The 57,428-nt window shown below is 66.3% G+C and carries 51 protein-coding genes (2 of these 51 running past the window's edge); 27 read left to right on the top strand and 24 right to left on the bottom strand.

Annotated elements, in window-relative coordinates; translation table 11 throughout:
• Positions 1-879: the 3' portion of a fatty acid desaturase family protein gene (locus ACZYZ7_RS12000; RefSeq protein WP_463741069.1), read on the top strand. Its footprint begins 225 nt before the window's first position; the window shows 879 of its 1,104 coding nt (coding positions 226-1,104); its start codon lies beyond the left edge, outside the window; the stop codon is at positions 877-879.
• Positions 880-1,075: 196 nt separating this feature from the next.
• Here the strand turns inward: ACZYZ7_RS12000 and ACZYZ7_RS12005 are convergent, their stop codons facing one another.
• Positions 1,076-1,804: a hypothetical protein gene (locus ACZYZ7_RS12005; protein WP_463740968.1), complete on the bottom strand. Its 729-nt coding sequence runs from the start codon at positions 1,802-1,804 to the stop codon at positions 1,076-1,078.
• Positions 1,805-1,842: 38 nt separating this feature from the next.
• Positions 1,843-2,505 (bottom strand): sensor domain-containing protein, encoded by a 663-nt coding sequence (locus ACZYZ7_RS12010; RefSeq protein WP_450071385.1) that lies wholly within the window; start codon positions 2,503-2,505, stop codon positions 1,843-1,845.
• Positions 2,506-2,995: 490 nt separating this feature from the next.
• Between ACZYZ7_RS12010 and ACZYZ7_RS12015 the strand changes: the two genes are divergently transcribed.
• The 4 genes from ACZYZ7_RS12015 to ACZYZ7_RS12030 all read left to right on the top strand — a co-directional run bounded on the left by ACZYZ7_RS12015 (position 2,996) and on the right by ACZYZ7_RS12030 (position 6,382).
• Entirely contained in the window at positions 2,996-3,208 is a 213-nt protein-coding gene (locus ACZYZ7_RS12015) for a hypothetical protein (protein ID WP_135452740.1), read from the top strand.
• Between the two features lie 178 nt (positions 3,209-3,386).
• Positions 3,387-3,701, top strand: a complete 315-nt coding sequence (locus ACZYZ7_RS12020; RefSeq protein WP_450071384.1) for a hypothetical protein — start codon at positions 3,387-3,389, stop codon at positions 3,699-3,701.
• A gap of 94 nt (positions 3,702-3,795) precedes the next feature.
• A complete protein-coding gene (locus ACZYZ7_RS12025; RefSeq protein ID WP_463740969.1) occupies positions 3,796-4,956 on the top strand; it encodes a cupin domain-containing protein in 1,161 nt (386 codons plus the stop codon).
• Between the two features lie 85 nt (positions 4,957-5,041).
• Complete coding sequence (locus ACZYZ7_RS12030) at positions 5,042-6,382, top strand: cytochrome P450 (RefSeq protein ID WP_463740970.1); 1,341 nt, start codon at positions 5,042-5,044, stop codon at positions 6,380-6,382.
• Positions 6,383-6,646: 264 nt separating this feature from the next.
• Here ACZYZ7_RS12030 and ACZYZ7_RS12035 read toward each other — a convergent pair whose 3' ends face one another.
• Positions 6,647-6,781: a hypothetical protein gene (locus ACZYZ7_RS12035; protein WP_463740971.1), complete on the bottom strand. Its 135-nt coding sequence runs from the start codon at positions 6,779-6,781 to the stop codon at positions 6,647-6,649.
• Positions 6,782-7,066: 285 nt separating this feature from the next.
• Between ACZYZ7_RS12035 and ACZYZ7_RS12040 the strand changes: the two genes are divergently transcribed.
• The 3 genes from ACZYZ7_RS12040 to ACZYZ7_RS12050 all read left to right on the top strand — a co-directional run bounded on the left by ACZYZ7_RS12040 (position 7,067) and on the right by ACZYZ7_RS12050 (position 10,092).
• Positions 7,067-7,759, top strand: a complete 693-nt coding sequence (locus tag ACZYZ7_RS12040) for a TetR/AcrR family transcriptional regulator C-terminal domain-containing protein (RefSeq protein WP_463740972.1) — start codon at positions 7,067-7,069, stop codon at positions 7,757-7,759.
• Positions 7,760-7,972: 213 nt separating this feature from the next.
• Complete coding sequence (locus tag ACZYZ7_RS12045; protein WP_463740973.1) at positions 7,973-9,010, top strand: patatin-like phospholipase family protein; 1,038 nt, start codon at positions 7,973-7,975, stop codon at positions 9,008-9,010.
• Positions 9,007-10,092 (top strand): galactokinase, encoded by a 1,086-nt coding sequence (locus ACZYZ7_RS12050; protein ID WP_463740974.1) that lies wholly within the window; start codon positions 9,007-9,009, stop codon positions 10,090-10,092. The genes ACZYZ7_RS12045 and ACZYZ7_RS12050 overlap by 4 nt, the downstream gene beginning before the upstream one ends.
• Here the strand turns inward: ACZYZ7_RS12050 and ACZYZ7_RS12055 are convergent.
• The 3 genes from ACZYZ7_RS12055 to ACZYZ7_RS12065 are packed head-to-tail and all read right to left on the bottom strand — an operon-like array spanning position 10,079 to position 12,954.
• Positions 10,079-10,912: an NYN domain-containing protein gene (locus tag ACZYZ7_RS12055; RefSeq protein WP_463740975.1), complete on the bottom strand. Its 834-nt coding sequence runs from the start codon at positions 10,910-10,912 to the stop codon at positions 10,079-10,081. The genes ACZYZ7_RS12050 and ACZYZ7_RS12055 overlap by 14 nt on opposite strands.
• A gap of 1 nt (position 10,913) precedes the next feature.
• Positions 10,914-11,903: an ABC transporter ATP-binding protein gene (locus ACZYZ7_RS12060; protein WP_463740976.1), complete on the bottom strand. Its 990-nt coding sequence runs from the start codon at positions 11,901-11,903 to the stop codon at positions 10,914-10,916.
• Between the two features lies 1 nt (position 11,904).
• Entirely contained in the window at positions 11,905-12,954 is a 1,050-nt protein-coding gene (locus ACZYZ7_RS12065) for an ABC transporter permease (protein ID WP_463741070.1), read from the bottom strand.
• Here ACZYZ7_RS12065 and ACZYZ7_RS12070 point away from each other — a divergent pair.
• The gene (locus ACZYZ7_RS12070; RefSeq protein WP_463741077.1) at positions 12,869-13,342 is read left to right on the top strand and encodes a hypothetical protein; all 474 of its coding nucleotides are present in this window, start codon (positions 12,869-12,871) and stop codon (positions 13,340-13,342) included. The genes ACZYZ7_RS12065 and ACZYZ7_RS12070 overlap by 86 nt on opposite strands.
• A gap of 264 nt (positions 13,343-13,606) precedes the next feature.
• A complete protein-coding gene (locus ACZYZ7_RS12075) occupies positions 13,607-14,635 on the top strand; it encodes a hypothetical protein (RefSeq protein ID WP_463740977.1) in 1,029 nt (342 codons plus the stop codon).
• Between the two features lie 7 nt (positions 14,636-14,642).
• Here the strand turns inward: ACZYZ7_RS12075 and ACZYZ7_RS12080 are convergent, their stop codons facing one another.
• Positions 14,643-15,698, bottom strand: coding sequence for a hypothetical protein (locus ACZYZ7_RS12080; protein WP_463740978.1), 1,056 nt, complete (start codon positions 15,696-15,698; stop codon positions 14,643-14,645).
• Between the two features lie 159 nt (positions 15,699-15,857).
• Positions 15,858-16,349, bottom strand: coding sequence for a hypothetical protein (locus ACZYZ7_RS12085; protein ID WP_463740979.1), 492 nt, complete (start codon positions 16,347-16,349; stop codon positions 15,858-15,860).
• Between the two features lie 120 nt (positions 16,350-16,469).
• Here ACZYZ7_RS12085 and ACZYZ7_RS12090 point away from each other — a divergent pair, with 120 nt between their 5' ends.
• Positions 16,470-16,682, top strand: a complete 213-nt coding sequence (locus ACZYZ7_RS12090) for a hypothetical protein (protein ID WP_463740980.1) — start codon at positions 16,470-16,472, stop codon at positions 16,680-16,682.
• 49 nt (positions 16,683-16,731) lie between these two features.
• On the opposite strand, the gene ACZYZ7_RS12095 is transcribed toward ACZYZ7_RS12090, so the two are convergent.
• Positions 16,732-17,070 carry a hypothetical protein gene (locus ACZYZ7_RS12095; protein WP_463740981.1) on the bottom strand — a complete coding sequence of 113 codons (339 nt, stop codon included), beginning with the start codon at positions 17,068-17,070 and terminating at the stop codon, positions 16,732-16,734.
• Between the two features lie 110 nt (positions 17,071-17,180).
• On the opposite strand from ACZYZ7_RS12095, the gene ACZYZ7_RS12100 reads away from it, so the two are divergent.
• The 4 genes from ACZYZ7_RS12100 to ACZYZ7_RS12115 all read left to right on the top strand — a co-directional run bounded on the left by ACZYZ7_RS12100 (position 17,181) and on the right by ACZYZ7_RS12115 (position 20,851).
• Positions 17,181-17,927, top strand: a complete 747-nt coding sequence (locus ACZYZ7_RS12100; RefSeq protein WP_463740982.1) for a Mut7-C RNAse domain-containing protein — start codon at positions 17,181-17,183, stop codon at positions 17,925-17,927.
• 130 nt (positions 17,928-18,057) lie between these two features.
• Positions 18,058-18,498, top strand: a complete 441-nt coding sequence (gene arr, locus ACZYZ7_RS12105) for an NAD(+)--rifampin ADP-ribosyltransferase (protein WP_463740983.1) — start codon at positions 18,058-18,060, stop codon at positions 18,496-18,498.
• Between the two features lie 74 nt (positions 18,499-18,572).
• Positions 18,573-19,991, top strand: coding sequence for an SDR family NAD(P)-dependent oxidoreductase (locus tag ACZYZ7_RS12110; protein ID WP_450071367.1), 1,419 nt, complete (start codon positions 18,573-18,575; stop codon positions 19,989-19,991).
• 65 nt (positions 19,992-20,056) lie between these two features.
• Positions 20,057-20,851, top strand: coding sequence for a hypothetical protein (locus ACZYZ7_RS12115; RefSeq protein ID WP_463740984.1), 795 nt, complete (start codon positions 20,057-20,059; stop codon positions 20,849-20,851).
• Positions 20,852-20,959: 108 nt separating this feature from the next.
• Here the strand turns inward: ACZYZ7_RS12115 and ACZYZ7_RS12120 are convergent, their stop codons facing one another.
• A complete protein-coding gene (locus ACZYZ7_RS12120) occupies positions 20,960-21,310 on the bottom strand; it encodes a hypothetical protein (RefSeq protein WP_463740985.1) in 351 nt (116 codons plus the stop codon).
• A 680-nt stretch (positions 21,311-21,990) separates the two neighbouring features.
• Here ACZYZ7_RS12120 and ACZYZ7_RS12125 point away from each other — a divergent pair.
• The gene (locus ACZYZ7_RS12125) at positions 21,991-22,284 is read left to right on the top strand and encodes a hypothetical protein (protein WP_463740986.1); all 294 of its coding nucleotides are present in this window, start codon (positions 21,991-21,993) and stop codon (positions 22,282-22,284) included.
• Between the two features lie 205 nt (positions 22,285-22,489).
• On the opposite strand, the gene ACZYZ7_RS12130 is transcribed toward ACZYZ7_RS12125, so the two are convergent.
• From ACZYZ7_RS12130 to ACZYZ7_RS12140, 3 genes are read right to left on the bottom strand one after another with little or no spacing between them, the layout of a single operon-like run.
• The gene (locus ACZYZ7_RS12130) at positions 22,490-23,689 is read right to left on the bottom strand and encodes a hypothetical protein (protein WP_463740987.1); all 1,200 of its coding nucleotides are present in this window, start codon (positions 23,687-23,689) and stop codon (positions 22,490-22,492) included.
• A gap of 10 nt (positions 23,690-23,699) precedes the next feature.
• Complete coding sequence (locus ACZYZ7_RS12135; RefSeq protein ID WP_463740988.1) at positions 23,700-24,896, bottom strand: glycoside hydrolase family 19 protein; 1,197 nt, start codon at positions 24,894-24,896, stop codon at positions 23,700-23,702.
• Complete coding sequence (locus ACZYZ7_RS12140) at positions 24,897-25,226, bottom strand: WXG100 family type VII secretion target (RefSeq protein ID WP_463740989.1); 330 nt, start codon at positions 25,224-25,226, stop codon at positions 24,897-24,899.
• Between the two features lie 205 nt (positions 25,227-25,431).
• On the opposite strand from ACZYZ7_RS12140, the gene ACZYZ7_RS12145 reads away from it, so the two are divergent.
• Complete coding sequence (locus ACZYZ7_RS12145; protein WP_463740990.1) at positions 25,432-28,533, top strand: DEAD/DEAH box helicase; 3,102 nt, start codon at positions 25,432-25,434, stop codon at positions 28,531-28,533.
• Positions 28,534-28,979: 446 nt separating this feature from the next.
• On the opposite strand, the gene ACZYZ7_RS12150 is transcribed toward ACZYZ7_RS12145, so the two are convergent.
• From ACZYZ7_RS12150 to ACZYZ7_RS12160, 3 genes are all read right to left on the bottom strand, one after another.
• Positions 28,980-30,068 carry an AAA family ATPase gene (locus ACZYZ7_RS12150; protein ID WP_463740991.1) on the bottom strand — a complete coding sequence of 363 codons (1,089 nt, stop codon included), beginning with the start codon at positions 30,066-30,068 and terminating at the stop codon, positions 28,980-28,982.
• A complete protein-coding gene (gene pnuC / locus ACZYZ7_RS12155) occupies positions 30,065-30,724 on the bottom strand; it encodes a nicotinamide riboside transporter PnuC (protein WP_463740992.1) in 660 nt (219 codons plus the stop codon). The genes ACZYZ7_RS12150 and pnuC overlap by 4 nt, the downstream gene beginning before the upstream one ends.
• Before the next feature lie 242 nt (positions 30,725-30,966).
• Positions 30,967-32,940, bottom strand: coding sequence for an OPT family oligopeptide transporter (locus ACZYZ7_RS12160; RefSeq protein ID WP_463740993.1), 1,974 nt, complete (start codon positions 32,938-32,940; stop codon positions 30,967-30,969).
• Between the two features lie 248 nt (positions 32,941-33,188).
• Between ACZYZ7_RS12160 and ACZYZ7_RS12165 the strand changes: the two genes are divergently transcribed.
• The 4 genes from ACZYZ7_RS12165 to cax all read left to right on the top strand — a co-directional run bounded on the left by ACZYZ7_RS12165 (position 33,189) and on the right by cax (position 38,201).
• Positions 33,189-34,148: a mechanosensitive ion channel family protein gene (locus ACZYZ7_RS12165; protein ID WP_463741071.1), complete on the top strand. Its 960-nt coding sequence runs from the start codon at positions 33,189-33,191 to the stop codon at positions 34,146-34,148.
• 74 nt (positions 34,149-34,222) lie between these two features.
• Entirely contained in the window at positions 34,223-34,633 is a 411-nt protein-coding gene (locus tag ACZYZ7_RS12170; RefSeq protein WP_463740994.1) for a hypothetical protein, read from the top strand.
• 126 nt (positions 34,634-34,759) lie between these two features.
• Positions 34,760-37,078, top strand: a complete 2,319-nt coding sequence (locus tag ACZYZ7_RS12175; RefSeq protein ID WP_463740995.1) for an esterase-like activity of phytase family protein — start codon at positions 34,760-34,762, stop codon at positions 37,076-37,078.
• A 46-nt stretch (positions 37,079-37,124) separates the two neighbouring features.
• On the top strand, positions 37,125-38,201 hold the full coding sequence (gene cax, locus ACZYZ7_RS12180; RefSeq protein WP_463740996.1) for a calcium/proton exchanger: 1,077 nt from the start codon (positions 37,125-37,127) through the stop codon (positions 38,199-38,201).
• Positions 38,202-38,205: 4 nt separating this feature from the next.
• On the opposite strand, the gene ACZYZ7_RS12185 is transcribed toward cax, so the two are convergent.
• From ACZYZ7_RS12185 to ACZYZ7_RS12195, 3 genes are read right to left on the bottom strand one after another with little or no spacing between them, the layout of a single operon-like run.
• Positions 38,206-38,574, bottom strand: coding sequence for a hypothetical protein (locus tag ACZYZ7_RS12185; RefSeq protein WP_463740997.1), 369 nt, complete (start codon positions 38,572-38,574; stop codon positions 38,206-38,208).
• 3 nt (positions 38,575-38,577) lie between these two features.
• The gene (locus ACZYZ7_RS12190; protein ID WP_463740998.1) at positions 38,578-40,200 is read right to left on the bottom strand and encodes a peptide chain release factor 3; all 1,623 of its coding nucleotides are present in this window, start codon (positions 40,198-40,200) and stop codon (positions 38,578-38,580) included.
• 56 nt (positions 40,201-40,256) lie between these two features.
• Positions 40,257-40,922 (bottom strand): hypothetical protein, encoded by a 666-nt coding sequence (locus ACZYZ7_RS12195; RefSeq protein WP_463740999.1) that lies wholly within the window; start codon positions 40,920-40,922, stop codon positions 40,257-40,259.
• 217 nt (positions 40,923-41,139) lie between these two features.
• Here ACZYZ7_RS12195 and ACZYZ7_RS12200 point away from each other — a divergent pair, with 217 nt between their 5' ends.
• Entirely contained in the window at positions 41,140-42,396 is a 1,257-nt protein-coding gene (locus ACZYZ7_RS12200) for a L,D-transpeptidase (protein WP_450071338.1), read from the top strand.
• On the opposite strand, the gene ACZYZ7_RS12205 is transcribed toward ACZYZ7_RS12200, so the two are convergent.
• Complete coding sequence (locus tag ACZYZ7_RS12205; protein ID WP_450071337.1) at positions 42,393-42,953, bottom strand: TetR family transcriptional regulator; 561 nt, start codon at positions 42,951-42,953, stop codon at positions 42,393-42,395. The genes ACZYZ7_RS12200 and ACZYZ7_RS12205 overlap by 4 nt on opposite strands.
• A gap of 76 nt (positions 42,954-43,029) precedes the next feature.
• On the opposite strand from ACZYZ7_RS12205, the gene ACZYZ7_RS12210 reads away from it, so the two are divergent.
• Positions 43,030-43,911 carry an SDR family oxidoreductase gene (locus ACZYZ7_RS12210; RefSeq protein WP_463741000.1) on the top strand — a complete coding sequence of 294 codons (882 nt, stop codon included), beginning with the start codon at positions 43,030-43,032 and terminating at the stop codon, positions 43,909-43,911.
• Positions 43,912-43,921: 10 nt separating this feature from the next.
• Here ACZYZ7_RS12210 and ACZYZ7_RS12215 read toward each other — a convergent pair whose 3' ends face one another.
• Entirely contained in the window at positions 43,922-44,563 is a 642-nt protein-coding gene (locus tag ACZYZ7_RS12215; protein ID WP_450071335.1) for a TetR/AcrR family transcriptional regulator, read from the bottom strand.
• Between the two features lie 180 nt (positions 44,564-44,743).
• On the opposite strand from ACZYZ7_RS12215, the gene ACZYZ7_RS12220 reads away from it, so the two are divergent.
• The 3 genes from ACZYZ7_RS12220 to ACZYZ7_RS12230 all read left to right on the top strand — a co-directional run bounded on the left by ACZYZ7_RS12220 (position 44,744) and on the right by ACZYZ7_RS12230 (position 47,253).
• Entirely contained in the window at positions 44,744-46,429 is a 1,686-nt protein-coding gene (locus ACZYZ7_RS12220) for a dienelactone hydrolase family protein (RefSeq protein ID WP_463741001.1), read from the top strand.
• Between the two features lie 79 nt (positions 46,430-46,508).
• Positions 46,509-46,943 carry a hypothetical protein gene (locus ACZYZ7_RS12225; protein WP_463741002.1) on the top strand — a complete coding sequence of 145 codons (435 nt, stop codon included), beginning with the start codon at positions 46,509-46,511 and terminating at the stop codon, positions 46,941-46,943.
• Between the two features lie 160 nt (positions 46,944-47,103).
• The gene (locus tag ACZYZ7_RS12230; RefSeq protein ID WP_135452784.1) at positions 47,104-47,253 is read left to right on the top strand and encodes a hypothetical protein; all 150 of its coding nucleotides are present in this window, start codon (positions 47,104-47,106) and stop codon (positions 47,251-47,253) included.
• Here ACZYZ7_RS12230 and recD read toward each other — a convergent pair.
• From recD to recC, 3 genes are read right to left on the bottom strand one after another with little or no spacing between them, the layout of a single operon-like run.
• Positions 47,250-48,911 (bottom strand): exodeoxyribonuclease V subunit alpha, encoded by a 1,662-nt coding sequence (gene recD / locus ACZYZ7_RS12235; RefSeq protein ID WP_463741003.1) that lies wholly within the window; start codon positions 48,909-48,911, stop codon positions 47,250-47,252. The genes ACZYZ7_RS12230 and recD overlap by 4 nt on opposite strands.
• Entirely contained in the window at positions 48,911-52,165 is a 3,255-nt protein-coding gene (gene recB, locus ACZYZ7_RS12240) for an exodeoxyribonuclease V subunit beta (RefSeq protein WP_463741004.1), read from the bottom strand. The genes recD and recB overlap by 1 nt, the downstream gene beginning before the upstream one ends.
• Positions 52,162-55,359 (bottom strand): exodeoxyribonuclease V subunit gamma, encoded by a 3,198-nt coding sequence (gene recC / locus ACZYZ7_RS12245; RefSeq protein ID WP_463741005.1) that lies wholly within the window; start codon positions 55,357-55,359, stop codon positions 52,162-52,164. The genes recB and recC overlap by 4 nt, the downstream gene beginning before the upstream one ends.
• 103 nt (positions 55,360-55,462) lie before the next feature.
• On the opposite strand from recC, the gene ACZYZ7_RS12250 reads away from it, so the two are divergent.
• Positions 55,463-57,428, top strand: the 5' portion of a protein-coding gene (locus ACZYZ7_RS12250) for a PEP-utilizing enzyme (RefSeq protein WP_463741006.1). 242 nt of this gene lie beyond the right edge of the window; the window shows 1,966 of its 2,208 coding nt (coding positions 1-1,966); it begins with the start codon at positions 55,463-55,465; its stop codon lies beyond the right edge, outside the window.

The raw sequence follows: 57,428 nt of genomic DNA on the forward strand, positions 1-57,428 counted from the left end.
GCGCTGGCCTACGCGAAATCCGTCGAGAACATGGAAATCGGGCATAACGTCGGCCACGGTCAGTGGGACTGGATGAACGATCCCGAGATTCACTCCGCCACCTGGGAGTGGGACATGGTGGGCCCGTCAGCGCAGTGGCGTTACTCGCACAACTACCACCATCACGTGTTCAGCAACGTGCTGGGCGTGGACGACGACCTCGGCTTCGGCATCCTGCGGATGAGCCGTGACCAGCAATGGGAACCTCAGCACCTGGTGCAACCACTGCGAAATGTGTTGTTGGCCATGATCTTCGAGTGGGGAATCGCGCTACACGACTTCTACTCGGCCCGGGACCGGGCGGACACCGAGGACGGGAAGAACGCCGCGCGAGCACTGTTGCGCGCCAAGATCGGGCGCCAGCTCACCAAGGACTACATCATTCTGCCGGCGCTGAGCCTGCGGCGCTGGAAGCGGACGCTCGTCGCGAATCTGGGTGCGAACGTGCTGCGCAACCTGTGGGCGTACCTGGTGATCTTCTGCGGTCATTTCCCCGACGGCGCGGAGAGGTTCGGCCCGGAAACTTTGCAGGAGGAGAGCCGCGGCGAGTGGTACCTGCGACAAATGCTGGGTGCGGCGAACTTCAAAGCCGGTCCGGTGCTGGCATTTTCAAGTGGAAACCTGTGCTATCAGATCGAGCACCACTTGTTCCCGGATCTGCCGAGCAACCGAATGGCAGAGGTGAGCGTGCGGGTGCGCGACGTGTGCGACAAGTACAACCTGCCCTACACCAGCGGTTCTCTGGCCCGCCAGTATCTGCAGACGCTGCGGACGATCTTCAAACTCGCACTGCCCAATGCGGGGTGGCGATCACTGTTTCGAGCTGCGCCACCCGTCTGACCGGGATCCCGAAAAGGAACTTCACTTCTGCAGTCCCTGTGCCGTTGGTGGTCGAACAGGGAGAAGCTGTCGATCATCGGGTGGCGCGCCCTGTACCCCCAGTACACGCCGTTGTGGGAGCCGTGTCAACGTGGCCGGATGACCGATTGTAATCCATTGTGGTGCAGTGTGTTTCGATGTCGTCTGACCGTGCCCGTCAGACGAGCTCGGTGCCATCCGGCGATGGGGTAGAGACACCGCAGGCCGCGGCGAGTTGCACCGGGTTGAGGCCGTCGGCCGAGTTCATGTCGCAGCTGCCGAACGGCGGTGCGCCCTGCGGCAATCCCGGGCTGAAACCGCGCCCGTCGGTGTATTGGTGGGCGACCTTGCCGGGATAGTCGGGATTGCTGCCGTACGCCGCGATGATGAGCCTGATGCCGCTGGGTTTGGTGGGCCACATGTTGTTCAGGTCGCCCACGTTGCCATAGCCGATGATGCGGGCACGGTTGCCGGTGTACCCGGCCAGGTTCCAGTACAGCCGGTTGATCCAATCCGACCCGTCACCGCGCGGGTTGCCGCCCTGTTCGACGTCGAGCATGAGCGCGACGCGAGGGTGCAGCCCGCCGTTCGCCTCGATCATCGAGCGCACGGTGTCGGCGTTGGCCTGCCAGTTGGGCCGGCAGTAGGTGTAGACGATGCCGAACACGAGCCGCCCGGAATCCAACGCGCTGCGCATCCAGGCGTAGTTGGCCGCGAAATTGTGGTCGCGGTAGGTGCCGTCGCTGACCCGGATCGACAGCACCTGGTACGGGTACGTGTCGTCGACCGGGCGTTGCCACTCGGAGACGTCGGAGAACAGGGTGTCGGTGATGACGGCGGCGCTGCGCACGATCCACCGGGAACGCAGGGTCTTCGGGACCCTCTGACTCACCACATCGCTCGTCATGTTGTCGTCCTCGCACTCCTGTGACCAGCGTAGGCCGGTCAGAGTGCGTTGCGGCCGGCAATGATCTTGGCCAGCTGGACCGTCTGCTGGTCGTTGATGGTGTAGCCGCTGATCCGCAGGTCGACGACGAAGGCGTCGACAGCCAGGATCGCGCGGTGGGTCATGCGGTCGGTGACATCCGTCGGGTCGTCGTGGGTGATGTTGACACCGTCGAGCACGGTCGGGACGCCCATCCGGCGGGCGTCCCGCGTCTCGCCGCCGTCGTAGCTGAACGTCAGGGTGTCGTCGCCGCAGCGGCGCCAGATGTCGACGGTGCGGGCCACCATGGCCTCGGCGGCCTTGGGGGTGTCGAACCTGGTGATGGCCTGGTCGACCTCCACATCGTCGGCGTCGTCGGCGAGCTGGGTTTCGCGGAACTCTTTGTAGCCGCTGTCGCCGTAGACCCACTCCATCCCGTTGCCGATGACGACGATGCACTCCGGACGGGAGAGCGGCTCGTAGTTGGCGTTGGTCATCGGGCTGCGCAGCGCGGTCTTGGGCCGGACCTTGGCGTTCATCACGGTGTTGATCTCGGATTCGCTCGCCATCATGCTGCCCAGGACGTCGACGTGAGTGCCGTCGGAGCCGGGGACGGTCGGGGTGCAGGCGGCGAGTAGGACCGCGCACAGCGTGACGCCGGCCGCCTTGAGATCGATGCCCATCAGGTCCCCCCTTGGATCTGTTTGCTGATCCTAATCGCGAACCCGGAATGCGCCAGACGGCAATTTGGTGGCCAGTGGGTGACAACTGGCTCGTTCCTTTGCACCGGCCAGCAGGTCTCCCTTGTCGTCGTTTTCTACGCCACGGCCGCTCGTCTGCGTAGTCAACGACCCGTGGGTGGAAATCGGTGAGCTGCTCTGTCGGATGTTCGCGCCCGTTTCTACGCCCGCGTCGTGATGGTCGAGTTGCCACGACCCGGGGGTAGAAAACGGCGCAGCCCGCAGCCCGCAGCCCGCAGCCCGCAGCCCGCAGCCCGCAGCGCGTTCGCGCGCCGGCGAGCCTGCTCGTTCCCCCGATCGGGGGACACGGGATTCGTCCGGTGGAGGGGCCGGTCGGTCGATACAGCCGCGGATCAGATCGGCGCATTCTTATTTCAACGCCGGAACACACCGGACAAAAACACCAAAAGCCTTATCCGACAAAGGAGTCGACATGAGCACCATCACCCGCCGCATCGCCGCCGGTTTCGCCCTCGCCGCCGCCCCCGCGTTGATCGCCCTGGGCGCCGCCACCGCTCACGCCGACGCTTCCGTCGCCAACACCGGCCCGTCGGTCAGCTCGCACAAGGCTTTCCCGAACCAGCACAACATGCCGCAGCCCGGGTCCTCGATTCATCACCACCACCAGAACAACCACGCCAAGTAGGCCAGGGGAGGCGGGGCCCGGACGCAGCCAGCGTCCGGGCTTCCGGCTGTGCGGGCTTCCGCCCAGGAACGAGTAGCGCACTACTCTATTGCCGCCGGGCAGTTCGGTGTGAGCATCGCAATGCAGGAACCGAACCTGCCGTGGAGGGCCACGGTACAGCCCAGTAGGAGTGCCTGAAATGACCGAGAAATCCGATACTCACAAGGCCGTCGACCCTGTCCAGCAGGAAGCCGACCGGTTGCGCAAGAAGTTCAGCTCCTCCGAGGAGACGACGTTCACAGTGCAGCGTGCCACGCTCGGAGATGGTGACATCGAGTCGGTGGCAGTGACTTTCACTGTGCCGAGCTCCGTTCTCCTCGACAAGATGGTGGTCACTGCCGGCGCGGCCCGATCACAGCGGCGACACAAAGATCCGTTCTGGGCCGACAACGACGACGGCACCGACGCTTTCAACGACGGTGGTCCCGAACACGGCGGTGATCTTCCGCATTAGCTCGGCAGCGCAATCGATTTGACCAGCGGTCGCATGGTGGCAGCGAGGGGTTGCCGCCATGCACTCCGTTCACGATCCGTTCGAGGAGAACTCGATGACTGATACCGAGCTGACTTTGGCGAGTCTGATCCATCCGTTCAGCCCCGAAGACTTCAAACGTCGGCACTGGGAGCAGTCGCCTCTGGTGATCAAACGTGAGGAGCCCGGTTACTACCACGATTTTATGACGCTCGCGGGTTTCGACGACCTCCTTGCGTTGCCGCTGAGATCTCCACGTCTGCGCATCCTGCGCAAGGGCGAGGAAGTGTCGGTGGGGAGCCCGGGGTATGTCGAGGACACCTATGGGCAGTTTCAACAGGGATGCACCATTGCGCTGCAGTTCCTGCAGGAGCGGGTACCTTCACTGGCCCGTCTCTGCCGGGCATTGGCGGCTGAGCTTTCCGCTACTTTCCAGGTCAATGCCTACCTGACCCCGCCGGACGAACAAGGGCTCGACACCCACTACGACACTCACGACGTGTTCGTCCTTCAGATCTCCGGCGTGAAGCATTGGCGTCTGTTCAACGAAGCCGTGAGGTTGCCCTTGCCGGGGCAGGAGATGCGACCCGTCAGCGCGACGCGGAGCGATCTGATCGCCGAGGTCGACTTGCACCCGGGGGATGCCATCTACATTCCGCGGGGCTTCGGCCACGACGCGGTGTCGGTCGGTTCGACATCGCTGCATCTCACCGTGGGCGTCCGGCCGATCACATGGGCGTTCGTGTTGCTCGCGGCCATGGAGGAGGCCATCGAGCGAGACCCGCAACTGCGGGAATCGCTTCCGGTGGGCTTCGCCTGTGGCGGCGAAGCGCGGGTGGACGCCGAGCGTCGACTGGCAGGCCTGATCGAGGCCTTCGGCCCGCGCGTCGATGTCCCGCACATGATCGACAACGCCGCTGCGGTGATCGCCCGTCGAACCGGGGCGTCATTGGACAGGCACCTGGTCGATCTGACCGCGACGCCTGACCTGCGGCTCGACACCCGCGTGCGGCGCCGGCCGACTCCGTCTACCTTCGCGGTCGCCGGCGGGAAGGCTGAGCTGACCTTCCACGGCAAGACGCTGCGGATGCCGGAATTCGTCTCTGGAGACCTGGAATTCATCCGCGGCACCGGTGCCTTCACCCCGCAGGACCTACCGGGGAATCTGGACGATCCGGGCCGCCTGGTTCTGGTCAAACGCCTTGTCCGGGAAGGGCTTCTGACGATCGATGCCTGACGGTCGCGGCCGGAGAATCGCACGCTCCAGTATCACGGCGTCGGTATCCGCAGCAACAGGTGGCATCGGCTCGTAGGGTGGAGGCATGGTGGGGTTACCCCCGGGGCCTCCGTTGCCCCCTTTGGTGCAGGCGTTGTTGATGTTGCGTTACTGGCCGCGATTCGTTTCGGCCTGCCGGCGCCGCTACGGCGACGTATTCACATTGCGGGTCGCGGCGATGGGCACGATGGTGTATCTGGCAGACCCCACTGACATCAAGGTGGTGTTCGCCGGAGATCCGACGATCTTCCATGCCGGAGAAGCGAATTCGGTGCTGAGTTCACTACTCGGTGACAGCTCGGTGCTGGTGATCGATGAGGATGAACACCACGAACGCCGGCGGCAGATGCTCCCGCCGTTTCACCGCGATGCGGTGGCCCGCCAGACCGAGATCATGACGGAGATCGCCGCCGCGAACATCGCGGGCTGGCCGGTGGGCACTGCCTTCCCGGTAGCCCCGAAGATGGCCGAGATCACCCTTGAGGTCATCCTGCGAACCGTGATCGGGGCGTCGGATCCGGCCCGGCTGGCCGCGTTGCGGTCGGTCATGCCACGGCTGCTCAGTGTCGGCCCTTGGGAGACGCTGGCGCTGGCCAGCCCGGGACTGCGGCGGAGGCGCCCGTGGCGGGCCTTGCAGCGCAACATCGAGGAGGCCGACCGGCTGCTGTACGCCGAGATCGCCGATCGGCGGGCTGACCCGGAGGTCGCGACCCGCACCGATGTGCTGGCCATGCTGGTGCGATCCGCCGGCGAGGGCGGGCACACCATGACCGACCGTGAGCTGCGCGATCAGTTGATGACGCTGCTCGCCGCCGGGCATGAGACGACGGCGACCGCACTGTCGTGGGCGCTGGAACGGTTGACCCGTCATCCCGCGGTGCTGGACAAGGCGGTGCGGGCCGCGCGCGACGGCGATGACGAGTACCTCGACGCGGTGGCCAAGGAAACCCTGCGGATCCGGCCGGTGGTGTTCGACGTGGGCCGGGTGCTCAAGCAGCCGGTCGAGTTGGCGGGCTACCGGCTGCCGGCCGGGGTGATGGTGGCGCCCGGCATCGGCCTGGTGCACGAACGTGACGACGTGTATCCCGACGCCGACCGGTTCGACCCGGACCGGATGCTCGGCGTGACGCTCGGCCCCACCACCTGGTTCCCGTTCGGCGGTGGCAACCGCCGCTGCCTGGGCGCGACGTTCGCGATGGTCGAACTGCGGGTCGTGCTGCGCGAAATCCTGCGCCGGGTCGACCTTTTCGCCACGACAGCTGCCGACGAGCAGCAGCGCGTCAAGCACGTGACGTTGGTCCCGCACCGCGGGGCGCGGATCTGTGTGCGGGCGGTTCGGGAGCCGTCCGAGGTCGAGGGCAATCGGGCGGAGCCAGCCCGCCGCTAGTCGATCCGGGCAGGCTGGTGAAGTCATTGCCGATGATGCGCCGGAACACGTCGACGCGGAGTGCGGCGCGCGTCGTGCCATCGGGCCCGACCATGCAGTCCCGGCGACTCCGGCTCCGCTGATGGGCGATTCGCAAAGCGATTCGATGCTATGTGGGTGCCGGTTTCGGGTGTACCGCGCGCTTACAGGGAAAGGCCCGGACGTTGAGTACGTCCGGGCCCCTCCTACCCCCTGGCTTATCTGGCGAGCCGAGTTGGCGAAGTCTCAGCGCCTCTTGGAGTGCAGGACTTCCTCGGTCGAGTGCGCGTCGACTGCCTTGCCCCGCTTGGCCGCGCGTTTCTCCTTGAGCGACTTGCCCGATTTCTTGGTCATGCTCTGGCGTGGCGACTTATCAGCCATGGTTGGCCCCTTTGACTTGGGGGCCTGTGTGGTCCCGATGGCTCGACCCTACGCGCGGTCCACCACAACCGCAACGATGTATGCCTACAGTGTTGACAGTGCTTATCGGAGCGCGTTGACTTGAGTGCTGATCGAGCTCGCGCCAAGGGTGTGCGATCTGTTTGTTGTGTGCGAAATCAACCGGGCCCGCGGAGAAGTGTTCGGGCTGCTGTCAAGATGTAGACGTTCCGTTGTGGGCATGCGATGTAATCTGGCGCTCCCCAGTCATGTGGAGGAGTCGTCACGATGGTCAAACAGGCGACCGCGGCACGGCGTGGTGTGGAGGGGCAGATAAACCGTTCGGTGATCCTGCAGGCTGCCCTGCGACTGGTGGACCGCGACGGTGTCGATGGCCTGTCGATGCGCCGGCTCAGTGAGGAGGTCGGCCGGGATCCTGCCGTGCTCTATCGGCATGTGCCCAACAAGGCCGCGTTGCTCGACGGGGTGACTGAGATGGTGATCGGCCAGTTGCGCGTCGACACCGCCGATCCAGATTGGGCCGGCCAGCTACGCACGGTGGCGCACGAATTTCGGCAGTTGGCTCTGGCACACCCAAATGTGGTGCCGCTGATGGTAACTCGTCCGCTGGCCACCCCGTTGGGGCAGCGTCCGCCGGGAATGCTGCGGCCACTGGAGGACGTTCTGACGCTGCTGACGGCGTCCGGATTCTCCGGGACCGATGCCCTGCACATCTACCGAATGCTCTTCGGCTACCTGCACGGCCACATCCTCACAGAGTTGCAGGAGGTCGTCGAACGGCCAGAGGAGCCCGACGATGTGCTGCGGCTGGGTCTGCACCGACTGTCCATCACCGAGTTCCCGCAGGTACGCGCACTGGCTTCCGCGCTGGGGTCCTACGACGGCGCAGCCGAACTCGACCGCGGGCTCGACGTGCTGTTCATCGGGTTGGAGACCACCATGGGCTCACACCCCAGCTGAGGACCGTCCCGGCGTCGGGTCGGTCCTCACGCAAGAGCTCTACGGCGTCAGGTTCACCGTGACCCCGCCCGAGAACATCGAGTCGTGCAGTTCGATGCGTGCCGGAACCCACGCCAGGCGAACAGGAGAACGTACAAACCGCCACCGACAAGTACGCAGCGTGCGTCACGCGATCTGCGGCGGATTGTCAGGCAGGCGTGCCAAGCTGGGGCTATGGCTGCGAATCGTTCCCCGCACCGTGCCGACCTCGTGCTGTCCGGGGGCGGGGTCAAAGGCATCGGCCTGGTGGGCGCCGTCGTCGCGCTCAAGGACGCGGGATACGCGATCGAGCGGATCTCGGGCACCTCGGCCGGCTCACTGGTCGGCGCGGTGGTCGCCGCAGCGGTGCACCGTAACGAGTTGACCAGTAATCAACTGCACGAGTTGGCGCTGAGCGTGCCCTACCGCAAGTTTCGCGACAGCGGGCCGATCGAGCGCATCCCGGTGCTGGGCACGGCGTGGGGCCTGCTGTGCGAGACCGGTATCTATCGCGGTGACTTCGCGTACGACTGGATCCGCAGCGAGCTGAAGAATCTGGGCGTCAAGACCTTTGGCGATCTGGCCATCGACGACAAGAACCTACTGCCCGAGCGGCGCTACCGGCTGACGGTCACGGTGACCGACGTGACCACCGGGCAACTCGTGCGCCTGCCGTGGGATTACCGGCGGGTCTACGGCCTGGACCCCGACGAGCAGCTCGTCGCCGACGCGGTGCGGGCCTCGATGGCGATACCGTTCCTGTTCCACCCGGTGACGCTGAAAACCGCTGACGGGCAGGCATGCACGCTCGTGGATGGCGGGGTGTTGTCGAACTTCCCGATCGACACCTTCGACCGTCCCGACGGCGCCGAGCCGCGCTGGCCGACGTTCGGGGTGACGGTGGTGCCGTACCTGCCCGCGCCGACGGCCGAGCAACTCATCCCCGGGTTGGGCATGTTGCGCTTCGGCCGCCCGACCTTTCTGGAAAGCCTGATCACCACCATGCTGGTCGGCCACGACCAGGCGTACCTCAGCCAGCCGTGGGTGAAGGTGCGTGCGATCCAGGTGGATTCGACCGAAGTCGGGGTGCTCGACTTCGACATCACCCGCAATGAGGCCGAAGCCCTGTACGAGAAGGGCTACGCGGCGACGACGGAGTTCCTGTCCACCTGGGACTGGCCGGCCTACCTGGACCGCTTCCGCCGGGCCCATCGGGTGAATCCGCGCCGGTGAGTATCAGATTCTCCGCCCCCGGCCGCATCAATCTGATCGGCGAGCACACCGACTACAACGCGGGGTTCGCGCTGCCGATTGCGTTGCCGCAGCGGACCTTTGTGGCTTTCGCTCCGGACTCGTCAGAGGTGCTGTCGGTGTCGAGTGCGTTCGGTGATGCGCGGATCGGCCTGGACACCGTGCCGGGAGGCGTGACGGGCTGGGCCGCGTATGTCGCCGGGGTGGTGTGGGCCCTGCGGCGTGCCGGGATCGCGGCGCCGGGCGGGGCCATGACGATCACCAGCGACGTCGAGATCGGTTCGGGGCTGTCGTCGTCGGCCGCGCTGGAATGCGCGGTGCTCGGTGCCCTGCTCACGGCGGCCGGCGTCGATCTCGACCGCGTCGAGCAGGCACGGGTCGCCCGGTGGGCCGAGAACGAGTACGTCGGCGCGCCAACAGGACTGCTCGATCAGCTGGCGTCGTTGTTCGGCGAGCCGGGGGAGGCGATGCTGATCGACTTCCGCGACGTCACCGTGCAGCCGGTGCTCTTCGACCCCGAAGCGGCCGGAGTGGCCCTGCTGTTGATCGATTCGCGGGCCCGGCACGCGCACGCCGGTGGCGAGTATGCGGCCCGGCGGGCATCCTGCGAGCGGGCGGCCGCCGATCTCGGGGTGGCCTCGCTGCGTGAGGTCTCTGGCGGGGCAGCACTCGGGGCGGTGAAGGATCCGGTCGATACCCGGCGGGCGCGTCATGTACTGACCGAGAACCAGCGGGTACTCGATTGCGTTGCAGCGATGGAATCTTCGGACTTCGCCGCGGTTGGTGAGCTGTGGACCGCATCGCACGCCTCGATGCGCGACGACTTCGAGATCACCACCCCGAACCTCGACCTGATCGCTGAAACCGCGGCGCGGGCGGGCGCACTCGGGGCGCGGATGACCGGTGGCGGGTTCGGTGGCTGCGTCATCGCGCTGGTGCCAGATGCGCGGGTGGATGCCGTCGGTGACGCGGTGGTCCAGGCGGTGCGCGATGCCGGATATCCGGACCCGTCCATCACCAGGACGCACGCCGGCGCCGGTGCGGGGCCGGCTACCGCAGCTTGACCATCCGCGTCGTCGAACTCTCATCCAACTCGACCACATCGGAACGCGACCGCAGAAAATCGCTGAACGACTTGAAACCCAACGACTTCTCACTGAAGGACGGATCCATCCGCTTCATCTGAGCTTTGACCGCGGAGTTGTGCAGCCACTCGGCGTCGTCCTTCTCCAGGCCGATCTGCAGGGCCCGGGTCAGCAGCGCGGTGGCCTGGGCCTGCGGGTCCTGCTCATCCGTCTTGCGGGTGCGCTTCTGCTGCTTGGGTTCCGGCTCGGGGCTGGGCGCGGGGACACCGGGCAGCGAGTCATAGACGACGAACTCGTCGCACGCGGCGGCCAGCACCCGGCTGGAGGACCCGGCCACCCCGATGCCGACGACGTAGCGCCCCAGCCGTTTGCACCGTTGGGCCAGGGGAATGTAGTCGGAGTCGCCCGCCACGATCACCACATGGGTGAGGTCGGGGAGCCGGAACATGTCCTCGACCGCGTCGACGGCCAGCCGGATATCGGCGCCGTTCTTGCCGTATGCGGCGGCGGGGAACAGCTGCACCAGGTCGACGGCACGGCCGACGAGCTGCTCGCGATATCCGGCGTTGAGATCGGCCGACCAGTCCGCGTAGGCGCGGGTGAGCACCAACGTGCCGAAGGACGAGGCGAAGTCGAGGATGGCACCGAGGTCGACGGTGGCCTTGGTGAGCTTGTCGGCCTCCAGGCCTTTGGCTTTGTCCTTCTGAAAGGAGTTGCGGCCGTTGACCTGGTCGTAGCGGGAGATGACGATGTTGTCGAAGTCGAGGTAGACCGCGACGCGGGTGTCGAGTTCGGTCACATCAGTCCTCTGATTCGGATCGCCCGATGAGGTTTCGAGCGCCGGTCGGGCCGAGCAGTTCCCGGAACGCCTGCACGGTGTAGCCGACGACGGTGGCGTCGGTCTTCGCGCGGGCGGTGGCCGACCGAGGCAGGCTGAACAGCGGCCCCATCTCGCCGAAGTAGTCGCCGGGTCCGGAGACTTTGATGACTTCCTCACCACCGCTGGCCAATTCGCGAGCAAGTTCGATCTCGCCGTCAGTGACGATGTAGATGAGATCGCCCATCTCGCCCTGCGCGAACAGCACCTCGCCGGCTTCGATGGTCACGGTTTCGGCGCCTTGATGCTCGACGGCAACATGCGGGACGAGCTCCACCACCTGGTCGGCGAGCGGCAGGATGCGGGTGTCGTGGGTGGCGACGACAACGACGTGCTCACCGCTGGCGAGCTCACGGATGAGCCGGAGGACCTCCTCGACCTGGATGAAATCCAGATGTGCAGTCGGCTCATCGGCCAGGATCAGCGGCGGATCGAGCGCGATCGCGCGGGCCACCGCGACGCGCTGTTGCTGCCCGCCGCTGAGATCGCCGGGGCGGTGGTGCAGTCGGTCCTCAAGGTTGACGCGGGTCAGCAGTTCCGTGGCGCGTTCGCGGGCCGCGTGCCTCGTTCTGCCGGCGGCGCGCAGTGGCACCATCACGTTTTCCAGCGCGGTCAGGCTGGGCACGAGGTTGAAGGCCTGGAACACGATGCCGACGGTGTCGCGCCGGTAGTCCGACAGCTCCTTCTTGTTCAGGGTGGTCACATCAACATCGCCGAACTCGATGCGGCCGGCGGTCGGTTTGAGGATCCCGCCCAGGCAGGACAGGAGCGTGGTCTTCCCACAACCGCTGGGGCCCAGCAGGATTGCCAGTGATCCGGCTGGAACCTCGAGGTCGAGTCCGTCGATCGGGCGCACCGCGTAGCCGCCGCTGGAGTATTCCACGACGAGGTCTTTGACGAGTAGGTCGGCCATGTCAGGGTCCTCGGAATGCCAGGGCGGGGTCGACGGTGACGGCGCGGCGCAGCCCGGCAACGCTGGCCAGCAGGCCGATCACGACCGCGACGATCGGCAGCGCGATGAATGCCAGGGTTGGGACGTCGCAGCGCATGGGGAACGGCGGCCCGAGCACGAGTGACAGTCCCGCGCCCAGCAGGGCGGCAAGCAGGGCCACGGCGACGGCCTGCATCGCCAATCCGGCCATGATGGACCGGGTGGCCACGCCGACAGCCTTGAACACCGCGAAGTCGCGGGTGCGTTCCAGGGCGGACAGGTAGATCACCGAGCCGACGATCAGCGCCGCGACCGCCCACAGCAGGCCGGCCATCAAGCTCATCGCCTGGTTGGCGCCGCGCAGTGGGCGGACCATGTCGTCGATGGCGCCGGCCCGGTCGACGATGCGGAATTCGGGCGGTGCCGTGCCCGGGTTGCCGACGATACCGACCGACGAGATCAGCTTCTGACCGGAGAACAGCAGTTGTTGGGCACCGGGGACCGTCAGGTAGATGTTGTCCTGGGCGGCCAGGGCGGTGAGGTCGTCGACCAGCCCGACAACCCGTAGTTTGGACGCGCCGACGTCGATATCGGCGCCGATCGGACGGTCCATCGTCGTCGAGACCGCGACTTCGTCGGGGGCGTGGGGGGCCCGGCCGTCCTTCAACGCCGGAGTGCCGGGGCCCTGGTCCGGGACTCCGAACACGTTCACATTGCGCGGGGTGCCGCCGGCGGGGATGGTCGACGACCCGTACACCAGCGGGACGGCTGTGACGACACCCGGAAGCTTGGCCGCCAGCTGAACTGCGGTGGGCGGCAACGGTGCCGAGCCGAGGAACGGGCCGGCTGCACCCGACTTGATCATGAATGCGTCCAGGCCCAGGGCATCGACGCTGCGTTCGGCCTCGACGCGGAAGCCATGGGCCAGGCCCGTCAACACCAAGGTCATGGCAAAAACCAACGCGGTGCCGACCGCGGCGATCATGAATCGCCGTCGCCGCCACTGCAGATCGCGTAACGCCGCGATCAACACGTCGGTGCCCCGCTCATCGTGTGTGACGTTACCGAGGTGGGTGTGGCGGGTGGCGGTTATTGGGGCATTTGGTGAGGGGCGGGGTGCTGGCGGCCAGTCACAATCGTCACGGCAGTTGCGACGGATCGGCCGGGCCGGTTCGGGCGGTATGTGCGGCTGGGACATCGTCAAGATTCTTGACGACCTTTCCCGGCTGACATTGACCACACAGATCCTCGCTCGGTCGCCGCCGTCAATATCGGTGGTTGATGCGACGATGCGCGGTTCACTTCAAAAGGAGGTTGATATGAAGCGTGTGTTGGTGGCGGTGACCGGTCTTGTGGCTGCCACTCTGGGGACGAGCCCGGTGGCGATGGATCTGCAGGGTGCACAGGATGCCAGTCGCTGACGCGCGGTGAGGTGTGGTTCAGGCTGGAGGCCGTCGCTTCGAGCCCCATAATTCTCTGAGTCGGTAGTGGGCCGGCCCGCCTTAATCTGGTTGACGACGGAACCGGGGGACCAGATGTTGCGAGCGATCGTGTGTACGTCCGTGCTGTTGGCATTCGGTGTATCGGTGACGGCGTGCGGCACTCAGTCTGCCCCACCCGTTCAATCGCCCGCCGGCACTTCGCCAGTGCATCCGGATCAATCGAAGGTCTTCTTTCCTGGGACGGTGCAGACCTACGGGCTCGACCTCACACCGACCGACCAGGACCACCTGGCCGAGTTGTACGCGCTTCGTCAGATCGATCCGTGCGGCTTCGTCGACCGGAAAGCCCTGGAAGACAACGGCCACAGGGACTTCAGCTACACCTACACCGCCGCGCACGCGATCGCCGTGGAGGGCGTGTCCCCGGTGTTCCCGATCGGCGGAGACGGCTGCACGATCGCCTTCCCGTCGATGACGGTGGGCCTCGAACTCTCGGTCGCAGCGGGTGAGCGTCGGGGCAATGACATGCAATTCGGCCCCGACCCGGCGCACCCGGGTGTCATGCAGCGGACGTCGATGTGCACGTTCCGCGCCCCGATTCCACTGACGGGGTTGGAAGGCGCGCCCGCGTCGATGCGCGATCCCGTGCTCGAGGTGACTCCGATCAACATCGCCGATGGACGGGTGGAATTCGACGACTCCGCGCTGTGTGAACTCGGTGGCGTGATCGCGGGTGGCGTCGCGGCACACGTCGAAACGAACGGGGTGCCGGTGCATTCCGACAAGTCCTCAAGTGCGACGCGGTTTCTCACTGCCGATCCGTGTACCGCTGCGGCGGACGTTCACGCGGTGAGCTTCAAGTGGTGGGAACCCAATCCAGAGGCGCAGTGGCCGACCACCTGGCGGCATCCCAGTGTCTGTGAGCTGCAACGGGAAAAGGCCGCTGACGGCCCCGCGGCCCGGTCGGCCATCGTCAAGTACGGGCTCGCCGTCTGGTCCGACGATGTTGTCCAGTCTCCGTCAGGGAATGTTCCTGTCCGCAGCGAGCAGGACGGTGTGCAACTGCTCGACTTCAGTTCTGCCGAATCACCCAGCTGTTCCGTCATCGCCAAGACCGATGTCACCATCGAACCGACCGACGTCCGAACCGGTGCACCCGACCTGGCGCCATCAATTCCCGTGGTCTCGGTCTGGCTGAACGCGCCCGCGGGGGAGAACTGCGGTGACAGCGCCAAGCGGGTGGCACTCGCGGCTGTCCAGCGTGCGAGCTGAGCGTTGTCTACCGCCTGCATTCGTCGAGCAGCTGCGTATCCGCGTCGACCAGTCGTTGAACGATGTTGAGGTAACTCATTTGTCGGATGCCGATCTCGCCGTTGGGCATTCCGGGTGTACGGGCCTGCTTGACGATGTCGACCGCCTCGGCCGAAAGGTCACTGATCTGTTGCAGATGCCGGCCGAGCGCCGGGTCGTCGACCCGATCGGCATAGCGGCCCAATTGAGCTGACCACGCTCGGTACTCGGACATGTCTGGACCGCCAGGGGCGATCCGGCCGGGGGCGAGAAGATCCTGGTGGTCACTGATGTAGCCCACTACTGTCCGCGCGGTGCGGCAGTCGCGGCCGGAAACGTGGCTGAGCCAAGCGGTTGCGAGTCCGGCTGCGACAACCAACACGAGGACCAGACCGACTCGAAGCCAGCGCTGACGGGCTGTCGGTACCGCAGGCGGCACGACCTGAGTGACCGCGGCGGCGACCTCTGGATCTGCGTCGGCCGCGGCACGCAACCGTGCCAGATGTGGCTCGCGGCGACGCCGGGCCCATTCCGGCCACACCTGGAGGACGACCAACACCACGGCGAGACCCAGATAGGTCAGCCCCAGCCGCGGCCGGTCCGCGACGAATTCGAGGACCGGAAGCAGAACCGCGAACAATCCGATGAGCACCCAGCTGAGACGGCGGCGCGCCGGGGTGACGCGGTTCCGATATGCGTGGGCGAGGTCGGTGGCCCGCACGGTCGCAGTCAGGACGGCCGGGTCAGTGGGTATCGGTTCGCCGTGTACCGCACGGGCGACAGCGGTGCGTTGCGGCGCGGTGAGCCCGTTCAGCACGGTGGCGTAGGTGTTGACGACGGGCTGGGTGAGCAGGGTGATCGGGATGCCGGCCAGCAGCCCGAACACGGCCAGGCCGGACACCATGACCCAGGCCGGCCACGGTGTCCACCAAAGGTATTGCGGCTGCAGTACTGCCCAGCAGAACAGCAAGGACCACACCGTCATCCACGCCGACGTGACCAGCCAACGAGCCCACCACGGGGCGATGTTGTACCAAACCCACAACGGACGACGTCCTTTCGACGGATGGCGCTGCGTTCAGCTGACTTCCTGCGATTGTGACATCGCTCGTCGAGGGCTGGTTGCGCCAAATTCCGTCACCAGGTCAGTTGAACGCGGTGCTGCCCGAGACGGGTGCCGGCACGCCTGACCTTCGGGCTGCCGTCAGGGCTGGCCGGCCGGGGTCAGCTTGATGGCGGCGAGGTGCACACGATCGACCGCCTCGGCGAACTCGTCCAGCGTGGGGATGCGCTGCTCGTGGAACTTCAGCCCCATCATGCGTTGGGCGCGTCTGACGCCGTAGGTCTCGGCGCAGCGCCGGAACAGATCGGCGACGGTGGCGCGGTCCTCGATGAGTTCGCCCCGCATCGTCGTTGTCTTGCCGTCGTGGAGGACCTCGGCGGTGGCACCGTCGCGGAAGTTGTACCTCCATCCGGCGTCGGTCATCGCGTAGAGCGTGTTGTCGATGACGTGTGCGCTCAGCGGAATCGCATACTGCCGTCCGGTTTTTCGGCCGCGCACGGTCAGAACCATGAACTGGTGGCGCGCGGGGCCGGCGAAGGGCGTGCGCAGCAAGAACCGCAGGGCCGGGTTGACGACGCGCATCATCCCTTCCGGCGGATGAGGCACGGTGACCATGGGCGATTGTTCTGCCATGCCCTCACGCTAGGCCGATTGTTCGACGATGCCCAGGGTGTCGGTGGATGCTCGGCGATGTCCTCCAGGGCTTGCGTCGACCGAGATCGACTTCGGGGTGGTGCGCATCGACACGGAGGAATGTCGAAGACCTGGCGTGCCGGGCCGCGGGCCATGGGCTGTGGGTTGAAGGGGGAAACCGTCAAAAATTTTGACGGCCTTGCCCCGATCAAGCCGCACACCCCCGTGGCGTTCATCTCGATCAGGGCCGGAATCACGATGTCGCGGGTGACAGAAGCGACGAGCGTGGCTTCCCTTCAGTCGATCACCTCGTCGAAGGTGAATCCAAGCTGAGCCAGTAGCGGTCGTACGATCGCCTGAACTTCCTCGAGGAAACTCGTCGTTATGTTGGTCCGTTTGTCACCGGTGGCACCTGCTGATTGTGGCGATGCTGGGACGCGGCCAGACGAAGCAATTCCTCGAGCGGTGGCTGAAACGCCGAACGTGTGTCCGGATCCAGTGTTTCGAGGTGCGCGGGTAGCTTTTCGACGATCGTCGTAACGACGATGTCGTTGGACGGCTCCCGCAAATCGAGCATCGGCACGTTATTCTCGTGCAGCTCAACGACTTCTGATCTCCTCGGTCCCTCAGGGAGCTGCTCGGCGAGGAAATCGAACAAAAAGTGGGTAATCGAGGAATTCCATGACCAATTGCCGTCGACGAATCGAAGGAATCCGTTCATTTGCCCCCCAACAACTCGTTGCACATAGATTACGTCCAGCCTGGGGTTGCTCGGCAGTTCACTAGGTTCGTTGTATTGCGGCCGGCCCCCCTGCGCGCGACCATGGCGGTGTGGCCGGCTTCGTGAACGTCCGGGCCTACGCCGAGCTCAACGACTTCTTGGAAGCCGACTCGCGTAGTCAGACCCTGCGTCGTCCCTGCAAGAGCCACCAGACCGTCAAGGATGTGCTGGAGGCCATGGGCATTCCGCACACCGAGATCGACCTGATCCTGGTGAACGGGGATCCTGTCGGGTTCGAGCATCGACCGGCGGTCGGTGATCGCATTGCGGTGTACCCGATGTTCGAGGCGCTCGACGTTGGGGCGACGGCCCGGCTCCGGCCGGAGCCGCTGCGGCATCCGCGGTTCGTGATCGACGTCAACCTCGGCCGGCTGGCACGGCTGCTGCGCCTGCTCGGGTTCGACGTCTGGTGGTCCAATGACGCCGACGATCAGGCTCTGGCCGACATCAGCGTCGAACAGCAGCGAATTCTGCTCACCCGAGACCGCGGCCTGTTGAAGCGCCGCGCGATCACCCACGGTTTGTTCGTCCACTCCCAGGTGCCGGAGGAACAGACGCTGGAGGTACTGCGGCGGCTGGATCTGCGGCGGCGGATAACGCCGTTCACCCGGTGCGTGCGATGCAATGGGCGGCTGGCCGCGGTGCCGAAGGAGGCGGTGATGGACCGCCTTGAGCCGTTGACCCGCCGCTACTACGACGAGTTCAGTCATTGCCCGGACTGCGGTCAGATCTATTGGCCCGGTGCGCATTTCGCGAGACTGTCCAGCCTCGTCGACGGGTTCCTCGACCGACTCTGATCGTTGGGGCCGAATCGGATTGGCTGGGTGCGAAGGAATTTGGATCCGCTCCCACTCTCACTATAAGGCCGGGGGTGGGGCTTGCGGCAAGGCCCCTGACGTCCTGCACAATCTCTCGATCCGTGACGAGATGGGGGATGTTGTGACGAATAGGCCGAAACCGTTTGAGGTGCACGAGTCCGGTGCGCTGCTGCACGGCACCAAGGCCGACCTGGCGGTGGGGGATCACTTGGTGCCCGGACGCGAGTCGAATTACGAAGCCGGCCGGATCATGAACCATGTGTACGTCACCCGCACATTGGATGCCGCGGTGTGGGGCGCCGAGATGGCCGCCGGCGATGGGCGGGGCCGTATCTACATCGTCGAACCCGAGGGTGCGCTGGAGGACGACCCGAACGTGACCGACAAGAAGCTTCCCGGAAACCCGACCCGCTCCTATCGAACCCGTGAGCCGGTGAAAATCGTCGGTGAGATCACCGACTGGGTGGGGCATTCACCGGAGCAGCTGCAAGGCATGCGCGACGGCCTGGCTGACCTTCGCCGGCGAGGGTTGGACGTCATCTACGACTGATTTCGCGGGCCGCGCCGCTGTGCTGCTGTTCGCTCGATACGGGGATTTGTGGCCGCCCGCCGTACCCTTCCATGGTGAACGCGATCGACCCCGACCAGCTCAGCACGTGCCTGCGGGTGCTGTCCGAGGTGCACGAACTGCCTCCCGAGCACCCCGACGCCGTTGCTGTGCGCCTGGCCACCGCGAAGATGTTCAAGGCGCTGAAGAAGGCCCGCCGGACCGCCAAGCGCGACGCGATCGCGGCTGCTGACCGCGCTGTCATCGCTGCCACCGCCACCGGTGCGCCCGGACGGATCGACGACGAGACCCAGGGTTTGCCGCTGGTATCGACCGCGGTCGGGGCCAGTGCGGGCACGCTGCTGCGCTCGCGGGCCTGCTACATCTGCAAGAACCACCACACCGTGGTCGACGCCTTCTACCACCAGCTTTGTCCGGAATGCGCCGCGATCAACCGGGCCAAGCGCGACGCCCGCACCGACTTGACCGGGCGCCGGGCCCTGCTCACTGGCGGGCGCGCCAAGATCGGCATGTACATCGCGCTACGGCTGTTGCGTGACGGTGCGCACACCACGATCACCACCCGGTTTCCCAACGACGCGGTGCGCCGCTTCGCCGCGATGGAGGACAGTGCCGACTGGTTGCACAGGCTGCGGGTGGTGGGGATCGACCTGCGGGATCCGGCCCAGGTGGTTGCCCTGGCCGACGAGGTGGCCGCGCAGGGGCCGCTGGACATCCTGATCAACAACGCCGCGCAGACGGTGCGCCGCCCGCCGGGCTCGTATGCCGCGCTGGTCGAGGCCGAGCGCACCCCGCCGCCGGCCTTGGTGGACGTGGTCACCTTCGACCACGTCAGTGACGCGCATCCGCATGCCCTGGCCGGGAGCCTCGGCGAGCACCCCGCCCCACACGCGCTGACCGAGCTGGCCCTGACCGCCCGCAGCGCCTCGCCGGAGCGGATCGCCGCTGGGACTGCCATTGACGCGGGTGGGCTGCTGCCCGATACCGCGTCGGTGAACAGCTGGACCCAACGCGTGCACGAGGTCGACGCGATGGAGCTCCTCGAAGTGCAGCTGTGCAACCAGACCGCGCCGTTCATTCTTGTGAGCCGGCTGCGCCCGGCGCTGGCCGCGTCACCCGCCCGACGCAAGTACGTGGTGAACGTGTCCGCGATGGAAGGCCAGTTCGGCCGCGGCTATAAGGGGCCCGGGCACCCGCACACCAATATGGCCAAGGCCGCGCTGAACATGCTGACCCGCACGAGTTCTGGGGAGATGTTGGAGCAGGACGGGATCTTGATGACCGCCGTCGATACCGGGTGGATCACCGACGAGCGTCCGCACCCGACGAAGCTGCGGCTGGCCGAGGAAGGTTTCCACGCACCGCTGGATCTGGTGGATGGTGCTGCGCGCGTGTATGACCCGATCGTGCGCGGGGAACTGGGCGAGGATCTGTATGGGTGCTTCTTGAAGGATTACTCGCCGGCTAGTTGGTAGGGGCTTCGTGCCTGAAGCGTGAACGGGCATCAATCAGGTTTCGACAGCACCGGGGGAATCGTCGTATGACTGACAAGTCCGTGGTAGCGCGGTGGCGCGTCGGTTTCATGGCCCGAGCACTGTGCGTGCTGGCGGCGAGTCTCACGTTGGTCGGGGTGGGTTCGGATTCGCGGGCTTTCGCCGACCCGTCCCCGGGCGCAGATTCGCTCGCCTCCTTCTGCGAAGACAACGGCGGCACCTGGGATCAGGCCGGTGGCGTCTGCACGCGCACGGTCACCAACGCTCGCAAGATCGCTGTGGAACTGTCCGCCAAATACCCCGAGGACCTGCTGAACGACCAGACCGCGGGACCACCGCTGAAAGAGTTTGTGCGCGAATTCTTCACGAGGTTCGGCGACCCGGACGACGGCCTGGTCCGAAATGGACAGGCGGACTTGACCTACCAGACATTCGAACATGCGCCAGGAATCCGGTCCGTTGTGTTCAGCATCTTCTGGTACCTCGGCGGAGCGCACCCGAACGATGAGATCACCACCTTCACCTTCGACTTGCAGCGCGGCAAGCAGCTCGCCCTCGCGGACTTGTTCTGTCGGGGCATCGACCCGCTGACCGCCTTGCCTCCGCTGGCGCGCCCGTACGTGAAACGTGCAGTGACCCAAGATGTTGACATCGCCCAATTCGATCCCGGGCACAGATACAACTACACCGACGACTACCGAGCGTGGTACCTCGACGGGTCCGACCTCGTGCTGGTCATGCCGGCCGCCCGCTCCGGTCCTGCGCGGGCCGGGCTATGGCAGCCGCATATCCCGTTGGCGGAGTTGAATTCCATTCTGCGCGAGGGTAGTTGTGCGGTTTGACGGGTCGCCAACATGGCGCTCAAGGCACGTCACCCGGCGATCGGGCGACGCACATCCAGCTGGGCAAGGTCGGCCGCGATACGTCGCTTGCAGGGCGGCCCGCTGGGCTTAGGACGGATCCGCGTACCGGCGGGGTTCGGCAGCTGGGAGGTCTACGTCCTGCTGTATTTCGGCAGCTGGAATCGAGGCCGGGTTGTGTCGGTAGGCCACAGGAATGTCGGACACGGACTCCGGCAGGCCATCACACTGATCACTGCGCCAGCGGATGATGTCCGGATCCTTGCCCGGTTCCGGCGAGAGTGGTTCTGACCATCCCTCCTCGAAATCGAACAGGTAGTAGTACAGCGACGGATTGTCGGCGTCGACCCAGGGGCCGGAGTCGACGAGGGATTCTCTGGTGTCGCGGGCCAAGCCCCACGTGATGTCCAACGGCGGCGTTTGATACACCACGTACATCATCGGACCATCGGTCCACGCGTGGGAAACGCGAAACACACGATGTCCCGGCAGGTCGTGCCCTCTGCGTCTTCCATTCTGAACGGCGATGTGGTGCAGTAGTTTTCGCAGCACGTCAGTGGCGAATTCGTGTGCTGCGCCAGCGGGATCAGTTGATGGGCACATTGTGTTTACCCAGGGAGAGGCTCAAGGCCTGTTGGTCCGATCTCCACTACTCCGATCCCTCCTGCGCGCGGGTACATCATGATCAATCCTGTCAGTCACCCATCCGGAATATCAGCAGTTGCGTTGGTGACATGTTCACCGTGTGCTTGAGCGTCCCGCGATTGGGCGAACTGCGTTCGAACCGATAAACAATTGTCAGCCGTCCGCTACACGGGCAGTTGAGTGGTCGGGTGCTGGGTGGCTGCCATCCACAAAGCGACATCGATCCGTCTGAGCAGGCTGACATGGGCGGCTCGGCTCGGCAGGCTGCTGCGATGGCGAACTTGCGGGTGGGATCGGACAGCTCATCGTGCAGGGACAGCCAGAACCGGCCGTGCATCGTGTGCAGATTCCGCGCGGAGGATCTTCAGGGCGACGGTCCGGCCCTTGTCAGTGTCGACGGCCTCGTATGGCTAGCGTTGGTGCTATGGCTGACGCTCGCGAGTCTGCGTGGGGTGCCGCGGCGTGGGGTGGATAGAGTGACGGGTGATGAAATCGACATCAATGAAGCGATCACTCTGTTTTTGAAACACTATCCCGGCAGAAACGATGCTCAGTTCGCTTCACACTTTGGCCCGACTGTAGTTGACGTGGCCAAGGCCCGAGTTCGAGCGATACTCGATGAGGCGATCAGGATCGATCCTGACTGGAACTCGTTGAGCCTCAGCGAAGCCGGTTGCTATGTTCAGTCGGTGATGCACGGTCGTCATCCCGAACTCTCTGGGAAGTCTCTTGAATGCATCGGCAACTACTTCACATATCTAGTGCGTTGATTCGATCGTCCTGACGCGCGTAGCGGCAGTCTGTTCGTGCGGGATGTTTGATGCGACGCATCGTCAAGTTTTTTGACCGTTTTGCGACGCACATATCGCACAGCGCATTGGCATTGGAAGCTCGATTCGGGACTCGGATTGCCCGTGGCGGGTCCGCGCGCGACCGTGGCGATGGACCGGTTTCGGGGCAGTCCGGGCCCACGCCTCATGGCGCATTGCTTGACGGGATCGCCGCGATGGCGGTGACGCCATCGGCCACATGAATCCGACGGCCGTCGGCACCGAGGATGGTCAGCGCCCCGTGCGGGGGTTCGTAAGGCTTCTGGTTCGGCGCTGGTTCAACTACCGCCATTCGGTCACCTGAAAGCCGGAGCGCGTAGACGGCGGGGCCGGAGGTGTCGAGCTTCGACCAGCGCCCGGCCCGGTAGGTCCAAACCGACGGCGGTGGGGGAGAAGGTTGTTGGATCGAATCGGTCGCACACGACCATTGCTGATAGTTGGCGTAGAGCGTTCCGTCGGTACCCCACCAGGCCTTGCTGACTCTGAAGGACTGTGGTCCGTCGCCTGGCTCAGCGGGATGGATCTGGGTTTTCTGGCCGGAGGCGGTGTCTATGAGATCAAGCGGCACATTGTCGCAGTACGCGGATTCTCCTCTCAAATCAGCACTACTGCTGACCACCGCGTGCTTGCCATCGGGGCTAATCGCACCCCACACGTCGCTTTCATGACCGAAACCCGCGTATTGGCCTAGGTTCTCGGTTGTTCCGTCTAGCTTCGCGAGAAATAGGGTTTGTGGATGTTCCCAGCCCCGCGGGTTCGCCGGGCTCCCAGGACTAAAATCGAAGAACAGGTACTGACCCGATGTGGCATCCAAGAAGTAGGAGTACGGCTGGGTTTGCGCCTGGGCGCTGTGGGGCCACGCGAGTTGCACGCGCCCGAGTATCTGCGGTTGCGGGTCCCTTACAGCGAGATCGACCGCTGAGATGGCGGCGTGCTCGGTCTTTCCCGCTTCGGCCCCGCTTGGACTGCCTGCGTCGAGTCGGCCGACCAGGCTGGCACCCAACGGATAGTTGACGCATGGGGATGCACATGGAGTTTCGCTGCGCTCCAAACTTCGTGTATCGATCGTCGACAGCGATGTGCCGTCCGAAGCATAGATGTACCGTCCGTCTTTGGTGAGCTGCACACTCTCAGAAGAGTTGCCCCTGCGGCCAATCGGGAGTTGCGCAACAACGGCACCGTCACGTGCTAGACCCACTGTCTGCTCGGTTTGGAATACCAACCCGTCGTGGTCTTGGGTGCTAGCGGGCTCCGAATCAGCAGTCTGCCGTTGGCACGCGACAAGTCCGGCGACAGTAAGCAAGGCCGGCAGCGCGGCGCTCAGCAGACGTGGCAGGTAGCTCATCGGTGACCTTCTAATGTGCATATCCGGTGTGGGTCTCTTCAGGATGCTGCGGATACGGGCCAATCGGCGGTGCTCCCATCACTGACCTTGCGACGACGTAGAAGTCATCCCTAGCTTTCCATCCCGCCATGCCTCCGTTGATGGTGTTCGACATGCCGTCGAATCCAGTGCCCGCCCCTGGTACGCACTGGGCAAACTGTTCACCGTTTGTGCCTGTGGCGTATTCACCGGAGAACTCCACTGATCCCCAGCCGCCGTCGCCAAGCGTGTCCATGGCGCTGCTGTTCTCGGTGACAAACCATGCGGCTATGCGGAAGGCATATTTTGGATCACTCGCGAGGCTTGGGTCGTCCAGGAGCGGGATTCCGAACTTCTGAGCCGCCGCTTCGTAATTCGAGCGACCCGTGAGCTGGATGGGTCCTCGGCCGATACTGAAATCAGAGGCGGGCGAGTTCTCGCTCCACTGCGTCAGTCCGCCGGTCTCGGCGGCCAACTGAGCTAGGAACGCTGCCTTCTTTACTGGAGTGTCGATTCCGAATTCTTGCATCGCCTGGCTCAGAAGCGGTGCGTACCGTTCTGCCTCGGCTTGTGAGAGGGGATGTCCTTCCGAGGTCATGATCTGTAGTAATTGTTCGGTAGTAACCCCTGGGGTACTGGGCGCTTGCTGGGTTCCTGGTATCGGTCGGCCATCCTGATCGAGCTGTTCATCGCCCACTGCGGCTCGGATGGCTGAGGCGAGCTCTTCGTCGACGCGGTTGGCATCAGCCATGATCTCGGAGACCGTTAGGCCGTTGCCTGTCTTGGCTTGGGCCGCTAGAACTTTGCGGGTGTTCGGGTCGCTCTCGTATCCGGACTGAGCGGTGAGGGTGCCGTCGTCGGCGACGTTGATGTGGTTTTTGTTCAGGAAGCTGACTGCTGCCCGCATCCTGATCTGCACGCTATCGACGTCGTGTTCGGCACGCGCGATCGCCTTGGCCACACGCGCGGACTCGCGTCCATCGGCCTCAATGTCGGCCCGCCGTTTTCCCATGGACTGGTGGAAAGCTTCGCCGGCCGTTCCACCCCATTCACCGACAGTGTTGTGTACACGTTTGAGGTTCTCGCCGAAGTCGGTGAAGGTGCCTTCTCGATCCTTGGCAATGCGAAACGCGTCGAAGATAGCGTCGGAGTCCCACGCCAGTATCGTGGGGACCCTTAGCTGCGCCATTCACAGCCCCATGCTGGTGGGCAAGTTGGGATCGGAAGCAACGGTGATGAATTCAGCGGATGCACCGTCGGCGTTGCGATAAGCATGTCCGGCAGTCGACATGCGTTCCCCGAGTTCATGGGTGTGCTTCAGATGTTCAGAATGACGTGCCTGCCAGCGCTCAGCCAACTCTGACAGGGCTGCCGCGGACGCCCCGACCCATCCGGATACGGCGTCTGTCAATCCGTTGTCGTGGCTGGTCATTCTCTGGAAGGCGTCATGCGCGTGGTCGACCGTGGCCTTGCCAGACTGGGCTAGAAGGTGCGGATCTACCCGCAGCGGTTCACTCATCGATATCCCCCCGGTTATCTATGGCCGCAAACTGTACGATCGTGTTCAACTTGCCGCTCAGCGACAATCAGTTATCCACTGGTCGGCCGCTGGCCGCAGACTAACGCCCTTTCCTGTGGGTTCCTTGGGAGTTTGGTGGTCGGCGGGCTCAGTCAGAGGCGGCAACATTCCCGACGATGTCCCCACGCCGCGCTAACCTCCCGGCGTGGACGTTGGACTGTACGAATCCTTGCTCACTGCGCGACTCAACACCGCCCTGGCGGGACGTCCCGATCTGCAGCCAGATCTCGGCACCGTTGACGACGCCGAGCAAGCGCTGGTTATTGCTCGGCATCTCACGCCGCTCATCGAACGGTCGCTGAAGGCTGCTGGCAACGCTGAGGCGCGGGCGGAGCGGCTGCGCAACATTCTTGAGGTGCTCGGTGATCCCGATGCGCAGCAGGAAGTCCTGTATCAAGATGATCCGGCGAAGATCCGTCGGCTGGACGCCGTCAGTCCGAAAACCCTCGGCTCGCTCCAACTTCCACGCCCGGCGACTCCACTGTCTGATGCTGCCCTGATGACCAATGCTCGCAAGGAACCTACGCTCGCGGCCGAACTACGGGTCGAGCTCGCTAGTGCGGATCATGTCGACCTGCTGTGTGCGTTCGTGAAGTGGGAGGGTTTGCGGCTGCTGGAACGGGAGCTCACTGAGCTTCGTGAGCGCGGTGTGCGGCTGAGAGTCATCACCACGACTTACTTGGGTGCCACCGACGCGCGTGCATTGGACCGGTTGGTCAATGACTTCGGCGCCGAGGTACGGGTCAACTACGAAACCGACCGCACCCGGCTGCATGCCAAGGCGTGGCTGTTGAGGCGCAACACCGGCTTCCACACTGCCTACGTCGGGTCGTCCAATCTGTCGCGCGCCGCCCTGGTCGACGGGCTGGAATGGAACGTCCGACTATCCGCGGTCTCGACGCCGCACCTGTTGGAGAAGTTCCGCGCGACCTTCGACTCGTACTGGGAGAACCGCGAATTCGAGCTCTACGGCCCGGCTGAGGATTCCGAGAAACTGAAACTGGCGCTGGAGATTGCCTCCGGCAAGAAAAAGCGTGATTCGCTGACCATCCCGCTGTCTGGGCTGGAGGTGACGGCCAAGCCCTATCAAGCCGAGATGCTTGAACAACTCGACGCCGAACGCGTACTACACGACCGGCACCGCAATCTGATCGTCGCCGCTACCGGCACCGGGAAGACCGTGATCGCCGCGCTGGACTACCGCCGGTTGGTCCGCGAGGTACATGGCCGGGATCTGACGCTGCTCTTCGTAGCGCATCGCAAGGAGATTCTGCAGCAGGCTCAGCGGATGTACCAGGAGGTACTCACCGACGCGGGGTTCGGTGAGTTGCTGGTTGACGGCGATCAACCGACCCGTTGGCGTCACGTATTCGCCAGCATCCAATCCCTCACCGCAGAAAGGCTTTCCACGATTGAGCCGGACCGTTTCGACATCGTGGTGATCGACGAGTTCCACCACGCCCAAGCCGCGTCCTACCGCCGACTTCTTGAGCACATCGCACCGATGGAACTGCTCGGGCTCACTGCGACCCCAGAGCGTGGTGACGGCATCGACGTGCGAGCGTTCTTCGGAGGGCGCGTGGCCGCGGAGCTGCGGCTCTGGGATGCGCTCGAGCAGAACCTGCTGTGTCCGTTCCACTACTTCGGCGTCCACGACGGCACCGACCTGGAGGCCTTGCAGTGGAAACGCGGTCGTTATGATCCGGCCGAGCTGAGCGGCCTGTACACCGCCAGTGATGCCCGCACGCGCGTCGTCCTGAAAGAACTGCGGGACAAGGTCGCCGACGTGGGCGACATGCGGGCGCTCGGGTTCTGTGTTGATATTGCGCACGCGGACTACATGTCGAGGAAATTTGTCGAGGCTGGCATCCCAGCGCGGGCAGTTTCGGGTGAAACAGCGACGGAGGAGCGGCGTGCGGCATTGAGGGCGCTGCGCAATCGCGAGATAAACGTGCTGTTCGCAGTCGACCTGTTCAACGAGGGCCTCGACATCCCCGAAGTCGATACGGTGCTGTTCCTGCGCCCGACCGAGAGCGCGACGGTGTTCCTCCAGCAGTTGGGCCGCGGGCTCCGCCTGACTCATGGCAAGACCGTGTTGACGGCACTCGACTTTGTGGGGCATCAACGCAAGGAGTTCCGGTTCGATCAGCGGTTCCGAGGATTGACCGGGCTGGGGCGCAAGCAGCTGGAAAGGCAAGTCAAGGAAGGGTTCCCATTCCTACCGGCCGGCAGTCAGATCGTGCTGGACGAGGTGGCGCGGGACCTCGTATTGAACAACGTGCGCCAACAGACCTCGCCGAAGAAGGCCGCCCTGATCGCTGAGGTGCGGGCGCACCCCAATGCCCGGCTGGCTTCATACCTGGAGGAGTCCGGTCGTGCCTTGGACGACATCCTGCGTAACGATCGGTCGTGGACGACACTCTGCCGCGACGCCGGGAAGTTGGGGGCGCAATCCGGCCCCCGGGAAACTGAGCTGATCAAACGCGTGAAGGCGCTGGCACACGTGGATGACCGCCGGCGGTCGGACGCGTACCGGGCGCTGCTGGCCGGCGCGCATGCCGGCGCCTCCTTGGCCGAACAACGGTTGGCAGCGATGCTGTTCTACTCGCTGTTTCCGAACAGTGGCGGGTTCGACAGTGTCACGGCAGGACTTGAGCTACTGCGCAGCGAGGACGTAGCCGATGAGATGCGCCAGGTCGTTGATATCGCCTTCGATGCTGCGCACCGCAGCACAGTGGCGTTGGGCGAGCTAGTGCCAGAGTTGGTCGAGGTGCCTCTAGCGCTCCACGGGAGCTACTCGCGCGAGGAAATCCTCGCAGCATTGGGCTGGGCGTCGGAGAAGAACAAGCCCAGCACGATGCAGGCGGGAGTGGCATGGTGCGCGGCAGTCAATGCTGATGCGTTCCTGATCACGCTGAAGAAGTCGGATACGGACTACTCCCCGACGACGATGTACCGCGACTTCGCGCTAAGCCCGGAGTTGTTCCACTGGGAGTCGCAATCCACGACGTCGGCGGCGTCGCCCACGGGGCAGCGCTACATCCACCATCGCGAGCGCGGATCTCACGTTCTGTTGTTCGTGCGGGAGACGAAGCAGTCCGCGCTGGGTGATGGCGCGCCGTACATCTTCCTCGGGCCGGCTGACTACGTGACCCACGAAGGGGAGCGGCCGATGGCAATCACTTGGCGTTTGCGTCAGGCAATGCCGATGGAGGTCTACCTGGGGGCGCGGGCCGCGGTGGCGTAGAGCCTTCGAATGTGGCCCCCGCGATATGCGCCTACTCTGCTGCCATTGGGTTCACGGTGAGGAGTCGGGGGCATGGCGGGTCTGCGAAAGTGCCATTGCTGAGTATCGCCGCTGACGGAGCAGATTCGGTTGTGGCTGACCGTCCTTATTGCCGGCGCTTGTGGCTCTCGACTGCAAGCGCGATAGTGTTTGCCTGGTCGAAAGCGAGGCAATCGCCGTCGCTTTTGTGGACGGCGACTACCAGTTTGGTGGCGATCTCGCCAGGCGTCTTGCCGCAAAGGTTCTCCGGAGCAGGCATACGGCGTGTCCTCTCCGAGCTCCACGCCGACAACTCCGTCGTGACGGTGTCAAGCCCGGCGGTAGGCCACGGACGACGCACCCGCCGGCCGTGTACGGCGGCTAAGGAGTGGATTTAGAACCGTCGAACGCGCCACCATTAGGCGCACCTATGTCGTCCCCTCAAACCCCGGCCCCCGCAACGGTTCCCCGAACCGTGCCCGCAGCTCCAACAGCGGTTCGATCGTGCGGACGGCAATATCCAGCCGCTCCTCCAACGTCCCCGTCAACAGCACCCATGAGTGCCCGGCTGCCGTGAGCGCGTCGGCGAACCACCCGGTCATCGCCGCGCGGATGGCCAGATCACCTTCCCGCATCCCGTCGTCGTCCCATGGCACACCCTCATGGTCGGTGAGCAGGTACACCGCCCGCGGCGGGACCGCCGTCCAAGGTCCGCCGGACGCGTCATCGAGGTAGCGGCGCTTCCAGACGCCAGTCGCGAAGGCGTCGGTGTCACAGATCAAGATGGGCGAGCCGGTTCGTGCCGCCTGTTCTTCGAGTCGGGTCTGCTCGGGACCGATGACATCGAAATCATGCCCATCCCACTGCAGTTCGGTGATGTCGACCTCGGGATTCGCCGCCCACTTGAGTTCCGTGTACTCGCGGCCGTACTCGGGCACACATTGCGTCGCGGCCCACGCTCCGCCGCGCACGGCATAGTGCTGGGTGAGTCGTTGGGCCACCGTTGTGGTTCCGGTCGATTCGGCGCCCAGTACGACGACGCGCGTGGTCAATCCCGCCCGGGTCGCCGGCGCCAATTCATGCCATTGGCCGGCGAGGTCGTGTCGTACCGCGGTGCTGCTGCCGGTACGGCCGGTCCTGACGGCGGTCGCGCCGAACCACTGGGCGAGCTCGTCGACATAGTCGTCACCGCTGAACACCGCATCGATGTCCGGTGCAGCGCCGGAGGCGTGCACGCCGGCGCGCATGGCGGCGACCTGCGCCGCCCACACCCGTTGGTCGGTCACGTCGACCGGTGCATCACAAGGGATTCCGGCGATCCGCACGTTCACGTCGGCAGCGTGCTCCTCGCGGAGCCACGCCATCCGGTCGGCCAGCGGAATCGTCTCGACCGCCGCAGCCATCACCAGCACGGTGAACCGGTCGCAGCGCGCCGCGGCCGCCCGGATCGCCTCATGATGCCCAATCCGCGGCGGATAGAACTTGCCGATCATCAGGCCGTGCCGGAACTCGGTCATCGCACCGCGCTGTCTGCGGGCAGCGCCGCGTCGGTCGGTTCCAACTCGCGTGCCCAAGCACGCAGACCGGCGATGCACAGGCCGAGGAACAACAGGTATACCGCCGCGGTAAGGATGAGCCCCTGACTGAGATAGAGCGGGATGAAGATGCAGTCGGCGGCGATCCAGAAGTACCAGGTCTCGATCCGTCGGGTGTTGAGCAGCCATTGGGCGACCAGCGACAGGCACGTCGTCACCGCGTCCAGGAACGGCGCCGCATCATGCGCCGCAGTCAGGATGACGTACAGAACCCAGGTGCCGAGCACCAAGAACACCGCGCACCAAGCCAACTCGACCCGACCGCATCGACGCACCACGGTGGTTCCAGTGTCTGCCCGACCTTTCAGCCACTGCCACCAGCCGGCGAAACCCAGCGCGATGTAGAGCACCTGCAGGCCGGAGGCGGCCCACAGACTGGCCGAGGTGAACAGCACGAGGAAGAACGCGTTGTTGGCGATCCCGACCGGGAAATTGAAGATGTTGCGCCGGACCGTCAGCGCGACGCACAGGCCACCCGTGACAAAACCGAGGAACTCGGCCCAACTGACCGCGTCGTTGCCGATCGTGAAGAGCGCACTGTTGAGCGGCTCCACCATCCGGGCCAGCCAGTCGATCATCTGGCACAGCCTATTAGCTACGTCGTCGCGCCCGGCCGCGTGCGTCCCGCCCCGGCACGGCGCTAGTCCAACAACGCGACAAGCCCTGAATGGTCCGTCTCGCCGGCTTCGTAGCTGGCCCTAACTCGGACTAACGCACTCACTAATCCGAGTTAGGTGGCACAAGTCGGATTAAGGGTAGCCGGAGTGTCCGGTTGTTCCCAGGTTACAGGCAGCCGTCTGCGCCTGGGGAGGCCCGAACCTCAGCTCTTGACCAGTTCGCGCGCCGAAATCTTCTGCGTCCGCTTGTACAGCCACATGAGCACCGCCGCGAACCCGATCACCCCGAGAACTTCGGCGAACGTCCCGTCATTGCCGGTGAAGATCGCGAACGGATCGTCGCTTCCGGTGCCGGCGACGAACCCGGCGAACACCACGCCGTAGAGGCTCTCGCCGACGATCATGCCCGTGGCCAGCAGCACCCCGAGCCGCTTCTTGCGCTCGACGTTGCCGCCGGTGCGGTCAGCCCACTTGTTGTAGAAGTAACCCAGCAGGGAGCCGAGCGGGATGATCAGGGTCAGGCTCATCGGCAGGTACATGCCCATCCCGACGGCCAGCGGTGGCAGGGAGAATCGGGTTGTCCGGGTGAGGATCTCGTCGACGATGACGATCCCGACGCCGATCGCCGCGCCCAACCCGATCAAGGACCAGTCCAGGGATCCGCCGAATACGCCTTTGGCCAGTGAGGAGATCAGGGCGGCCTGCGGCGCGGCCAGGGCGTGGTCGGTGGCCCCCGGTGCGCCCAGGAATCCGAATGCGCGTTGCATCAGGTCGAGCACCGGCGGAATGATCGCCGAACCGAACAACACGCCAATCACCAACGCCACCTGCTGTTTCCACGGGGTGGCCCCGACGAGCTGGCCGGTCTTGAGGTCTTGCAGGTTGTCGTTGGAGATGGTGGCCACCCCGAAGGTGATGGCCGCGACGAACAGGGTGAAGGCCACCAGGGCGAGGGACCCGTCATCGGTGGTCGGGCCGTACACCAGCTTGATCAGCAGTGCGGCGATGAGCACCGTGAGGATGCCGACGCCGGAGATGGGGCTGTTTGACGAGCCGATCAGGCCAGCCATGTAGCCGCACACCGCGGCGATCACCAGGCCGATCACGAAGATGAACACCACGCTCGCCACGATGATCCCGGTCGAGCTGCCGTGCAGCACGGTGCTATGGCTGAAATCCCACAGCAGCACGGCAATTGGAATCAGCATCGCCACCACGATGCCCACCACGATGGGGAACGGGATGTCGCGTTGGGTGATGTCGACGAGCTGGCCCTGCCGGCGGTCACGCGCCGAGGCCAGCGCCTCGGTGATGCCCTTGATGATCGGGCGCAGGATCTTCAGCAGCGTCCACACCGCGGCCACCGCAATCGCCCCGGCGCCGATGAACCGGACTTCGTGGACGAACACCCCGTCGATGACATCGGCCACGGACTCGTCGGTCCCGAACGTCCCGATGGTGCGGATCGGCAGCAGCACTCCGAACGAGATGACCAGCCCGACGAGCATCGCAAATCCGACGGTCATCCCGATCAGATGCCCCACCCCGACCAATGCCAGCGACAGGCTGGCCCCGAACATCGAGCCGCCGGCCCCGACCCGGAAGTACGCCGCCACGTAATTGGCGAGCACCTTGAGATTGGCCAGTAGCGCGAACCCGGCCGACACCAGCGCGCCGAACGCGATGACCCGGATCCCGACGCGGTTCTCTTCGACGCCGCCGCTGCTGTCGCCGACCTTGAGCACCTCGGCAGCGGCCACCCCTTCGGGGTAGGGGAGATCCGAGCCGGTCACCAGGGCCCGGCGCAGCGGGATGGAGTACATCACGCCGAGGATCCCGCCGACCGCGCATACCGCCACAGTGATCCAGTACGGGAACCCGGTCCACCAGCCGATCATGATCAGCCCGGGCAGCACGAAGATGATCGCCGAGAGCGTGCCCGCCGCCGAGGCGATGGTCTGCACGATGTTGTTCTCCACGATGGAGTGGTTGGCGAAGTTGCGCAGCAGCGCCATCGAGATCACCGCGGCCGGGATCGCGGTGGCGAACGTCAGGCCGACTTTGAGGCCGAGGTAGACGTTGGCCGCGGTGAACACCAGCGTGATCGCCCCGCCGAGCAGGATCCCGCGGAGGGTCAGTTCGCGCAGCGTCGGTGTGGTGGGTTCTGCGACAGCCAACTCGGCGTCCTCTCGGTTGAAGTTGCTGACTAACGGTAGGCGCTGAGTCGCGGTGTCGCGGGATGATCGGCACAGCAGCCCGAGTAGACGGTCACCCGCCGAGCTGTTTCGTCGAGCGTGATGTGAGTCTCAACATTAGATTTGCGCGAATTCGCCGCCTACTGAGGCGATTTGCCGACTGTCAAACGTGAGCCGCTCCGCTCATTCGACGGGTGCGTCAGTTCTGTCGTACGGTCGAAAACGTGGAGATGTACAACCAGGCTTTCGAATGGACAGATACCAATCGACATTGGCTGATCGAGGTTCCCATTCGGGTTGTCGCTTACATCGTCGTCGCGTTAATCATTCGATTTTTGCTGCATCGCATGATCGACCGTGCGACCACCGGCCGGACCAAGAAGCCCCGTAGCGGAGAGATCGAGGGGCAAGCCAGGAAACCTCCGCTGCTGCGCTATCTGCGGGACCGGGCCTCGGCGACGGCCAATGGCATCCGAGCGGCCGAACGTCGTCAGCAGCGCGCTCAGACCATCGGGTCGGTCCTGAAGTCCACCACGTCCATCGTGCTGCTGGTGTGGGTGGTGCTGGCGATTTTCAGCGTGCTCGGCGTGAACATCGCGCCGTTCATCGCCTCGGCCGGCGTGGTCGGCCTCGCGATCGGCTTCGGTGCGCAGAACCTGGTGCGCGATTTCGTCAGCGGCGTATTCATGTTGCTGGAGGACCAGTACGGCGTCGGCGACAACGTCGACCTCGGGGAGGTGTCCGGGGAAGTGCAGTCTGTCGGGCTGCGGATCACCACGGTCCGCGACATCGACGGCACGCTCTGGTATGTCCGCAACGGTGAGATCGCCCGCGTCGGGAACATGAGCCAGGACTACGCCGTGGCCCGCGTCGAGGTACCCGTCGCGTTGACCGCTGACGTGGACCGTGCCGAGCAGGTGGCCGTCGAGGCCGCGCACGAGGTGATCGCCGACCCGTCGATGGCCGGGAAGGTCATCGGCGAACCGGAGATGCTCGGTGTGCAGTCGTTGTCGGCGGACCAGCTCACGTTGCGGATGACGCTGAAGACCCGGCCGAACGCGCAATGGTCAGTGCAGCGCAAACTCCGTCGGGAAATTCTGCGCGCCTACGACGAAAACGGCATCGACCTGCCCTACCCGCAGGGTCGCATTCACGCCGTCGTCGGCGGCCGGGATGCTCCTGGCACGTAATTGGCCGGGTTGATCCACCCTTTGACATGCGCATCCAGGTCTCAACGACGGCATAACGGAACTATGCTCCCCGTATGGCTCGGGCCGGTTCGGTGCTGTTGTCGGGAGTCGTGATCGCGGGGTTCACGGGCGTTGTCACCGCGACGGGGGCCCACGCCGAACCAGCGCCGCCATGCGCTTTCACACTGTCACTACCTGCCGTCGTCCACGTTGATGGCGCCGACATGGTCAGCGTGACCGTCGCCCCGGCCGCGTGTGGAGCGCCGGCAGACCCCCGCTTCAGCGTGGCGTGCGTACAGCGTCAGGACAACGCCTCGCCCATCCAGTGCAATCAGGGCAGGGGAGCCCAACCGGCGGAGGTGCTGACGCCCTACCGGCCCGGAGCGACCTACGTGTCAACCGGCCGGGGATGCGGCGGTTGGATCGGCATCGCGGAGATCGCCCCGCAGTGCCAGGTGCTCGGCCCGCTCTCGGCGCCGCTGTAACCGTCGCGGCGGGCGCGTGAACCGGACGGCCGATCCGTCGCCGTTCGTTCACCTGTGGAATCCCTGTCAGTTACCTGTGCCAGGCAGGCTCGGTCGACGCACCGGCACAACTGAAGAGGGTGGCGAATGAAACGGGCGAGAGCGGCTGCGGCAGTGACCACGGTGGCAGCGCTGATCTTGGCGGGCTGCTCCACCGAGGACGAACGGCCCGGCGACGCTACCCCGAAGGCGACGTCGCCGATCGACTGGAACCTGCCCGACGCTGACCGCTACCACCGCACGGCGACGTACCCGGTGTATCTCAATCGGCCGGCCGAGGATCCGGTCGACAGGGAGACCGTCGCCGAGATCTCCACCGTCACCCCCGACGGCAACACCGTCATCTACACCGATGCCGCAGCCAAACGCATCGGCTTCGTCGACATCCACGATCCGGCCAAACCCATTGGTAAAGGCACGCTTTCCCTCGCGGAGCTGGGCCACAAAGATGACCAGCCCACCTCGGTGGCGGCGGTCGGCGAGTTCGTCCTCGTCGTCGTCGACACCACCGGCGGTGACTTCGCGCATCCCACCGGGCGCGTCGACATCGTCCGGACCAGTGACCGCACCCGCGTGCACAGCATTGACCTGGGCGGTCAGCCCGACTCGATCGCCATCAGCCCCGACGGCACCTTCGCTGCGATCGCGATGGAGAACCAGCGCAACGAGGAGTTCACTCCGCCCGGCAAGGAGGAAGGTGACCTGCCCCAGCCGCCGACCGGATTCGTGCAACTCATCGACCTGAAGGGCGCGCCGAACACCTGGACGCCGCGCAAGGTCGACTTCGACTTCGACGTCGACGCCGCACGAAAAGCCGGGCTGGACACTCCCGAGGACCTCGAACCCGAATACGTCAGCATCAACTCCCGCGGCCAGGTCGCGGTGACCCTGCAGGAGAACAACGGCATCGCCGTCATCGACGGCCTGACCGGCAAGGTCACCAAGATCTTCAGCGCCGGAAGCCAATCCGTCCAAGGCATCGACACCAAAGAGGACGGTGCGATCGACCAGACCGGCTCGATCCCCGACACCCCGCGGGAACCGGACGCCATCGGCTGGATCGGCGACGATCACTTCGCCACCGCCAACGAAGGCGACTGGAAGGGCGGCACCCGGGGCTGGACGATCTTCGACGCCCGCACTGGCGAGGTCACCTGGGATGCCGGCAACTCCCTCGAGCAGCTTGCGGTACGCACCGGTCTGCATATCGAAAGCCGGGCCGAGTCCAAGGGGCCCGAGCCGGAAGGCCTGGCCATCACCAACATTGACGGCCACCCCACCGCGCTGATCGCCTCCGAACGCAGCAACTTCGTCGCCGTCTACGACGTCAGTAACCCCAAAGCGCCGGAGTTCCGGCAGATCCTGCCGACCACACCGGGTCCTGAAGGCGTCCTGCCGATCCCGTCGCGCAATCTGCTGGCCATCTCGTCGGAAGCCGATGACGCCGAGAACCACGTGCGAGCCTCAGTCAATCTCTACGGCTACGGCGAATCCTTCGCCGCCGCAGGCAAACCGCACTTTCCGTCCATCGTCTCCGGCGATATCGACGGTGCGCCGATCGGCTGGGGTGCGCTCGGCGCATTGTCGGCGGACCCTCGCGACGAGAACCGGCTCTACACCGCCACGGACATCGCCTACGGCCCGGCCCGCATCCTCGGCGTGGACGTGGCGCAGAAGCCGACCCTGATCGACACCGAACTGCCGATCACCGAAGACGGCAAGCCTGTCACCCTCGACACCGAGGGTCTCTCGGCCCGCCCCGACGGCGGATTCGTCCTGGCGGTGGAAGGCGAAGACGGGCCCGGCAACCAGCTGATCTACGTTGCCGCCGACGGCAAGATTGAGAAGCGGGTGCCGTTGCCCAAAGACATTGCGGCGCAACTCGGGAGCAACGGGTTCGAAGGTGTTGCCGTCGATGGAGATTCGGTCTGGCTCGCGCTGCAGCGCGAGCTCAAGTCCGACCCCAAAGGTGTGGTCCGCATCGGGCGTTACACGCCGGACGGGGACAAGTGGGAATGGTTCGGCTATCAGCTGGACTCCACCAGCGCCAAGGACGACTGGATCGGCATCTCCGAAATCTCGGTCCACGACGGCGAATTGCTGGTGCTCGAACGCGACAAACTGAACGGACCCGAGGCACGGGTGAAGGCGGTGTACCGGGTGGCGATTCCCGACGGTGAAACCGAGGCAGCGGACAAGCCACGCGTCCTGCCGAAGACCTTGGCCCGCAACCTGGTGCCGGATCTGCAGGCCACCAATGGCTATGTGCAGGAGAAGGTCGAGGGCGCCGCGATCGCCGGCAATCAGAATCTGTATGTGGTCACCGACAATGACGGGCTCGACGACGCCAACGGCGAAACCGTGTTTCTGGATCTGGGCCCGGTTGCCGAGGCGCTGAAGGGGTAGCGCCGGTTCGGCCCCTGAGCCCGGCCGACGTGTCATGATGACGCGCATGGGGACGGCGCTCATCCGATCCGACAAGCTGTTGATCTTTGGTGGCCTTGCCATCTGCGTCGTGGCGGGGCTGTCTCATTACGGCGGCTGGCCGCACCTGCTCGCGTTCGCCGTCAGTGCACTGGCCGTGGGTGTACTGGCCTCCCTCGTCGGCCTGGCCGTCGATCAACTCGGAGATCGGTTCGGCCCCGGGGCAACCGGAGTGCTGCAGTCCGCGCTCGGCAACCTGCCGGAGTTGTTCATCTGCATCTTCGCGCTCAAGGCCGGGCTGGTCGACGTGGTGCGGGCCGCGCTGATCGGTTCCATCCTGGCCAACCTGCTCTTGGTACTGGGATTGGCGTTCCTGGTCGGTGGACTGAAGCATGGATCGCAGAAGCTCGGCTCGGCCCAGGTCCGGACCATCCTCGTGCTGATGGTGCTGTCGGTTACTGCCATGGCGATTCCGTCGATCGCCCACGAGGTGCACTCTCCCGCTTCCGAACACGAAGTGTCCTTCTCGATGATCGTGTCGGTCGTCCTGCTGGTGCTATTCGGGCTGTCGTTGCCGTACTCGCTGAGCCGCGACAGGGACAAGACCAGTGAGGCTGTGCCGCAACCGGATAAGGAGCCGCCGCGGTGGCCGGTGGGATTGGCGATCGGCATGCTGGCCATCGCCGGCGGATCGGCGGCGTTCGTATCCGATTGGTTTGTCGCCGCGCTGGAACCGGCGATGGACTCGCTGCACATTTCGCAGGCGTTCGCCGGTCTGGTGATCGTGGCGATCGCGGGCAACGCAGTCGAGAATGTGGTCGGCGTGCAGCTGGCCGCCAAAAACCAGTCCGAGTACGCCTTTTCGATCATCCTGAACAGCCCGATTCAGATCGCCCTGGTGCTGGCCCCGGTGCTCGTGCTGGTGAGTCAGATCTTCGGGCTCGCGTCGTTGACCCTGGTGTTCGGGCCCATGCTGATCGTCGCGCTGCTGGTCGCCGTCGTTCTGGCGGCCATCATCGCTTTCGACGGCGAATCCACGTGGCTGGAAGGCGCGGCACTGATCGCGCTGTACTGCATCATCGCCGCCTCGTTCTGGTGGGGATGACGAATTAGACGGCGAACGCCAACCAGTAGCCGATCGGGATCATCGCGAAATACCCGAGGATTCCGACGGGGATCCCGATCAGCGGCGTCCACTTGCGCCATTCGGCCAGTGCCGCACCCGCGATGGCCAGGACGGTGCCTACCGCCAGACACATCCACGGAATCCACACGAGGACGTTCTCGCCCTTCGCGGACAGTTGGCACACCTTGTCGGTGACACCGTCGTGGCAGGGGTCCGTCGCCATGGCCAGCGGCAGCATCAACACGAAGGCCACTACGAAACCGAAAATGCCCATGACGCTCAGCAACCCGACGAACCACGCCCAGTGCTTCCCGCTGTTGCGGGCGCTGACGGGCGGTGCCGGGTCGGTCATCGACTAGCCCTCCGCAGCCACCAGCGACCCGAGCTTGATGTCGGGGTTGTCGCGCTGGAAACCCTCCAGCCGCCACGGTGTCGAGAACAGCACGAGCATGACGCCGTCACTGCGGGTCAGCACCTCGGCCGACACCTGGCGATTCACAAAGTCGGCGTCTTCGGGGCGGACGACTCGCGCCACCTGATAGGGCAGGTTCTCCAGTGAGATCGGTGCGCTGAGCTCGGTAGCCATCCGGTGGGCGGCCACCTCGAACTGCATCGGCCCGACCGCGGCGAACACCGGTGCCTGCTCACCGCGCTTGTCGGAGCGCAGGACCTGCACGACGCCTTCCTGCTCGAGCTGCTCGATGCCCTTGCGGAACTGCTTGTGCTTGCTGGGATCGGTGCCGCGGGCCACCGCGAAGTGCTCGGGGGAGAAGCTCGGGATCGGCGGGTACACCACCGGGATGTCGCGGTACAGCGTGTCGCCGGGGCGCAGGGCCGCGGCGTTGGCCAGCCCGATCACATCGCCGGGCCAGGCGTCATCGAGCGTCGAGCGCTGCTGGCCGAACACCGACTGCGCGTACTTGGTGACGAACGGCTTGCCGGTGGCGGCGTGGGTGAGCACGTCGCCGCGCTCGAACGTGCCCGAGACCACCCGTGCGTAGGCGATGCGATCGCGGTGTGACGAGTCCATGCCGGCCTGCACCTTGAACACGAACGCGCTGAACGGGGAGTCCACCGCCCGGTGAACCCCCTCGACACCGAGCGAACCGCTCGGCGCCGGGGCCAACTCGACCAGGATGTCCAGCAGCTGGTTCACGCCGAAGTTCAACGCGGCCGAGGTGAACAGCACCGGGGAGGACTCGCCGGACAGGAAGGTCTCGCGGTCGTAGTCGGACCCGTCGATCGACAGCAGCTCGGATTCCTCGACTGCGGTGTCCCAGTCATCCCCGGCGGCAGCGTGGGCGTCGGCGGCCGCGATGTGCTCCTCGGGAGCGGCGGTGGCGCCACCCGCGGTGCGGGTGAACCGGATGAACTTCTCGGCCCGACGGTCCATCACGCCCTTGAAATCGCCGGCGATACCCACCGGCCAGGTCAGGGGAGTGGTGCGCAGCCCGATCCGCTCGTGGATCTCGTCCATCAACTCCAGCGCGTGCCGGCCCGGACGGTCCCACTTGTTGATCACCGTGATGATCGGGATTCCCCGGTGCTTACACACCTGGAACAGCTTGAGGGTCTGCGGCTCAAGGCCTTTTGCGGCGTCGATGAGCATGACCGCGCAGTCCACCGCGGTCAGCACCCGGTAGGTGTCCTCGGAGAAGTCGGCGTGCCCGGGAGTGTCGAGCAGGTTGATCACGCAGTCGCGGTACGGGAACTGCAGCGCCGTCGAGGTGATCGAGATGCCGCGGGCCTTCTCCATCTCCATCCAGTCCGACACCGTGGAGCGCCGGCCTGCCTTGCCGTGGATCGCGCCGGCCTCGGTGATCACCCGGGCGTGCAATGCGAGCGCCTCGGTCAGCGTCGACTTACCGGCGTCGGGGTGGCTGATGACGGCGAAGGTGCGGCGACGGGCCGCTTCGGCGGCGATCCGGGCAGCTTGCGGGGTGTTGGAGGCAGGGGTGGCCAGGGCGTTGTCGGTCATCTCGATTAGCGATGGTATGGGGGTTCGGGTGCAAACCCGTAATCGAGCTCCTCGGGTCAGTTGCCCGCGAACCAGGCGGTCGTCACGGTGTACCGGCGCGGAGGCTCAAACGATGTGCCCCGCGGACCCAACTGGCCGACCTGCACCGCCCACGGTTCCTGCGAGCGGTCGATCGCTGACACCAAGTCCTGGCCGGGATCGATAAGGACCCCTCGCGATATGACCCTCGGATCGCATCCGTACGCGGGGACCAGGCCGTCTCTGCGCCCGCCCCAGTCGATGCCGCCGGAGAGCACGCAGCTCGTTCCGTCCTCGAGGACCAACGCGAACGGCATCGGTGTACCCGGCGGATCCACCGGCGGCAGTGCGCCCGGCGTGGGGAACCGGCGAAGTTCCTTGCGCCAGGGATCCACCGCACACAGCACGGAACCGGGGCTCGGCCAGCACACCTGGGCCAAGGCCTGATTTGGCTCACACGCGTAGATGTCGCCGGCCGTGGCCGCCGGTGACGGGCCCGGGCATGTCGAGAGGTTGGGCGAGGGTTGGCGGTTGATCACGTGGTAGCCGTTGACCGGCTCACCGTTGGCGACGGCCACGACAGTGACGACAGCCGTTGCCCCGGGATCCGCGCCGGCCGGTGCCGGCGACTGCAGAGCGGCAGCGGCCATGACCGTCAACGCAGCCGCACCGCGCGACCAGCCCGAGACCCGTCCGCACATCACGAGAACCTCCTTCGTGACCTGGCTTCACAATCCCCGAACTTTCGAACCGGCGAGGGCGAATCGTCACACCCGCTGACGGTGTTGCCACCGCAGACAACAGCACCATTACGACTCGCCCACAACGGGTAGCCGTTGAGCCGAAGACCAGGCCGTCCGGCTACGATTGGGCCACTGATCGGAACCTCGATCAATATGGCCGTCGCCGAACCACATTGGAGTGAAATTGACGTCTGTTCGCCGTGCCTACCTGGCGGTCGCACTTGCCGTGCTGGCCGTGTCGGGTGGTGTCGTTGTCTCGGCCCTGCCGGACTGCGCCGAGCACTGCCAGACGTTGGCCGCGCCGCCACAGGGCGTGCCGCAGCCCTCGCCCACCGAGCCGGCCAAGTTGACCATCATCCCCAAGCCTGACGCCGAGGTGGACCCGCTGGCCCGGGTCATGGTCACGGCCGATACCGGCACGGTGGCGAGCGTGAAGATGGTCAACGACGCCGGCAAGGAGATCCCCGGCGTCCTCACCCCCGATGCCAGGACCTGGAAGCCGACCACCACGCTCGGCTACGGACGCACCTACACGTTGAAGGTCGACGCACGCGGCCCCGGCGGCATGCCGACCCGCAGGACCACCACCTTCTCCACCCTCACCCCCGGCTACCAGGCCCGCGTCTACCTCAACGGCACCTCGTACGCCTCGCTGCAGGACGGCGCCACCTACGGCGTCGGCATGGTGATCGTCGCCCGCTTCGACGAGCCGGTCACCGACAAGGCCACCGCTGAGAACCGGATGAAGGTGATCACCGAGCCCAAGGCCGTCGGCTCGTGGAACTGGATCGACGACCAGACCGCGCACTGGCGTCCCGAGAAGTACTACGCCCCGGGCACCAAGGTCACCGTCGACGCCGGCATCTACGGCGCCAAGCTCGGCGACGACCTCTACGGCGCGCAGGACGAGAAGGTCTCGTTCACCATCGGAGCCTCGCACGTCACCGTCGCCGACGACACCGACAAGCAGGTCAAGGTCTACGAGAACGGCAAGCTCGTGCGCACCATGCCGACCTCGATGGGCATGGGCGGCACCGAGACCATCGCCGGTACGACGATGAGTTTCTGGACCCCGCGCGGCATCTACACCGTGATGGACAAGGCCAACCCGGTGGTCATGGACTCCTCGACCTACGGTCTGCCGGTCAATTCCCGCCTGGGCTACAAGACGACCATCCCGTGGGCCACCCGCATCAGCATTGACGGCATCTACCTGCACCAGCTCAACGCGACGGTGTGGGCCCAAGGCAACACCAACACCAGTCACGGCTGCCTCAACCTCAACGGCGACAACGCCGAGTGGTTCTACAACTTCTCAGTGCCCGGCGACATCGTCGAGATCCGCAACACCGGCGGCGACCCGCTCAAGCCGACCAACAACGGCGACTGGTCGGTGCCGTGGACCGAATGGGTCAAGGGCAGCGCGCTGCGCTAGGCGGTTAACGCCTTCAAGTCGTTCATCGTCGACGTGACGATCTCGGCCAGCCCGACGCCGGCGCTGTCGTGCACCCATCGGCTGAACGCGACCTTGAACACCGCCATCCCGGTTTCGGCGGCCAAGCGTGCGGCGGCATCGCCGATGCCGCGGCGACGCAGCGCCCCGGCCATCTCGGCGGACAACGTCGCGAGCTTGATCAGTTCGCGCTCCTGAAGCGCGGGGTTGGCGTCGACGACGGACTGCCGGCGCAGGGCATGGCCGCGCCGGCCGTCGAATACCGGGCCGAGTGCGGCCAATGCGCCACCGACCACATCCAGTGGTGACGCCTCGGCCGGGGCGTCGGCGATGGCGGTGACCAAGAGCTCCGTGAGCATGGCCTGTCCGCCGAACAGTGCCTCGCGCTTGTCGGTGAAGTACCGGAAGTACGTGCGCTCGGTCAGCCCGGCCCGCTCGGCGATTTCGGCGACCGTGGTCTGGTCGAACCCGCGCTCGAGGTACAGCTGCAGGGCCGCCTCCTGCAGGCGGTCGCTCGCGTTGGGCTCCCAGCGGCTCATGGATGTGATCCTAGGGAATGTCAGTGACTGTCATCGCGTTCCTGGTGATGACAGTTACTGACATCAGGAGGATTCCATGAAGGTTTTCGTCACGGGTGCATCCGGTTTTGTGGGCGACGCGGTGGTTCGTGATCTCGTTGCCCACGGGCACCACGTGGTCGGCCTGGCGCGCTCCGACGCCTCGGCCGACGCGATCAGTGCGGCCGGAGCCCGCGTCCATCGCGGCGATCTGAACGATCACGACAGCCTGCGCGCCGGCGCCGACGCCAGCGATGGCGTCATCCACCTCGCCTTCCATCACGACTTCGACGACTTCGCCGACGCTGGGGAGCTGGACCGTCGCGCCATCGAGGTGCTCGGCACGACCCTCGCGGGCTCGGACCGCCCGCTGGTGGTCACCTCCGGCGTGGCGGGTCACAGCGCCGGCCGCGTACTGACCGAGAACGACGCGTTTCAACCCGGTCTGCCCCGGCACTCCGAGCCTGCGGTGCTGGCCTTCGCCGACAAGGGTGTGCGGGCCTCGATCGTGCGCCTGTCACCGACGACGCACGGAGAGGGTGATCACGGATTCGTGCCACGGCTGATCCAAGTCGCCCGGGAGAAAGGCGTCTCGGCCTACATAGGTGAGGGCGCCAACCGGTGGCCGGCCGTGCACCGCCTCGACGCGGCCCCACTGTTCCGGCTGGCCGTCGAGCGGGCGCCTTCTGGGACAGTCCTGCATGCGGTGGCCGAGGAGGGTGTTGCGGGCCGCGACATCGCCACTGCCATCGGCCGCCACCTCGGACTGCCGGTGACCACGGTCCCGCTTGAGCACGCCTTCGAACACTTCGGGTGGATCGGCGGCATGTTCGCACTCGACGTCCCGGCATCCAGTGCGCTGACCCGGCAACGGTTCAGCTGGCGGCCATCCGGAGTGGGCCTGGTCGAGGATCTCGACCGCGGGCACTACTTCGCATGAGCGGCGCTACTCAGAACACCCGACGCGGCGGTGGTGGCTTCTTCACGATGGCGGGCAGGATGAACGTCTCGATGTAGCCCCGCGCCACCACCGGGTCGTTGCGTACCGGCACAGCGTTCACCAGGAAGCTCAGCGCGGTCGCAATGATGAACTGCGCCAGATCGTTCGGGTGCACACCGGGTCGGAACTGGGTGGCGTCGTCGGCGATGATTCCCTCGACGGTGGCGGTCACCAGTTCGGTCAGTTCCGAGTCCTTGGCGATCAACGAAGCGATCGTGCCGTCGGCAGTCTGGTCGGCGATGGTGTTGAGCAGCGGATCGGCGACCAGTTCGGTGGCCACGATGACCATGCTCTCGGTCAGAAGCTCGATCGGCCTGGCGTTCTCGGGGATGCGCATCAGGATCGAGGCCATGTGCCGCTGCGTGGTGCGTTGCACCATCGCCGCGATCAACTCGTTGCGGTTGGCGAACTGACGGTAGATGGCGGTACGCGAATAGCCGGCCTCGCGGGCGATGACCTCCATGGTCGAGGCCCGGTAGCCGCGCGTGGTGAACAGGTGCTCGGCGGCATCCATCAGCACTTCGCGAGCCTGCTCGGCGCTGTTGCCGCCGCCCACCGGGCGCCCGCGGGGTCGGCGTTCTGGTGCTGACAATCGACTGTCCTGCTCGGCGGCGTAATCGGAGTTTCAGTATGCCGGACGGGGCACCGCGGCTTCCGCAGCATTAAAGAAACATTTCTACCAATTTGTTCTATTTCGGTCCGGGCGGTCGCTGCCGCCGGTTAGCGTGCGGGCGTGATCAAACGGGGGATTGCAATCAAAGCGGTGCCGGCGATGGGGTGGGTCGTGTTGGTGGCCGCCCTGTGGATGGGGTTGATCGCGGCCACGGTTACGACGGCGCACGCCGATCCTGGCGGCGGGAAATCAACGACGCAGTCCGCCAACGACTCTGACAAATCGTCGACGCGACGCGACGAGCCCGCACGCTTCGGCCTGCGCAAGGACAAGCTGCGCCGGGCCGACGCGAAGGATGTCGACGCGAAGGCTGACGACGTGTCGCCGCGGGAGCGCCTGCGCCTGTCTCTGCCGAGACCGCTGTCCAAGGCGGTCGACGGCATCGAGACCGGAACCCGGACCGCGCAATCACTTCCGAGGTCCAAGCCCACCACGAAACGTGTAGTGCCGAAGGTGCCCGAAGCCGCCAACGCCACCGCAGCCGAGCACGCCGCACCAGACATCGCCGACGCGATCGACGCCATCACCCACCCCGTTGATGCGAAGGCGCCGCTCGTGCAGGTGAACACGGTCGTCGACCACGTCGCTGTGCAGAGTCGCACCGTGCTCGCCGACATCACTGACCGGGCGTCGAACACTCAGACCTCGCGACCGATCGCCCAACTGGCCGCGGCCATCAGCACTCCCGCGATCGAGCAGAGATTGGTACCGCTGGTCAACATCGTCGGCTCATTGGTGTTCAACGTGGTCGGCGCTGCGCTGCAGGTGTTCTCGGGCCCGCCGGTGCTCCCGCCGGGCAGCGCCGTCACCGTCCGCAGCTCGACGCTGGACATGCCGGGTACCAACCAAACGGTGCGGGCCGACTGGTACTTCCCCGAGGACCCGGACTCGGCCACCGGTGTCATCTATCTACAACACGGGTTCATGGCCACCGGCCCGATGTACAGCTACACCGCGGCATACCTGGCCGAGGAGACCAACAGCATCGTCGTCGTACCGACATTGTCGTCAAACCTGTTCGACCCCAGCGGCGATTGGATCGGCGGAGAACCGATGCAGCAGTCCGTCGCCGACCTGTTCGCCGGCGACCGGACCGAACTGACCGCGAGCGCCAGTGCGGCGGCCGGCCACCCCGTCACGCTGCCGTCCAAGTTCGTCCTGGTCGGCCATTCCCTGGGCGGGATGCTGGTGACCGGCGCCGCCGGACGCATGGTCGACAACGGCGCGGTCGACGACCTGGCCGGGGTGGTGCTGCTCGACGCGGTGGACACCCACAACGACATGCCCGAGGCGCTGGACGACCTGAGCGGCGCCAATTACCGCCCGGTGCTGCTCATTTCATCCGAACGGTATGTGTGGAATCGCAACGGCACCGTCGGGGACGAACTGCAGGCCGCCCGGCCCGGGCAGTTCAATTGCGTGATGCTGGTCGGTGGGCGGCACATCGACGGCATGCAGGGCGGCAACGTCATCTTGCAGTTCGCGGAGTACCTCATCGCCGGCTTCTCGCAACCGCAGAACACCGCGGCGATCAAGGCGATTGCCGCCGGCTGGATCAACGACATGTACGACGGCACCGACGACGGCATCGGCGGTGAACCACAGCAGAGCATCGACATCCCGACCTCGTCAGGCACCGCCACCGCGGTGGTGCTGCCGTTCACCTCGACCGAGCCGGTGCAGGCGACACCGTGGGACGGGCTGGTCGGGCCGATCCTGGATGCCCTGTTCCAGTACGCGGTGTACGAACCGCTGGCCGGACAGTCTGTTCCGATGACCGTCTGACGAACGAAAACCGGTGCCTGCCGCCCCACGATTCGGCCCATATCCTGGTGAGGACGCCAAACCGGGGGGTGCCGTGGCCGTGGACGAGACGCCGCCAGAGGAATACCCGCACGAGTGGGTCGACCGGTACGGGCCCCAGGCGTATGTACCCCAGGGTTATATGCCCCAGGGGTATGTCCCGCCCACGTCGGCGGCCCAGCGCAACTACCAGGCCGTGCTGGCCATCCGCTGTTTCGCCGGGTTGATCGGCGCCGGCGCCGCGGCGCTGTGGGCTCTCATCGTCTTCGCGATGCTGAGTTCGGCCTTCGACACGGACCCGGCCACCGATCCGCACGGCTACGGGATCGTCTTCGGCGTCCTCATCTCCGTGCCACTGAGCCTTTTCTCGGCCCTGGTTTTGCCGTTCGCCGCACCCAGAAACCGATGGGGGCGCGCCTTCGCCATCTCGTTGCTGGCCCTCGTGGCCCTCAACGCGCTGGTGTTCTCGGCGTTGAGCGTCTCGGGTGCCGGATAGCGCCGCGCTCGAGTTCGCTGGCATCCGCTGAACAAGGCATATACCAAGCTCAGCTATACATTTTGCCGCGAAATCGTTAACCGAATTGGTGCGCGATCCGTATGTGATTCAGCCCACGAACGATGTACATTGTGATCGCTGTCATAGGAAAGGGCGTGCAATGGTCGGTGCATTTGTGGGCGTACTTCTGCTGGTGCTCGGCATCGGCGCGGTCGCCGGCGTCGTCACGGCTGTCGCGATGGGCTTGCCCACCCTGGCACTCGTGATCGGCCTCATTTCCGGCGCATTTTTCGCCGGACGCGCCGTTTAGAGCTTCAGCCGCTTTCGCAGGCCGGTCGCTCGGACTGCCTGCCGGGCGATGGCTGCGCGAATCTCCGCCTCGGAACCCACGACGCGAACCCGCGTCTTGGCCCGGGTGACCGCGGTATAGAACAACTCCCTGGTCAACAAGCGGGAGTCTTCCGGCGGTAGCAGCACGGTCACCTCGTCAGCCTGGCTGCCCTGGGACTTGTGGATCGTCATGGCGTGCATGGTCTCCACCTCGGTGAGCCGGCCGGTCGCGAATGACGCGGACCCGCCCACGGTCCCACCCACGATGGCGCGCAACCCGTCCGGGGTGGCAATCGTGACGCCGGTGTCGCCGTTGTAGAGCTTGAGCCCATAGTCGTTGGCTGTCACCAGGACTGGCCGCCCCACGTACCACGACGCCCACATGGGCTCCCCGGTCGCCTCGGCCAGCCAGCGCTGCACCTGACGGTTCCATTGCGCGACACCGAACGGACCGTGCCGGTGCGCGCACAACAACCGGTGCTCGTCGAGGATGGCCAGCGCCGCGCCCGCATCCCCCAGCATCGCCGCCTGCCGCAGCGCCAGGGCATGCGGCACAAGCACTTCCCGCAGCCGCTCGCCTGCCTCCGAGGACACCCACTCCACATGCTCGCCGCCGGCCGCCAGCACCTCCACCGCGCCCGAGGCGTCCCCGGCCCGGATTGCTGACGCCAGCGCGCCGATCGACTCACCGAACCGGTGCGAGGTTTGCAGCGCTGCCACCCCGCGCGACCCCAGCCCGTCGACCAGATCGGCCAGCACCGCGCCGGCTTCCACCGACGCGAGCTGATCAGGGTCCCCGACCAGTAACAGCCGGGTTTGCGGTCGCACCGCCTCCAACAACCGGGCCATCATGGTCAGCGACACCATCGAGGTCTCGTCGACGACGATCACGTCGTGCGGCAACCGATTCGCCCGGTGATGGCGGAACCGCGACGACGTGTCCGGGCGCGGCCCCAGCAGCCGGTGCAGCGTGGTGGCCTGCAGGCCCGAGATCCGCTCCCGGTCCACGGCATCCAGCCGGTTCACCTCGAGCTGCACGGCCTCCTGCAATCGGGCCGCCGCCTTACCGGTCGGCGCCGCCAGCGCGATCCGCAGGGACGGGCGGCCGGCCAGCGCGGCCTGCTCGGCCAGCAGCGCCAACAACCGGGCCACCGTGGTGGTCTTGCCGGTGCCGGGCCCGCCGGTCAGCACCGTGAGCCCCTGCGACAACGCCACGGTCGCCGCGGCCCGCTGCTCCTCGAATCCCGGCGGGAACAACCGCGCCACGTCGGGCGCCGAGCCGCCGGGTCGAGCACCCACCAAGGCCAGCACGTCATCGCAGACCTGCTGTTCCTCCAACCAGTACCGGTCGAGGTACAGCAGGTCCCCGAACAACCGCACCACCGGGGGAGCGCCGAGCAGCGGGCTGGCCGCCACCGCCGCCAGCCACTCGTCGGCCTGCGGCCACGGCAGCTCCGGCAACTGAGACTGTTCGGCCACCGAACGCAGATCCACACATACCGACCCGCCGCGCAGTGCCCGCACTGCCAGCGCCAGGGCCAGCTCGACGGACGGGTCGGTGCTCTCGGCCAGCGAGCTCAACCGTTGGGCCACATGCACATCGGCGGGTTCCAGGATCTCGGCGAACGCATCCAGCATCACGAGGCTCCCTGATCCAGTAGCTCCGACATCGCGATCACCAGCGCCGCGGGCGGCTCCCAGCTGAACACCCCGGCCGGGTGTCCGTCGACGACGGGCGTCTGTGCCCCGCACATCCCCCGCACGAACAGGTACATCACCCCGCCCAGATGGGTGCCCGGGTCGTAGTCCGGTAGCCGCCAACTCAGGAACCGGTGCAGCACAACGCTGTACAGCAACGCCTGCAGCGGATAGTCCGAGTGCAGCATGGCCTCGACCATCCGGTCCCGCCCGTAATCAGCGGCGGTGAGCGGCTCGTCACCGGTGCCCAGCCAATTGGTCTTGTAGTCGACGACGACGAAGCGCTCCCCGATCCGCAGCACCACATCGACCGAACCGGACAAATACCCGCGCAGCGGCTGGCGGCCCAGCAGCCCCGTCGACAACCGCTCGGCGTAGACGGCCATCGGATCGTCGTCCGGGAGGTGTTCATCGAGCAGCTCCCCGACGTCGGCCAGCCGCGCGAACTCGCCCCCGCGCAGATCACCGCCGGCCATCGGGAACTCGAAGTCCAGCTCGCACAGGCGGTCCCGCAACCCAATCTGGCGCAGCGTCACGCCGGGCGCCAACGGGCCCAGCGGGGTGTCGTGCATCGGCAGCAGCGCCGCGGCCAGCTCGTCGGCTGACACCTCGACCGGCCAGTGGGCCGCGTGGCGGCGTACCTCGACCTCGAGCTCGGCCGTCAGATCGGCGGCCAGCGGGTCGGCGGTCTCCAGTACCGCGTGCACGAGCGAGCCGAATGCGGCCCCGGTCGGCAGCGCCGCCATCGGGGAGGGGACATCGGCACCCTGGGCGGGGGCGACGACGGCGATGTCGGTCGACTCGTCATCGAGCTCGGCGACCTCCGGCTCGCTGGACACCCCGGAGTTCCCGTCGTCCTCGGCCGCACGCAGCAGCCCCGAGTACGAGGTGCGCCGCCACGCGGTGTCGATGGAGCGATGAAAATGCCTCGCCGCCAGATCATCTGGTATCGCCGGGGCGGGCACCGGTGGCGCCGGAAAGATCAGCGACTCCTCCAACGCCGGACCACCCGCGGCCTCCCAGGCCCGCAACCGGGCCAGCGCATCGTCATCGGAGACCTTGGCCGGCGCGCATCGGTCGGGTACCGCGGCCTGGCCGGGGGTGCGCCCGCGCAGCAGACGCGACAGGCCGCCGTTCGGCTCGTCGTTCGACGGTGCCCACCACGCCACCACCTGGGACTGGGCCCGCGTCATCGCCACATAGGTGAGGCGGCTGTCATCGGCGGCCGCCTCGGCCCGCCCGGCCCGGGTCACCGCCGGGTCCGGCCCGCCGACCTGCAGGCAGCGCACCCCTGCGTCGTGGAACAACACCAGATCCGGCTCCGGCACATACCGATTGAACGCGAACGGCAGATACACGATCGGGAACTGCAGGCCCTTGCTCACCCACACCGTCATGATCTGGACCGCCGCGGCATCGCTGTCCAGGCGACGGTTGCGCTCGGACGTGCCGCCGCCCTCGGAGCGCTGCGTGCGCAGCCAGTCCCGCAGCGCTGCCAACCCGAACCCCTCCCGGTGCGCGGTGTCGCCGAGCAGTTGGGTCACGTGGGACAGGTCGGTCATCAACCGTTCACCGCCCTGCCAGGACAGCACGCGCTTGCCCATGCCGGCCAGTTGCGCGGCCTCGAAGATCGCCGCCACACCGCGCTCGCGGGCGTGACCGGCCCAGGTGCGGAGCGTGTCAGCGATCCGGTCGGTCAACGCATCCCCGCCCGCGGCAAGGGTTTCGGCGGTCTCCCCGAAGAACATCGTGGCCGCCGCGGCGCGCACCAGCCCGGGTCGGTGCGGTTGGTCGAACGCTTCCAGTAGATACAGCCAGTCCTCGGCGGCCTCGGAATTGAACACATCCGAATCCCCGGTGTAGACCGCAGGGATACCGGCCTCCATCAGCGCGGTGTGGCAGGCCCGGGCATCCTTGTGGGTCTCGACGATCACCGCGATGTCGCGGGCCTGCACTTTGTTCCCGTCGAAGGTGGCGCCGCTGGTCAACAGCGCACCGATGTCGGCGGCCAGGTCCTTGCCGATGTGCCCGCGTAGATCGGCGATCGGAATCACCTTGGTGCCGGTGCGGTTCCGCGTCACCACCCGCAGCCGGAACGGATCGTTGTGCGGCGCCCCGGCCAGCCGGTGGCCCTGGTGGTTGGCCTGTACGTCGTGCACCACGATGTCCGGGCCGCCGAGTTCGGCGCCGCGCAGCACGGCCTGCAACCGGTCCACCAGCACGCTGTCGCTGCGCCAGTTGATGCCCAGCGTCTGCTTGTCGCCGGCGGTGGCCGCGGCCCGCAGATAGGTGTCGATATCCCCACCGCGGAACGCGTAGATCGCCTGCTTGGGGTCGCCGATCAGAATCAGGGTGGAACGCCCGGAGAAGGCCCGCTCGATCACCTGCCACTGCACCGGGTCGGTGTCCTGGAACTCGTCGACCATCACGATCGGCCAGCGCTGCGCCATACGTACCCGGGCCGCCGAGCCCTCCGCCGCCAGCGCTCCGGCCAGGCGGGTCAGCAGATCGTCATAACCCAGCACACCGCGGCGGCGCTTACGAATCTCCAACTCCGCCAGCACTGCCCGCGCGAACCCGATCCGTATCCCCGCCGGGGACTCCGGCTCGGGATCCAGCGGGCGCAGTTCTGTCGCCGGATTGGCCACCACGACGCGGGCCAACCGCAGGGCCTCGGCATACCCCAGCTCCGGGACATCCCGCTGAGCACCGAAGTGGGCGAGATACAGATCGTCCACGATCTCGCACACCAGCTCGTCAAGACTCTCGACCAGCGTCACACCCGAATCGCTGTCCCCGGCCACGCCAAGGGATTTCAGCACGATCTGGCAGAACTGATGCGTGGTGGCGATGGTCGCGGCATCGAAACCGGCCAGCGCGTCGCGCAGCCGCTGCCCGCGGTCCTGCTGATCTTCGGATATCAGATACCGCAGCAGATCGTTGTCGGCACGCGAGGGATCCTCCAAAGCCACGAGCGCACCGACGATCTGCGCGCGCACCCGCTCACGCAACTCCTGGCTCGCGGCCCGGCCGAACGTGATGAGCAGCATCTGATCCAGCGTCGCCGCGCCCTCGGCAACCAGCCGGGTCACCAACCCGGCCAGCGCGAACGTCTTGCCGGTGCCCGCGCTGGCCTCCAGCACCGTGGTGCTGTTCTTCTCCGGCAAGGGGCCGACCAGATCGAAGACCTTCACCGGGTTGGTCCCTCGGCCTGCAACTGGGCCCGTAGGACTGGAAGCCACAACCGCTCGGAATACTCACCCAGCCCGGCCAGCCGACTCAACGGCACGCCGCGGCCCCACGCCCGCACATGCGCGGGCGCCTCATCCTCGCCGGGGAATCTGGAGCTACGCCACCGGAATCCGGCTTCCCGCTCCGGGTCGTCACCGGCGTGCCGCGCGGCCGCCCACGCATAGGACGTCTTGATGGGCAGCGGCAACGGCTCCCGGCGGCCCGCGTCGTAGATGGCCACCAGATCGGCCAGCAGCGCGACCGCATCATCGGGGCGGCCCAGCCCTTCGACGCGTGGATTGTCACCGCGCCGGGGCCGCCCGATGCACACCGCCGACCAGTCCCGCCCCGGTTGCCCGGCGGCCAACGCCAACAACGGAACCCAGGATTGCAGCAGGTGCTTGCCGTCGAGCTTGGAATACGTCACCGACACCAGTCGGTCGCCGAACACGGGGGAGACCGTACCGGTCAGCCGCCTCCCGGTGCCCAGATCGATGTCGACGTCGTAGGCCTGAGGGTCGGGGCCGCGATGACGCAATGCCTCGGCGGCCAGCAGCGCGCATTGATCCCGCAGCGCGATCGCACGGCGCCAGCCCAACTGTCCGGGTGGCAGGGTGCCGCGACGCCACTCGGCCTGCTGGGCGTCGGCCGGGGTCATGCCACGCAGGATGTCGTTCAGCATGCGATCGCCGACGGTCCATTCCTCCAGAGCGTCGATGTCGACCGGCATCACATCCGACACCCCGTCCACATCCCAGGGCAGCGTGTACTCCAGCGCCCGGAAGAAGCCCTTCACCGGATCTTTGAAGAACGTGACGAGATCCTCCAGCGCGACATCCGCGGCAGCTGGTTCCGGCAGCGGGTGGGCGAAGAACGGCGGCCGGTCGGCCCGCTGCCCGGCGCTGGCCTGCGCCGCGGTGAGCGCCGTGGGGTCGAACGTGAACGGGCCGTCGGGCAGCAGGGCGCCGGGGGTGACGTTGCGGATATCGAAGGGCTGCAACGGGTGTGCGGTCACCACATCCACGGGTTGCTCGGCGGTGATCTTGAGCGTGTCGAGCAGCTCGGCCAACGGCACCGCCGGCGGGCGGGCCTGACCGGAGTATTCGTTGGCGCCGGTATAGGTGACGACGAGGGTCTGGGTGGCCGCCCCGATCGCGTCGAGCAGCAACTGGCGGTCCTCGGAACGGATGTCGCGCTCGCCGGTGCGCGGGTCACGAGCCAGGACGTCGTCGCCGTCGACGGCCCCCAGCCGCGGGAACACCCCGTCGTCCAACCCGACTAGGCACACCACCCGGTGCGGCACCGAGCGCATCGGCACCATGGTGCACACCGTCAGGGTTCCGGTGCGGAAGTTGGCCCGCGTCGGGCGGCCGGCCAAATGCCGGTCCAGCAGTGCGCGGATGTCACTGAGCCGCATGGGCGTCGCGGCCGCGCCTGCAGCCTCGGTGATCTCGGCGAACTCGCGCTGCACCTGGGCGGCGGGCCACTCCTCGTCGGAGGAGGCGAGCGCTTCGATCCCGGTGCTCAGCGCCGACAACCACTCACCGAGGGGGCGGACCCCGCTGAGCTGATCGACAGCGTGCCTGAGCCTTCCCACGAACTCGGCGAACCGGCCGGCCAACTCGACGCGGTTGCTGCTGACATCGTCGAGCGGCAGCGTCGTGCCCAGCCAGGCGTGCGAATCGTCGGACATCGCCACCCCGGCCAGCACCCGGTCGATACCGAAACGCCAGGTGTTGTGCAGGAATTCGACGCCGTACGGGCTGCGATGCTCCTGATCGAAACCCCACCGGATGTTGGCCTCACGCACCCAGGCGGTGATGGCGTCCAGATCGTCGTCGGTGAACCCGAACCTGGCCCGCACCGGATCCGACTCGGCCAGATTGAGCACCTCGCTCGCGGTGGCCCGCCCGCCGGCCAGGGCCAACACCGACGCCGCCACCGACAGCAGCGGATTCGTCTGCACCAGAGCACGATCGGCCAACCGCACCCGCAGCTTGTGCGCCGGATGTGCGCCGCGCACCACATCGCCCAACCCGAACCCCGCCGTGATCAGCGGCGCGTACGTCTCGATGTCGGGGCACATCACCAGGATGTCGCGTGGCTCGAGGCTCGGATCGTCGGCGAGCAGGCCCAGCAGCACCTCCCGCAGCACTTCGATCTGCCGGGCCGGGCCGTGGCAGCTGTGCACCTGCACCGAGCGGTCCTCGCGACGGGGCACCCGCCCGGCCGGGCGCACCGCGTTGGCGGCGATATCGGACTGCAACCAGCCCAGCACGGTGTCGGGATAGCCGGTGCCGCTGAGATATTCGTCGGTGTCCGGGACGGGCAGGCCGCGCTGTAGCTCGCGGAGATCGCGGCCGAGGGTGGCCAGCAGCGGGTGGCCCACGTCGCGGTGGCTGCTGTCGTCACGACGGGACAGCGGTCCGGTGTGCGCGGTCAGCGACTGCCACAGGTCGTCACTGGGGTGCGGCAGCCACAGATGCAGATCGTGATGGGTGGCCAGCGCGGTGAGCAGTTCGATCTCGGCCACCGGCAGCCGGGTATGCCCGAACAACGACAGCCGCTCAGGCAGACCACTGGGTGATTCGGTCAGTCGGGCAAGGGTTTTCGCGTGCCGGATGTGCGGCGGCTCGGCGCCGATCCGCTCGACCAGCGCCTGCCATAGCGGGGCCTGCCAGGCCAGGTCGTCGGGCAGGTCGGCCCAGTCGACCAGAAGTTGCGGGCGCTGCCGCGCGTAGGAGGCGAACAGCCCGGCCAACCGGCGGGCCACCGCATAGCGCCGGCCCTGACGCAGCTCATACTCGTCACCGGTCTCGAAATGCCCGAGGTGTGTGGCCACCGGCTGACACCACGGCTGATCCAGGTTGTCGTCGATGACCGCCAGCAGGGGCCAGGCCATTGCATCGGCCGACCAGGGATCCTCATCTGTTGTCCCGGTCAGCTCAGCGATCAGCGAACGCGGGTTGCGGAACTCGACGGCCGCGCACACCCCGAGCCGGTTCGACAGCCGCTGACTCAGCCAGCGCTCCACGCCCTTGGCCGGGACCAGCACGAGGTCCTGGGCGAACGGATCGGACGGAGGTTGCGACAGCAGACCGGCCAGTCCGTCGGCGAGCAGATCGGTGCGCTCGGCCCGGTGCAGGTGCAGTGCCATCGACACACACGATAAGACCGCGGGCTGACACCGAAAACCCCAGGCCGACGATCCTGAGCAAATCGACTGACAGCCCGCCTGCGGCCGCCGCACACTGATTGGGATGCGTGTTGTGGTCAGCGGTACCTGCGACGGCGCCGACGCCGCTATCCGGGCGGAACTGCGGCGCAGGGGACACCACCTGTCCGAGGCGGGCAGCTCCGTTGTCCCCGCCGTCGTCCTCCGACTCGCGTCCTGCGTCATCACGGTGACACGGGACGCCGAGCTGCGCGTCGAGCTGGCCCCGGTACTGGGCCGGGATTCGGCTGGTGCGGCACGACAGCGTTACGCCGTACCCGTCATCGTCGGGGCCAGGAACCGGCCCAACACGGTGCAGTTCATTCACCACGACGACGTCGCGCGCTTCATCGCCGATGCCGTCGACAACCCGGACTGGGCCGGGGCGGTGGGCCTGGCCGCCGATCCGCTGCCGCTACGGCAGGTGGCCGCGCTGCTGGGCAAGCCGTACCTCGAACTTGCCGGCGAGGACCAGCCGGTGCTCGACACCACCCGGCTGAGCGCGTTCGGCTTCCGGCCCGGGTGGTCTGCGGCCGAATGCGTGCAGGACTTCGCCAAGGCCAACCGGGCCCACATCGTCGTGCACGGTAGGCAGATTCGGCTGCCGTGGCGTTACCCGTGGGCGCGTGTGCCCACCCGTGCGCCGGCATTTCGACACCCGGCCAGCGAGGCCCGCGGCGAATTCGACACCGACATCGACCCACGCTGGCCCGCGTACACCGCGGTGAACACCACCGAGGCGTTTCCGGGGCCGATGACACCGCTGTCGCTGGAGCTCTCGCTCGACGGCATGCGGGCGATGGGAGTGCACGCGGTCGAGGCGATGAGCGTGGACGGTGAGCTGCGCCGCGCGGTCATCGAGGAGCAGACCGGGGCCTTCGGCCACCGCATCTACGCCAACCTCACCGTGCTGTTCGCGGCCGGCGCCGTACTTCCCGCCGCTGGACCGGCGGGCTGGCGTGACAAGCTGTTCGGCGCCGACCATTACGACAATGGCTCCGAGACCGCGCGGGCGGGGCTGTGGGCGAAGGCGCGCCGGTTGCCGCGGCTGCTGGTGTTCGTGGCATCCTCCGGTACCGAAACCAAGCGGATGGACGCCGACGCGCGCAGCCGGCAGCGCGGTGCCGCCCATTACCGCGGCCGGTCCGACGTGCAGCTGCGCGACGAAATGCGTTGTCTGCACGACGAAGTCGTCGACGCCTGGGCCACGGCGGCACTCATCACCCTGGCCTCAGTGTCGTTCACCGGCGTTCTGGAGATCCTGGCCCGCCGCTCCCTGTCCACCGAATTCTTCGGCGGGATGGAGAAATTGGCGAGCGCTGGTCTCACCGTGGCCACCCGTTCGCTGGCCGCCGATGTCGCGTCGGACGCCTCGATCGTGACCATCCTCGGTGAACACCTATCCGCGTCGGCCATCGAACTGCTGAGGACGCAACGCCCGGAGTTCGTTGCGCGACTCGATGATGTGGTCGCCGCGTGGGGCCACCGGGGACCGGGGGAGAGCGAGCTGGCCAACCCGGTCTACGCCGACGACCCGGCAGTGCTGCTGGAGGTGGTCGGCAAGCTCGCGAGCGCTGCCCGACGCCGAGTGCCCGAGCCGGCGATGTCGCCTTGGGTGCGATTGCTGACCTGGGTCGGGGCGTGGTTCCAGCGGGCCAGGGAACGCGGACGCGACGCCGCGATCCGCCTCACCCATGAATATCGGCTCGCTGCCCGAGAACTGGGAGCGCGGCTGGTGGCGCAGGGCGTCATCGTCGACCCCGACGACGTGTTCTACCTCGTGCTCGACGAACTGCTGTGGCCTCCGCTCGACGTCCGGTACCTGGTACTGCGTCGGAGGGCCGAGCGGGCGCGTCTGGAGCGCGAACGGCCACCGCTGGACTTCGTCGGGACCTGGACGCCGAGTCCGGAGACCGTTCCCGAAATCGGATGTGGCGAAGCGCTTTCCGGAATACCGGCGTCTGTCGGCTCCGCCACCGGTCGGGTGCGGGTGGTGACCGTGGAATCACTGC

Source organism: Mycobacterium sp. IDUB_17, from assembly GCF_055419465.1.

Coding starts and splice junctions, on each gene's coding strand:
- ACZYZ7_RS12005 (WP_463740968.1), bottom strand. CDS start 1,804: ATGACGAGCGATGTGGTGAGTCAGAGGGTCCCGAAGACCCTGCGTTCC.
- ACZYZ7_RS12010 (WP_450071385.1), bottom strand. CDS start 2,505: ATGGGCATCGATCTCAAGGCGGCCGGCGTCACGCTGTGCGCGGTCCTA.
- ACZYZ7_RS12015 (WP_135452740.1), top strand. CDS start 2,996: ATGAGCACCATCACCCGCCGCATCGCCGCCGGTTTCGCCCTCGCCGCC.
- ACZYZ7_RS12020 (WP_450071384.1), top strand. CDS start 3,387: ATGACCGAGAAATCCGATACTCACAAGGCCGTCGACCCTGTCCAGCAG.
- ACZYZ7_RS12025 (WP_463740969.1), top strand. CDS start 3,796: ATGACTGATACCGAGCTGACTTTGGCGAGTCTGATCCATCCGTTCAGC.
- ACZYZ7_RS12030 (WP_463740970.1), top strand. CDS start 5,042: ATGGTGGGGTTACCCCCGGGGCCTCCGTTGCCCCCTTTGGTGCAGGCG.
- ACZYZ7_RS12035 (WP_463740971.1), bottom strand. CDS start 6,781: ATGGCTGATAAGTCGCCACGCCAGAGCATGACCAAGAAATCGGGCAAG.
- ACZYZ7_RS12040 (WP_463740972.1), top strand. CDS start 7,067: ATGGTCAAACAGGCGACCGCGGCACGGCGTGGTGTGGAGGGGCAGATA.
- ACZYZ7_RS12045 (WP_463740973.1), top strand. CDS start 7,973: ATGGCTGCGAATCGTTCCCCGCACCGTGCCGACCTCGTGCTGTCCGGG.
- ACZYZ7_RS12060 (WP_463740976.1), bottom strand. CDS start 11,903: ATGGCCGACCTACTCGTCAAAGACCTCGTCGTGGAATACTCCAGCGGC.
- ACZYZ7_RS12070 (WP_463741077.1), top strand. CDS start 12,869: ATGGCAAAAACCAACGCGGTGCCGACCGCGGCGATCATGAATCGCCGT.
- ACZYZ7_RS12085 (WP_463740979.1), bottom strand. CDS start 16,349: ATGGCAGAACAATCGCCCATGGTCACCGTGCCTCATCCGCCGGAAGGG.
- ACZYZ7_RS12090 (WP_463740980.1), top strand. CDS start 16,470: ATGTCGAAGACCTGGCGTGCCGGGCCGCGGGCCATGGGCTGTGGGTTG.
- ACZYZ7_RS12095 (WP_463740981.1), bottom strand. CDS start 17,070: ATGAACGGATTCCTTCGATTCGTCGACGGCAATTGGTCATGGAATTCC.
- arr (WP_463740983.1), top strand. CDS start 18,058: ATGGGGGATGTTGTGACGAATAGGCCGAAACCGTTTGAGGTGCACGAG.
- ACZYZ7_RS12115 (WP_463740984.1), top strand. CDS start 20,057: ATGACTGACAAGTCCGTGGTAGCGCGGTGGCGCGTCGGTTTCATGGCC.
- ACZYZ7_RS12120 (WP_463740985.1), bottom strand. CDS start 21,310: ATGATGTACGTGGTGTATCAAACGCCGCCGTTGGACATCACGTGGGGC.
- ACZYZ7_RS12130 (WP_463740987.1), bottom strand. CDS start 23,689: ATGAGCTACCTGCCACGTCTGCTGAGCGCCGCGCTGCCGGCCTTGCTT.
- ACZYZ7_RS12135 (WP_463740988.1), bottom strand. CDS start 24,896: ATGGCGCAGCTAAGGGTCCCCACGATACTGGCGTGGGACTCCGACGCT.
- ACZYZ7_RS12140 (WP_463740989.1), bottom strand. CDS start 25,226: ATGAGTGAACCGCTGCGGGTAGATCCGCACCTTCTAGCCCAGTCTGGC.
- ACZYZ7_RS12150 (WP_463740991.1), bottom strand. CDS start 30,068: ATGACCGAGTTCCGGCACGGCCTGATGATCGGCAAGTTCTATCCGCCG.
- pnuC (WP_463740992.1), bottom strand. CDS start 30,724: ATGATCGACTGGCTGGCCCGGATGGTGGAGCCGCTCAACAGTGCGCTC.
- ACZYZ7_RS12165 (WP_463741071.1), top strand. CDS start 33,189: ATGTACAACCAGGCTTTCGAATGGACAGATACCAATCGACATTGGCTG.
- ACZYZ7_RS12170 (WP_463740994.1), top strand. CDS start 34,223: ATGGCTCGGGCCGGTTCGGTGCTGTTGTCGGGAGTCGTGATCGCGGGG.
- ACZYZ7_RS12175 (WP_463740995.1), top strand. CDS start 34,760: ATGAAACGGGCGAGAGCGGCTGCGGCAGTGACCACGGTGGCAGCGCTG.
- cax (WP_463740996.1), top strand. CDS start 37,125: ATGGGGACGGCGCTCATCCGATCCGACAAGCTGTTGATCTTTGGTGGC.
- ACZYZ7_RS12185 (WP_463740997.1), bottom strand. CDS start 38,574: ATGACCGACCCGGCACCGCCCGTCAGCGCCCGCAACAGCGGGAAGCAC.
- ACZYZ7_RS12190 (WP_463740998.1), bottom strand. CDS start 40,200: ATGACCGACAACGCCCTGGCCACCCCTGCCTCCAACACCCCGCAAGCT.
- ACZYZ7_RS12205 (WP_450071337.1), bottom strand. CDS start 42,953: ATGAGCCGCTGGGAGCCCAACGCGAGCGACCGCCTGCAGGAGGCGGCC.
- ACZYZ7_RS12210 (WP_463741000.1), top strand. CDS start 43,030: ATGAAGGTTTTCGTCACGGGTGCATCCGGTTTTGTGGGCGACGCGGTG.
- ACZYZ7_RS12220 (WP_463741001.1), top strand. CDS start 44,744: ATGGGGTGGGTCGTGTTGGTGGCCGCCCTGTGGATGGGGTTGATCGCG.
- ACZYZ7_RS12230 (WP_135452784.1), top strand. CDS start 47,104: ATGGTCGGTGCATTTGTGGGCGTACTTCTGCTGGTGCTCGGCATCGGC.
- recD (WP_463741003.1), bottom strand. CDS start 48,911: ATGCTGGATGCGTTCGCCGAGATCCTGGAACCCGCCGATGTGCATGTG.
- recC (WP_463741005.1), bottom strand. CDS start 55,359: ATGGCACTGCACCTGCACCGGGCCGAGCGCACCGATCTGCTCGCCGAC.